The sequence below is a fragment of the Janthinobacterium sp. GW822-FHT07A03 genome, from assembly GCF_058798815.1.
Genome location: NZ_JBXAKW010000016.1, coordinates 1 through 56618, shown reverse-complemented (window position 1 = coordinate 56618; position 56618 = coordinate 1). Strand labels below are relative to the sequence as shown.

53 protein-coding genes and 1 pseudogene (1 of these 54 running past the window's edge) are annotated in these 56618 nt (G+C 61.4%); 33 read left to right on the top strand and 21 right to left on the bottom strand.

Features of this window, described 5'->3' with window-relative positions:
* Positions 1–921 carry the 3' portion of a S1 family peptidase gene (locus tag AC1RJW_RS28585; protein ID WP_493047929.1) on the top strand. The gene continues 477 nt to the left of window position 1, outside the view, so only the last 921 of its 1398 coding nucleotides appear in the window; its start codon lies off the left edge, out of view; its stop codon occupies positions 919–921.
* A 684-nt stretch (positions 922–1605) separates the two neighbouring features.
* Positions 1606–2678 (top strand): annotated as a pseudogene (locus AC1RJW_RS28580) (IS3 family transposase); the annotation flags it as partial.
* Between the two features lie 129 nt (positions 2679–2807).
* Here AC1RJW_RS28580 and AC1RJW_RS28575 read toward each other — a convergent pair.
* The 5 genes from AC1RJW_RS28575 to AC1RJW_RS28555 all read right to left on the bottom strand — a co-directional run bounded on the left by AC1RJW_RS28575 (position 2808) and on the right by AC1RJW_RS28555 (position 5806).
* Complete coding sequence (locus AC1RJW_RS28575; protein WP_493047928.1) at positions 2808–3059, bottom strand: hypothetical protein; 252 nt, start codon at positions 3057–3059, stop codon at positions 2808–2810.
* A gap of 8 nt (positions 3060–3067) precedes the next feature.
* A complete protein-coding gene (locus AC1RJW_RS28570; protein WP_493047927.1) occupies positions 3068–3355 on the bottom strand; it encodes a hypothetical protein in 288 nt (95 codons plus the stop codon).
* Positions 3356–3442: 87 nt separating this feature from the next.
* Positions 3443–3787, bottom strand: a complete 345-nt coding sequence (locus AC1RJW_RS28565; protein WP_493047926.1) for a hypothetical protein — start codon at positions 3785–3787, stop codon at positions 3443–3445.
* A 558-nt stretch (positions 3788–4345) separates the two neighbouring features.
* Positions 4346–4816: an SRPBCC family protein gene (locus tag AC1RJW_RS28560; RefSeq protein WP_493047925.1), complete on the bottom strand. Its 471-nt coding sequence runs from the start codon at positions 4814–4816 to the stop codon at positions 4346–4348.
* Positions 4817–4933: 117 nt separating this feature from the next.
* Positions 4934–5806 (bottom strand): LysR family transcriptional regulator, encoded by an 873-nt coding sequence (locus AC1RJW_RS28555; RefSeq protein WP_493047924.1) that lies wholly within the window; start codon positions 5804–5806, stop codon positions 4934–4936.
* A gap of 126 nt (positions 5807–5932) precedes the next feature.
* Here AC1RJW_RS28555 and AC1RJW_RS28550 point away from each other — a divergent pair, with 126 nt between their 5' ends.
* The 5 genes from AC1RJW_RS28550 to AC1RJW_RS28530 all read left to right on the top strand — a co-directional run bounded on the left by AC1RJW_RS28550 (position 5933) and on the right by AC1RJW_RS28530 (position 9720).
* Positions 5933–6664: an SDR family NAD(P)-dependent oxidoreductase gene (locus AC1RJW_RS28550; protein WP_493047923.1), complete on the top strand. Its 732-nt coding sequence runs from the start codon at positions 5933–5935 to the stop codon at positions 6662–6664.
* A 21-nt stretch (positions 6665–6685) separates the two neighbouring features.
* Entirely contained in the window at positions 6686–7744 is a 1059-nt protein-coding gene (locus AC1RJW_RS28545; RefSeq protein ID WP_493047922.1) for an alkene reductase, read from the top strand.
* A gap of 29 nt (positions 7745–7773) precedes the next feature.
* Positions 7774–8601, top strand: coding sequence for a pirin family protein (locus AC1RJW_RS28540; RefSeq protein WP_493047921.1), 828 nt, complete (start codon positions 7774–7776; stop codon positions 8599–8601).
* Positions 8602–8633: 32 nt separating this feature from the next.
* The gene (locus AC1RJW_RS28535) at positions 8634–9239 is read left to right on the top strand and encodes an isochorismatase family protein (RefSeq protein ID WP_493047920.1); all 606 of its coding nucleotides are present in this window, start codon (positions 8634–8636) and stop codon (positions 9237–9239) included.
* 67 nt (positions 9240–9306) lie between these two features.
* Positions 9307–9720: an FAD-dependent oxidoreductase gene (locus AC1RJW_RS28530; RefSeq protein WP_493047919.1), complete on the top strand. Its 414-nt coding sequence runs from the start codon at positions 9307–9309 to the stop codon at positions 9718–9720.
* Positions 9721–9877: 157 nt separating this feature from the next.
* Here the strand turns inward: AC1RJW_RS28530 and AC1RJW_RS28525 are convergent, their stop codons facing one another.
* From AC1RJW_RS28525 to AC1RJW_RS28510, 4 genes are read right to left on the bottom strand one after another with little or no spacing between them, the layout of a single operon-like run.
* Positions 9878–10390, bottom strand: a complete 513-nt coding sequence (locus AC1RJW_RS28525; protein WP_493047918.1) for a TetR family transcriptional regulator — start codon at positions 10388–10390, stop codon at positions 9878–9880.
* Positions 10387–12330 carry a site-specific integrase gene (locus tag AC1RJW_RS28520; protein WP_493047917.1) on the bottom strand — a complete coding sequence of 648 codons (1944 nt, stop codon included), beginning with the start codon at positions 12328–12330 and terminating at the stop codon, positions 10387–10389. The genes AC1RJW_RS28525 and AC1RJW_RS28520 overlap by 4 nt, the downstream gene beginning before the upstream one ends.
* Positions 12330–13991, bottom strand: coding sequence for a tyrosine-type recombinase/integrase (locus AC1RJW_RS28515; RefSeq protein WP_493047916.1), 1662 nt, complete (start codon positions 13989–13991; stop codon positions 12330–12332). The genes AC1RJW_RS28520 and AC1RJW_RS28515 overlap by 1 nt, the downstream gene beginning before the upstream one ends.
* Positions 13981–15111 carry a tyrosine-type recombinase/integrase gene (locus tag AC1RJW_RS28510; RefSeq protein WP_493047915.1) on the bottom strand — a complete coding sequence of 377 codons (1131 nt, stop codon included), beginning with the start codon at positions 15109–15111 and terminating at the stop codon, positions 13981–13983. Before AC1RJW_RS28510 ends, AC1RJW_RS28515 begins: the two co-directional genes overlap by 11 nt.
* 197 nt (positions 15112–15308) lie before the next feature.
* On the opposite strand from AC1RJW_RS28510, the gene AC1RJW_RS28505 reads away from it, so the two are divergent.
* Together AC1RJW_RS28505 and AC1RJW_RS28500 are read left to right on the top strand one after the other, a co-directional pair.
* Positions 15309–15512 (top strand): hypothetical protein, encoded by a 204-nt coding sequence (locus AC1RJW_RS28505; protein ID WP_493047913.1) that lies wholly within the window; start codon positions 15309–15311, stop codon positions 15510–15512.
* Between the two features lie 81 nt (positions 15513–15593).
* The gene (locus tag AC1RJW_RS28500) at positions 15594–16106 is read left to right on the top strand and encodes a hypothetical protein (protein WP_493047912.1); all 513 of its coding nucleotides are present in this window, start codon (positions 15594–15596) and stop codon (positions 16104–16106) included.
* Positions 16107–16128: 22 nt separating this feature from the next.
* Here AC1RJW_RS28500 and AC1RJW_RS28495 read toward each other — a convergent pair whose 3' ends face one another.
* Positions 16129–17052, bottom strand: coding sequence for a LysR family transcriptional regulator (locus AC1RJW_RS28495; RefSeq protein WP_493047911.1), 924 nt, complete (start codon positions 17050–17052; stop codon positions 16129–16131).
* A 151-nt stretch (positions 17053–17203) separates the two neighbouring features.
* Here AC1RJW_RS28495 and AC1RJW_RS28490 point away from each other — a divergent pair, with 151 nt between their 5' ends.
* The 4 genes from AC1RJW_RS28490 to dcd all read left to right on the top strand — a co-directional run bounded on the left by AC1RJW_RS28490 (position 17204) and on the right by dcd (position 20255).
* The gene (locus AC1RJW_RS28490) at positions 17204–17965 is read left to right on the top strand and encodes a sulfite exporter TauE/SafE family protein (RefSeq protein ID WP_034756294.1); all 762 of its coding nucleotides are present in this window, start codon (positions 17204–17206) and stop codon (positions 17963–17965) included.
* Between the two features lie 21 nt (positions 17966–17986).
* Positions 17987–18694: an HAD family hydrolase gene (locus AC1RJW_RS28485; RefSeq protein ID WP_493047910.1), complete on the top strand. Its 708-nt coding sequence runs from the start codon at positions 17987–17989 to the stop codon at positions 18692–18694.
* A gap of 58 nt (positions 18695–18752) precedes the next feature.
* Positions 18753–19553: an alpha/beta fold hydrolase gene (locus tag AC1RJW_RS28480; protein WP_493047909.1), complete on the top strand. Its 801-nt coding sequence runs from the start codon at positions 18753–18755 to the stop codon at positions 19551–19553.
* Between the two features lie 132 nt (positions 19554–19685).
* Positions 19686–20255, top strand: coding sequence for a dCTP deaminase (gene dcd / locus AC1RJW_RS28475; RefSeq protein WP_034755486.1), 570 nt, complete (start codon positions 19686–19688; stop codon positions 20253–20255).
* A gap of 35 nt (positions 20256–20290) precedes the next feature.
* On the opposite strand, the gene AC1RJW_RS28470 is transcribed toward dcd, so the two are convergent.
* The gene (locus AC1RJW_RS28470) at positions 20291–21529 is read right to left on the bottom strand and encodes a PrpF domain-containing protein (protein ID WP_493047908.1); all 1239 of its coding nucleotides are present in this window, start codon (positions 21527–21529) and stop codon (positions 20291–20293) included.
* A 168-nt stretch (positions 21530–21697) separates the two neighbouring features.
* Between AC1RJW_RS28470 and AC1RJW_RS28465 the strand changes: the two genes are divergently transcribed.
* On the top strand, positions 21698–22039 hold the full coding sequence (locus tag AC1RJW_RS28465) for a FlxA-like family protein (protein WP_493047907.1): 342 nt from the start codon (positions 21698–21700) through the stop codon (positions 22037–22039).
* 29 nt (positions 22040–22068) lie between these two features.
* Here AC1RJW_RS28465 and AC1RJW_RS28460 read toward each other — a convergent pair whose 3' ends face one another.
* A complete protein-coding gene (locus AC1RJW_RS28460; protein WP_493047906.1) occupies positions 22069–23559 on the bottom strand; it encodes a sensor histidine kinase in 1491 nt (496 codons plus the stop codon).
* 2 nt (positions 23560–23561) lie between these two features.
* Positions 23562–24251, bottom strand: coding sequence for a response regulator transcription factor (locus AC1RJW_RS28455; RefSeq protein ID WP_493047905.1), 690 nt, complete (start codon positions 24249–24251; stop codon positions 23562–23564).
* Positions 24252–24443: 192 nt separating this feature from the next.
* Here AC1RJW_RS28455 and AC1RJW_RS28450 point away from each other — a divergent pair, with 192 nt between their 5' ends.
* Genes AC1RJW_RS28450 through AC1RJW_RS28435 form a run of 4 tightly spaced genes read left to right on the top strand, consistent with a single transcriptional unit; the run spans position 24444 to position 26589 of the window.
* Positions 24444–24938 carry a Spy/CpxP family protein refolding chaperone gene (locus AC1RJW_RS28450; RefSeq protein WP_493047904.1) on the top strand — a complete coding sequence of 165 codons (495 nt, stop codon included), beginning with the start codon at positions 24444–24446 and terminating at the stop codon, positions 24936–24938.
* Positions 24939–24955: 17 nt separating this feature from the next.
* Positions 24956–25597 (top strand): hypothetical protein, encoded by a 642-nt coding sequence (locus AC1RJW_RS28445; protein ID WP_493047903.1) that lies wholly within the window; start codon positions 24956–24958, stop codon positions 25595–25597.
* Positions 25598–25600: 3 nt separating this feature from the next.
* Entirely contained in the window at positions 25601–25765 is a 165-nt protein-coding gene (locus AC1RJW_RS28440; RefSeq protein WP_493047902.1) for a hypothetical protein, read from the top strand.
* Positions 25723–26589, top strand: coding sequence for a dioxygenase family protein (locus AC1RJW_RS28435; RefSeq protein WP_493047901.1), 867 nt, complete (start codon positions 25723–25725; stop codon positions 26587–26589). The genes AC1RJW_RS28440 and AC1RJW_RS28435 overlap by 43 nt, the downstream gene beginning before the upstream one ends.
* Here the strand turns inward: AC1RJW_RS28435 and AC1RJW_RS28430 are convergent.
* Entirely contained in the window at positions 26586–28025 is a 1440-nt protein-coding gene (locus tag AC1RJW_RS28430; RefSeq protein ID WP_493047900.1) for a DUF1501 domain-containing protein, read from the bottom strand. The genes AC1RJW_RS28435 and AC1RJW_RS28430 overlap by 4 nt on opposite strands.
* A 10-nt stretch (positions 28026–28035) precedes the next feature.
* Complete coding sequence (locus AC1RJW_RS28425) at positions 28036–29844, bottom strand: DUF1800 domain-containing protein (RefSeq protein WP_493047899.1); 1809 nt, start codon at positions 29842–29844, stop codon at positions 28036–28038.
* 411 nt (positions 29845–30255) lie between these two features.
* Here AC1RJW_RS28425 and AC1RJW_RS28420 point away from each other — a divergent pair, with 411 nt between their 5' ends.
* From AC1RJW_RS28420 to AC1RJW_RS28380, 9 genes are all read left to right on the top strand, one after another.
* A complete protein-coding gene (locus AC1RJW_RS28420) occupies positions 30256–30822 on the top strand; it encodes a hypothetical protein (protein ID WP_493047898.1) in 567 nt (188 codons plus the stop codon).
* Positions 30823–30885: 63 nt separating this feature from the next.
* The gene (locus AC1RJW_RS28415) at positions 30886–31617 is read left to right on the top strand and encodes a hypothetical protein (protein ID WP_493047897.1); all 732 of its coding nucleotides are present in this window, start codon (positions 30886–30888) and stop codon (positions 31615–31617) included.
* Positions 31614–31679, top strand: coding sequence for a GlyGly-CTERM sorting domain-containing protein (locus tag AC1RJW_RS28410; RefSeq protein WP_197678704.1), 66 nt, complete (start codon positions 31614–31616; stop codon positions 31677–31679). Before AC1RJW_RS28415 ends, AC1RJW_RS28410 begins: the two co-directional genes overlap by 4 nt.
* Positions 31652–32977, top strand: coding sequence for a hypothetical protein (locus AC1RJW_RS28405; protein ID WP_493047933.1), 1326 nt, complete (start codon positions 31652–31654; stop codon positions 32975–32977). The genes AC1RJW_RS28410 and AC1RJW_RS28405 overlap by 28 nt, the downstream gene beginning before the upstream one ends.
* 10 nt (positions 32978–32987) lie before the next feature.
* Complete coding sequence (locus AC1RJW_RS28400) at positions 32988–35150, top strand: hypothetical protein (protein WP_493047896.1); 2163 nt, start codon at positions 32988–32990, stop codon at positions 35148–35150.
* A gap of 20 nt (positions 35151–35170) precedes the next feature.
* Entirely contained in the window at positions 35171–36199 is a 1029-nt protein-coding gene (locus AC1RJW_RS28395; protein ID WP_493047895.1) for a PLP-dependent aminotransferase family protein, read from the top strand.
* Between the two features lie 20 nt (positions 36200–36219).
* A complete protein-coding gene (locus AC1RJW_RS28390) occupies positions 36220–37044 on the top strand; it encodes a hypothetical protein (protein ID WP_493047893.1) in 825 nt (274 codons plus the stop codon).
* A gap of 45 nt (positions 37045–37089) precedes the next feature.
* Positions 37090–37740 (top strand): hypothetical protein, encoded by a 651-nt coding sequence (locus tag AC1RJW_RS28385; protein ID WP_493047892.1) that lies wholly within the window; start codon positions 37090–37092, stop codon positions 37738–37740.
* A 19-nt stretch (positions 37741–37759) separates the two neighbouring features.
* Positions 37760–38494 carry an amidohydrolase family protein gene (locus tag AC1RJW_RS28380; protein WP_493047890.1) on the top strand — a complete coding sequence of 245 codons (735 nt, stop codon included), beginning with the start codon at positions 37760–37762 and terminating at the stop codon, positions 38492–38494.
* A 6-nt stretch (positions 38495–38500) separates the two neighbouring features.
* On the opposite strand, the gene AC1RJW_RS28375 is transcribed toward AC1RJW_RS28380, so the two are convergent.
* The 4 genes from AC1RJW_RS28375 to AC1RJW_RS28360 all read right to left on the bottom strand — a co-directional run bounded on the left by AC1RJW_RS28375 (position 38501) and on the right by AC1RJW_RS28360 (position 43887).
* Positions 38501–39886: a sigma-54-dependent transcriptional regulator gene (locus AC1RJW_RS28375; protein ID WP_493047889.1), complete on the bottom strand. Its 1386-nt coding sequence runs from the start codon at positions 39884–39886 to the stop codon at positions 38501–38503.
* Between the two features lie 254 nt (positions 39887–40140).
* Complete coding sequence (locus tag AC1RJW_RS28370; protein ID WP_493047888.1) at positions 40141–42396, bottom strand: Orn/Lys/Arg family decarboxylase; 2256 nt, start codon at positions 42394–42396, stop codon at positions 40141–40143.
* A gap of 238 nt (positions 42397–42634) precedes the next feature.
* The gene (locus AC1RJW_RS28365; protein ID WP_493047887.1) at positions 42635–43120 is read right to left on the bottom strand and encodes a dihydrofolate reductase; all 486 of its coding nucleotides are present in this window, start codon (positions 43118–43120) and stop codon (positions 42635–42637) included.
* A gap of 8 nt (positions 43121–43128) precedes the next feature.
* Positions 43129–43887: an alpha/beta fold hydrolase gene (locus AC1RJW_RS28360; protein ID WP_493047886.1), complete on the bottom strand. Its 759-nt coding sequence runs from the start codon at positions 43885–43887 to the stop codon at positions 43129–43131.
* 224 nt (positions 43888–44111) lie between these two features.
* On the opposite strand from AC1RJW_RS28360, the gene AC1RJW_RS28355 reads away from it, so the two are divergent.
* The 4 genes from AC1RJW_RS28355 (at position 44112) to AC1RJW_RS28340 (ending at position 49836) form a co-directional block, all read left to right on the top strand.
* Positions 44112–44687: a TerD family protein gene (locus AC1RJW_RS28355; RefSeq protein ID WP_034784423.1), complete on the top strand. Its 576-nt coding sequence runs from the start codon at positions 44112–44114 to the stop codon at positions 44685–44687.
* Between the two features lie 98 nt (positions 44688–44785).
* Positions 44786–46039 carry a TerD family protein gene (locus tag AC1RJW_RS28350; RefSeq protein WP_493047885.1) on the top strand — a complete coding sequence of 418 codons (1254 nt, stop codon included), beginning with the start codon at positions 44786–44788 and terminating at the stop codon, positions 46037–46039.
* Positions 46040–46048: 9 nt separating this feature from the next.
* A complete protein-coding gene (locus AC1RJW_RS28345; protein ID WP_493047884.1) occupies positions 46049–47386 on the top strand; it encodes a VWA domain-containing protein in 1338 nt (445 codons plus the stop codon).
* A 197-nt stretch (positions 47387–47583) separates the two neighbouring features.
* Positions 47584–49836 (top strand): TonB-dependent receptor domain-containing protein, encoded by a 2253-nt coding sequence (locus tag AC1RJW_RS28340; RefSeq protein WP_493047883.1) that lies wholly within the window; start codon positions 47584–47586, stop codon positions 49834–49836.
* Here the strand turns inward: AC1RJW_RS28340 and AC1RJW_RS28335 are convergent.
* Together AC1RJW_RS28335 and AC1RJW_RS28330 are read right to left on the bottom strand one after the other, a co-directional pair.
* The gene (locus tag AC1RJW_RS28335; protein ID WP_493047882.1) at positions 49833–50873 is read right to left on the bottom strand and encodes an SMI1/KNR4 family protein; all 1041 of its coding nucleotides are present in this window, start codon (positions 50871–50873) and stop codon (positions 49833–49835) included. The two genes, AC1RJW_RS28340 and AC1RJW_RS28335, sit on opposite strands and share 4 nt — an antisense overlap.
* On the bottom strand, positions 50873–51847 hold the full coding sequence (locus AC1RJW_RS28330) for a thymidylate synthase (protein WP_493047881.1): 975 nt from the start codon (positions 51845–51847) through the stop codon (positions 50873–50875). Before AC1RJW_RS28330 ends, AC1RJW_RS28335 begins: the two co-directional genes overlap by 1 nt.
* Positions 51848–52110: 263 nt before the next feature.
* Here AC1RJW_RS28330 and AC1RJW_RS28325 point away from each other — a divergent pair, with 263 nt between their 5' ends.
* Together AC1RJW_RS28325 and AC1RJW_RS28320 are read left to right on the top strand one after the other, a co-directional pair.
* The gene (locus tag AC1RJW_RS28325; protein WP_493047880.1) at positions 52111–54822 is read left to right on the top strand and encodes a bifunctional diguanylate cyclase/phosphodiesterase; all 2712 of its coding nucleotides are present in this window, start codon (positions 52111–52113) and stop codon (positions 54820–54822) included.
* 198 nt (positions 54823–55020) lie between these two features.
* Complete coding sequence (locus AC1RJW_RS28320; RefSeq protein WP_493047879.1) at positions 55021–56463, top strand: OmpP1/FadL family transporter; 1443 nt, start codon at positions 55021–55023, stop codon at positions 56461–56463.
* Positions 56464–56618 lie beyond the last annotated feature (155 nt).

The window sequence follows — 56618 nt, the reverse complement described above, 5'->3', positions numbered from 1 at the left end:
GCAGCGCAGATCAGTCAGCTCACCGGTCCAGATGGAAAAGTGGTAAACCTGTCGCCAGATGATAGTCCATATCCAGTTATCCTTAGTCGACCGGGCCAGGACTACTTCCTTCGCACGACTATCTCAGCCAATGCCCGCAATAGAGGAGGCTGCTGTAGTGATCAGGCAAAGGCCTCAGCGGTTCTCTCCGTTTCAGTAGAGGCCGCGCCGCTACTATTCGGTGGCCGTCAGACGGGCTTCATTGTTGGTGGCCGCCAAACCGAAGCATACAAGAACGTCGCTGTCATCCTGCTTAATGGTCTTCCTCACTGCACGGCCACCATGATTTCTGCACGCACTTTGGTGACAGCTGCTCATTGCGTCGAAGGGCATATGACTAAGGAACGGCTGGCTGCAGGAAAGGTGACTGCCGTGTTCGGTGCGGTGTACACTCAACCGCTGTTTCAACCGATTGAAATAGCCGAAGCCATTTATCCAAACGTGGGCGAAATGGTGTTTGACCGTCAAACACTCCGTCATGACATCGCCGTTCTGTACCTCAAGAACGCCATAACTAGCGCACAAATTAAGCCGGCAGCACTTCATGAGGGGAAGCCCTCGTGGAGTCAAATCAAGACAGGCAGCAATAAATTAATCTTTGTGGGGTTCGGATACAACGTTATCGACAATGAGAAAGTCGGCATTGGAATCAAGCGCGAAGCGTCTTGGGCGATTTCGGATTATGATGACCTGGCAATCTCGTTTTCGACTCCCGGTACAAGTACCTGCATGGGGGACTCCGGTGGCCCTGGTTTTCTTGAGAACGCGCAGTCGCTACTGCTTGCGGCAATTACGTCAGGTGGCGACCAAGCATGCACCGCCGGTTTTGATACCCGAGTTGATGCGTATTTGGCGTGGCTTCGACCACAAATACGGCAATAAGGTGCGTGGTTGGGTGATGCCGCCCTGAATGGCGTGCGTGAACAGCTCAAACTTTCCCAGGTACGTGATGGCAAGGAAATTTGGATCCTGGCCGTTTCAATATCCGTCCGGGGCTCAATACCTGTCGTTCAGCTCTTTCGCCGCCTAATCGAATACGCTTGGGCCGACAACGTTCACATTACTCGATCAAAAAGAGGGATCCTGAATCACAGGCCTATCTAACGCCTCCAAGTGTACGTATAGTTTACTTTGGCCCGCGCTTGGGCCAGGCCGTCGGTTTCAAGGAGGGCCCACAGTATTCGATATCTCGAGTACGCTCCAAGAGCGAGCAATCCGAAAAGAAGCTCATTAATGCTGGCGAAGTAGTCGGCTCCGGGTGGGAGTTAGTCAATCCTGACCAATGTCTGCGTCTCACGGTCCAGCGTCCGAAGTCGGTCTTGGACAAGCAGGCATATCCAGCTCTCTCTTTGAGGGTGATCCATGCGCGCGAACGAGATACGCCAGTGAATCGGAAGCCCATCGAGTAGAAGTTAATCACCGACTTGCCGGTCGCATCCCGGCGCGAGGCAATTGAAAAACTTGATTGGTATGCCATGCGCTGGAAAATCGAGACGTTCCACAAAATTCTGAAATCTGGGTGTAACGCGGAGGAGTCTCGACTGCGCACGGCGGAACGGCTCGCCAAGCCGGTCGGTCGGCATCGGCGAATCAGTGCTGCGCCGCTGGGTGCAGCAGCTTCAGTTAGAGCGGCAAGGCATCACGCCACAGAGTAAGGCAATGACGCCTGATCAGCAGCGAATACAGGAACTCGAAGCGCCCATTGAGCGTCTCGAGCGGGAGAAGTCCATTTTAAAAAAGGCTACCGCGCTCTTGATGTCGGAAGGGATCGAACGTACGAGGTAATCGATCAGATTTGTGGTGACGAATCGATCGAGTTGATCTGCGCGGTGTTCGACGTAGCACGGTCATGCCTGTATGCATATCGGGAGCGCGCCCGCCACATTGATGTTGAGCGCATGGCATTGCGTAGCCGTGTGCACGCGCTGTTCGTCGAGAGTCGTAGTTCGGCGGGAAGTCGCAGCATCATGGGCATGATGCGCGAGGAAGGCACTGCAATTGGCCGCTTCAAAGTCAGTCGTTTGATGGAGGAATTGAGCCTGGTCTGCAAGCAGCCTGGCAGCCATGCCTATAAGCAGGCCTCTGTGGAGCGGGTCGATATTCCGAACCACCTCAATCGTGAATTTACAGTGGAGGCGCCAAATCAGGTCTGGTGCGGGGACATCACCTATGTCTGGGCGCAAGGCCGATGGTATTACTTGGCCGTGGTGTTGGACTTGTTCGCGCGCCGCGCGGTGGGCTGGGCATTCTCGCTACGGCCCGACGCTGACCTTGTTGTGCAAGCGCTGGAAATGGCTTACGAGCAGCGAGGGCGACCTCAGGGACTACTTTTTCATTCGGATCAGGGTAGCCAGTACGCCAGTCGAAAATTCCGTCAGCGCTTGTGGCGCTATCGGATACGACAGAGTATGAGCCGTCGGGGAAATTGTTGGGATAACTCCCCGATGGAAAGGCTGTTCCGCAGCTTCAAAACGGAGTGGCTGCCGTCAACAGGTTACATGACGGCACAAGAAGCACAACGGGACATCAGCCACTACCTGATGCACCGGTATAACTGGATACGGCCACATCAATTCAATGAGGGATTGGCGCCGGCCGTCACCGAAGAAAAACTTGACGTAGTGTCCGGGATGGGTTGACCACTACACCCCCCCATCCTGCCCATGCTTCGCTCATTTCCCACTTTCCCTTCTAATTTTGCTCAGCTCCAGGCGATCTCAACTAGCGCGGCTCTCACCGCAACCCTGGCTGGCGTACCTCCATGAAACCTACTTCATCGGCGGAAGGGTCTTATGCCGCATCCACACATCGAACTCGGATTCGGTCATTCCCATCCAGGCAGAGATACTTTTCCCCATTCCGTCCATGGCCTGCTGGTATGCCAATTCGAACGCACCCGACGCTGCTTCGGTTGATTTGAAATGGCCACCTCGATACCAGGACGTCACCGAGGTGACGTCGCGCAGACCGCCATCGACGACGATCCCTTGGCGCATTTGGCGCTGTGTGGTGTTGGTCATATCTGCTCTCAGCTCGCCTCGGGGCAATCGACCACTACCTTGCGTCCCAAACGCGCCTCAATTAGCACAGGGACGGCAGCCTTTGGAAGCTTCTCCCACACCATCAGCTGAACCCCTTCTTCGGGCTGCTCGCCGTTCTGCTCGAGTAAGTAGATCTCGCGGTTGTAGTCGTGATGATGCAACGCGTCCGATGGAAAATCACCGACTAGCTTAAAGGAATGTCGGACCGACATAACGTTCCCAGGTAAGTCCATTGTGCTGGCGTCCGCGGCTCCACCAATATATAAAATATCCATCGTCATCCTTCTCTCTGGTCGACACCATGCCGACGCTGTTAGCGCCAAAGCCGCCCCGTGGGCGGCTCGGTAACTAGGCTACGCGCACTATGGGCGCGATCGAGCTTCTGCCTCATATTCGGCTTGCAGCCGCTCATACTCGGACTCCGTGATCTCGGCCCCACGCGGAGCGTGATGCATTAGAAAATAGGAGATGGCCTGTTCGCGGTCATAGCGAGCATCGAACGACTGCGTTGGAACCTCCCCGATCTTATGTTCCCACTGGTTGAGGACGAGACGATTGTCCGCACGGGTGATGTCGATCCACATGTCGACGTCCCATCCAGTTCGCTTTTTCACGCGCCCACGCCCGCCAGTCGTTTCCCTGATATTAGGCACGGCCGGATAGCGGTAGACTGTTCTACTCTGTGCATCGTGTACGAACTTGAACATGAATTTTCCCTTGGCCTATTTGCCACGAGCTTAACGACCGCCACGACAACCGTCAACCACGAGCAAGATATGGACCGGATAGCCGCCAGACTCCCCGTCGTCGTCGGCGCGTGCCGCGCGGGGCTGGCAACGGCCATCACCATCTGCTGGCCCACCTGCTTCAGCAGCTCGGCGCCTTCCTGACCGCACCACAAGGTCGACGGGCGCCGCGAAAAATTCCTTGTTCCGTTTCCTCGGCAATTGTGTCGGCCAAGGAAAACTCACTACAAGAAGCAGTGCTTCCGAGACGGCACGCTGTTCCGAAGGCGGGCAAGCGACGCCGAAAAATACATTTGACTGCATCGGTCGAATTACTTTGCATCCCTGAGACTGTTATCTGTATAGGGTTGGAAAACCCATTAGAGGAACCGAATGCTGCTCTGAATCACAGTAGGAAAATTCGCGCACCTGCTTACGCCGTCGTGAAGGTAACTCTCCCATCCAGCCGGCCTATAGCAAGGTGCTCAACTCTCAGGGGTGACGTTCCAGATCGCACCGCTAAGTGGCAGTTTTACTCAGCTAAAGACGGCTAGCCTTCACTTCCCGCCGGATTTCGGCTAAGACGGCGTCGACGGCAGAAGAATAGTCGTCGCACATATGGCTGCTAAAGTGGCGCTCCTCAGGAGAGCCGGAATCGACGTCGACAAGTTGCAGCGCAAAACTAAACCGGAGTTTGAGCTCGCCGTCCGGCCCCTCTAGAATTTCATTCACAATGACCCCGTCCGCCGAGCCCGAAAGACGTGTGAACACGGTTTTCTTCGGCGGATAAAAAGTGACTCGCTCGCGTGCGGCTTTGCCGTGTATTGCGACGTCACGGATGAGCCCAGCTTCAGTGTCCTCGACGACCTGGCAGCGCGTCATCGCAGGAATAAAGGGCACGCCATTGCGTGCCTTGCGCTGTAATCCAGCCCACACCTGGGCACGGGTTAGCAATGGATCGCTTTGCTCACGAAAGCGGTTTACCGAGATTTCTTTGACGGCATAGATCATATTTTCCCCCATTGAAAATGCGCGACCTCAACATGATCCGTCAAAACTGATCTGGGATAAATGGGGGGAGATGGGATTGATTGATCCAAAAATGGCGTAATCCAGTGTCATCACTGACTACCGGCGCAAATTCTCCTGTAGGAACTCGATAAAGCGCTGGGTTTTTGCTGGTAACAAGCGTGTTTCGGTGATCGCATACACCGGCGTGGACTGGCCATGCCACTCAGGTAGCACACGTTGCAGGCGACCTGCTGCCAACTCTTCTGCAGCAACTTCTTCGGGCAACATGATAATGCCCAGATCAAGAGTGGCCAGCCGTCTGAACATCCCTACGCTGTTGACCAGGAAGCGGCCGGCGACATCCACCTCGATCGTCTCCGCTTCGCGGTGAAGAGTCCAGCGGCCCGACTTCGGAAAGCCCAGGCACTCGTGCCGCACCAGGTCGGTTGGATGCTCAGGTACGCCATTCTGTGCAAGATATTGCGGTGACGCGTATAGCTGCACCGACAAGCGGGCCAGCAGCCGGGCGATCAGGTTGGAATCAGATTGTTCGCCCATGCGGATAGCGATGTCAAAGGGCTCAGTGACGAGATCGACCCGGCGCGGCGTCAAATCAAATTCGAAGGTAATGCCCGGAAACCGCCGCGAGAACTCGGCGATCAGCGGTGCCATGTAGATCGTGGCGAAGTCCACCGGCAAGGAGGCACGCAATACGCCAGTCGGCTGCGCCAGCATTTCACCCAACTGTTCGTGAGCGATACGCGCTTCGTCCACGATGCGTCGGCAGCGTTCGTAGTAAAGCTGCCCGGCTTCAGTGAGCTCGACTCTGCGGGTGGTCCGGTGTAGCAGCCGCAGGCCGATATGCTTCTCTAACGCAGCAATACGCCGCGACAAAGTCGAGTTCGGTATGCCCGAAACTTCCGCCGCGCGGCGGAAGTTCAAGGTACTCGCGACCTCGATAAACAAGGCCATGTCGTTTAGCAATTCCATTGATTACGCCATTTTTGGATCAATCAATCCCATTATACCCTCTTTATCCCACGGTTAAATTAACTGAAGATACGTCCATCGCAATCGCAACCGACGCGAAGTGAGCGTCTTGAACAGGAGATGGACATGAACAAAGGTACTGCAGTAGTCACCGGCGCGGCCACCGGCATCGGCCAAGCTTATGCGCAACGGCTGGCCGCCGATGGCTTCGATATCGCCGTGGCCGACATGAGTGACGCCAGCGCCACCCGCGCCCTGGTGGAAGCGGAAGGTCGCCAATTCTATTCCGCTGTGGTTGACGTCAGCTCGCCTGCATCGACGCTGCAATTTGCCAAGGATGTCGCTGCCAACCTCGCCCCAGTGACCGCCCTGGTCAACAACGCCGGCATCTACCCATGGAAATCGTTCGCTGAAACCGACTACGACATGTGGCGCAAAGTTATCGTCGTCAATCTCGATGGCGCCTTCCTGATGTCCAAGGCGTTTGTACCTGGCATGGTGGAGCGCAAGCACGGCCGGATCGTCAACGTGGCCAGCAGCTCGCTGTGGCTGAATGTTCCGGACATGACGGCGTACATCGCCAGCAAAGGCGGCGTGGTTGGTTTCACGCGGGCTTTGGCCAGCGAGGTTGGCAAGGATGGCATTACCGTGAACGTGATTTCGCCGGGCCTGACCAACACCAAATCGATGCGCGGCACCAATGAAGAGATCTTCGACTACCTGCCGAAATTGCAGGCGATTCCACGCATGATTGAACCAGGTGATCTGGTCGGCGTGGTGTCCTTCCTCTGCTCCGCCGACTCCGCATTTGTTACCGGTCAGACCATCATCGCCGATGGCGGCCAAGCACGTATCTAACGCACATTTTAAGGAAATACCATGAGCAATACTCTCACTCCAGTACGCATCGGCCGCTACGATCTTCGCAACCGCCTGGTGATGGCGCCGATGACCCGTTCGCGCGCCGGCGACAATGGCGTCACCAGCGACCTGACCGTCACCTACTACGCGCAGCGTGCCAGCGCCGGCCTGATCATCAGTGAGGGCGTCTTCCCTTCCGCACTGGGCAAAGGCTATGTGCACACCCCTGGCATCGAGACGCCTAAACAGGTCGCGGCCTGGAAAAAAGTGGCCGATGCCGTGCACGAACGTGGTGGCCGCATCTTCATGCAGATGATGCATTCCGGCCGCATTTCCCATCCGTCGCTGCTCAATGGCGAAACACCCGTGGCGCCATCGGCCATCAAACCAGCCGGCCAGGCCTGGACCAGCGCCGGTCAGGTTGACTTCGTCGAGCCACGCGCCCTGACGACCGCCGAAGTGGCAGGTGTGATCGACGACTACCGCCAGGCGACCCGCCGCGCGCTCGAAGCCGGCTTCGATGGTGTTGAGTTGCATGCCGCCTCCGGCTACCTGCCTGAGCAATTCCTGTCGTCCGGCAGCAATCAGCGGCAAGACCAATATGGTGGCTCGGTGGAGAACCGTGCACGCTTTGTGTTGGAAACGCTGGACGCGATGATCGCGGAAGCCGGTGCAGATCGTGTCGGCATCAAGATCTCGCCGGAGATGAACTACAACAGCATTACCGATGCCGATCCGCAGCAAACCTACCGTTATCTGGTGGAGCAATTGCGCGGCAAAGGCTTGGCCTATCTGCACGTTGCCCTGTTCGGTACCCAGACCGACTACCACAGCATCCTGCGCCCCCTGTTCGGCAGCACCTATCTGATGGGCAGCGGCTTGACACAACAGCTTGCCGAGAGCGTTCTCGCAGAAGGCAAGGCTGACGCTACCGTCTTCGGCGCTGCTTTCCTGGCCAACCCGGACCTGCCAGAGCGCTTCCGTCAAGGCGCCGCACTGAACGAAGCGGACCGCAATACCTTCTTTGCACCGCCGACAGCCCAGGGCTATATCGACTATCCAACGCTGGCCGCCTAAGTCTCCCAGCGAAAAAGAAAGGCACCATTATGAGCACCACTATCGCCCGCATGCAACAAGCCAGCCGTGGCAGCCAATTCCGTGCTGTCCGCCTGCATGGCGCAGACCCTGCGCAGCTCGATCCCTTCATGGGCATCGACCACGCATGGATGAGCGCTCCGACATTTCCACCGCATCCCCATGCCGGCTTTTCGGCGGTGACCTATCTGTTCCAGGACTCTGAAACGGATATCGCCAATCAAGACTCGCTGGGCAACAGCGTCATGATTAAACCGGGTGGTCTGCACTGGACGGCGGCCGGGCGCGGAGTGGTGCATCAGGAAGACCCGGCAATTCTGGGCCGCACCACCCATCTGCTGCAGATCTTCATCAATCTGCCACAGCATAAGCAGAACGATGCGCCGTTCGCCTTGACGCTGGCACCGGAAGATGTGCCAGTGGCGCAGCAACCCGGCGTAACCATCCGCGTTCCGCTTGGCAGCTACGGCGACCATCACTCGCCGTTGACGCCACCAACGGAGGTCACGCTGCTCGATGTGTTCCTGGATGCCGGTGCGGCCTTCACGCTGCCGGTCGCGGCCGGCCAACGCGCCTTCTTCATGCCGATATCGGGCAACGCCGAACTCGATGGCCAGCCATTTGGTCTTGACGACCTGGGCGCACCGATCCTGGCGCCAGGCGCCACCGCGACCAGCCACCAACTAGTGGCCAAGGAAGGCGGCGCCCAGATTGCTGTGTTTATCGGCCAACCACTTGATCAACCCGTACTTTCCAACGGGCCGATGGCTTTTGCTACCAGAGAGAGCCTGAATGCGGCAGCCGCCGCCTACCACCGTGGCGATTTGGGAAATCTGTAAACATCGCCACCCAACCACTTAGGAGAACTGCCATGAAAGTAGAACGTTTTACCGCTGAAAATACCGCGCTGCTGCTGATCGACCACCAGGTAGGCACCATGCAGCTGATCAAAAACATCGACAAGGAACTTGCTGCCAAGCAATCGATCGCTTTGGCCAAAATGGCGAAAATCCTGAACCTGCCAACCATCATCACGTCGAGCCAGGAAGATCGTGCACAAGGCCCGATTCTGCCGGAAATTGCCGAAATCCTGCCCGAAGCACACGCAGGGCGCATCAAACGTCCAGGCGTCGTTAATGCCTGGGCTTATCCTGAATTCCGCAATGCGGTGCTGGCTACCGGTCGCAAAAACCTGATCATGGCCGGCGTCACCACCGACGTTTGCCTGATCTTCCCAGCCATCGATGCAGCGCAAGAAGGCTTCAACGTACAGGCTGTGATGGATGCGTCGGGGTCGCCAAGCGACCTGTCTGAGGAGTTCTCGCGTCAACGCATGCATGACGCTGGCGTGGTGTTGACCGCCACCAATACCCTGATGGCGGAAATCGCCCAGGATTGGTCGACGCCTAATGGCCAACAGCTGATTACCTTGCTGTTCACCGACGTTTTCCCTGCGCTTGGTGCCGGCATCGCGTAAGCGGACATACAGGGCAGAGGAAGTCCAGACTTCGTCTGCCCGGTTTTCTTCGGAAATGGAGTTGAATATGAATACCTCCAACTCGCAGATCGTCATTGTTGGCGCCTCGCTCTCAGGGCTGACGCTGGCGTTGGCTTGCGCGCATCGTGGTGTATCTGTCCATCTCGTTGAACGCGCCGCACGTCGGGTGCAAGGTGGAGATAGCTTGAGCGTAGACCTAAAAGCACTGGCCAAAGCAGTTGGTGTTGATCCTCGTGCTGAGCCGATGCTACCGGTTGTTCCTGCATATCGGGATCGGCATTTGACGACTTGGCCAGCGCTATACAACTGGCTGCGCGAGCGCGCGCAGCAGACTCCTGGTATCACACTTGCAGAAGGAGCGAACGTTGTTGCAGTCGCTGACCACGGCGACTGGGCCACTGTTTCTTTTGCCGACAATAGTGAACGTGTCGCTGACGCCGTCATTGGCGCCGACGGATAGGTCCGCCGCAGGGAACGGCGTTTGATATATAAATCAGTGACTCGCTAAATCCTTAACCGGCAGCAAACCGCTTCGTGTTTCGTTTGTATGCATGACTTCTCCTCGCCTTGGAGACCGTCAGCGGCACCCAAGTACGGGATTTTCCAGTTTGAACGCTCTACGATTCTGGGTGCCGAGTCGTAGGCGGAAAAGAAAAAATTCGTGGTTCTGATTCTCTCTTCACAATTTGCTTACGCAAATCCGCAATAATTTGATCTCGCACTCTAAGCGCTTCGCTTAGCTCCTCAATTTTTGCGTCGAGACGGTAATTGATTCGCGCTAACGAGGCAACCTGCCGCTGCGCGTCTTCCACCATTTTGAGGTATGAAGTTTGTCGAGTTGATTCTTGATCTACTTTGACTTTCTCATTTGACCGGCCGTCAGTAGTTGCGGTCTTCAAATTTCGAATTTGCGCGAGTACCGGTTCGTGAAATCGATATAGGGTTGCCCTATCAACTCCCGCTTCACTAGCCACTGATGCAGCTGAGATCTTTGTTCCAGGATTGTGATTACGGGATATCCCAGTCAGCAGGCGATGAAGGGCAGCCTCCAGTTTTTCGCGAGTATCCTTGATAGATTGCTGTTTTTGTGATGCTAGAGCTTCGATAGTTCGGGTAGACATTTTGCTCATTTTTCACTTTCTCCATCAAGGCGTTTGAGAACTTTCTCAGCTAAGCCGAGGATCTCGAGGGTTCTCGCCTTACCCCCCGGCCCGATATCGTCGAGGGCAAGCGCCTCTTGCTGTTGGTCACGAATGCCGGCCCAGACGGGACGATGTTCGGGGCCAATGATCCCATAGTGGCAATCCACGCAAAGCTGAGCCTCAAAGACACAAAGGCCACCGCACCCCATCCCCTTGGCATTACCCACACACCACGAATGTCCTGTTCCGTTTAAGGTTAATGTCCCAGCATACTCTGCAATTAGCGCTTCCTTATTTGCGGATGTACGGACATTTGAGCGCCAATCGTTGAGCCAGTGGGTACCGTTCGCGAGCGGAAACTCTGACGTTAGATATGTTCGTATAACTCCATTTTGTCGAGAGATTTTTTCGTGTGAGACCATTTCAAGGAGTTCGGTGTCTGCTCGGTATTCGTCGGCCGCCCCGTCAACGTAATACATAGTCATGTCGAGACTCCAGTGCCCAAAATGATCGCGAAGTGTTAGAAGGTCACCTAATTCGGCGCGTGCTACGAACCGAGCATAGGTCCTGCGGAATTGATGTGCGTGGAGCGGATACGGCTGTATATTATCGTCCTTAATATTGTGATCTATGCAAAATTTTTTTAGATCAATGTTCAATTGCTGCCCGGAGAGCACTGATATCGAATTTGAAAATTTTGTCGCAACCGAGAGAAATAACTTGTGCTTCTGATGTTGAATGATATGGGCTCGCTTACTTAGACGCTTCAGCGATTCTGCGTCTAGGTTGCGACGATTACTGTCTCGCAACATGGAGTCAAGTTCCGCTTGTTCGTCAACCATTTTTTTGCGCAGCTGTTCGGTTAAGCGCGATAGCACCTCCACAGCGCTAATCACGATTTGAGGGACAAGCCATTTCTTTGGACGTACGCCGGTTTTGTAAATCGTCCCGAGAAGCCATACGATATCAGTTGTATCGTCCGCACTTCGGGTCTGACTGATGCAGTCGACCTCAAGTGACATCATCTCACTATCACGGATCCCAGAGAACATGTCGATCACAATGTAGCAAGCAGTGCGAAGATGAATGACTTGTTTTTTTAAGTCATACATTCCAACGAATCCCTCCATGCGAGCCGCCTCTGTTCTCGCATCCGTTTGTACTTGGCGGTGACACTCAGACTTTGCCGTTGCTGCCCGTTCAGTGGTCTGGACCGCATCAAGTATTCGCGATGAGCGGTTGGTCACGTATTCGATTGCACACTGGGCCAACTTGTTGGCTACTGAATCCGGGATGAATTCAGTGGTTGGTGTTCGATTTCCCCCCGATCTTTTTTTTCCACTTAAAGATAATGCAGTCTCGTGTGGCCAAGGGTGAGAATAAAGCCCATCCCGTATTTTTTCGCGTTGGAGGTATAAATATTCGACGATGTGCAGACGGTAATGGAACGTTGAATCTGCGACAAACGAGCCATTTACGCTGCTTAGTCGGGCGACAGGGACGTAGTCCATTGTCTTGTCTTGTAGTTCGCTGAACTGTGATAAGCCCTTTGAAACCATCCAACGCAGTAGTGGCTGAAGAAGTTCGAACTTTGCGATTAACGTGTTCATGGATGGCCGCTTCTTTCCTTCAATCGGATCCGCGAACAGTGACCAAATGAAATCTTTTGTTGACTCTAAAAGTAGCCCATGTTTTGGCGACGTAAGCTGCTGGCCGTCTGGAAGCCCTATACACCAATTTATGATTTTATCGGAACTACTCAAGTTTTCCTGAGGAATATACGGGTAAAAATCCCAATACTCATCGCCATAACGACTGACAACGAGGACTTGGCCGTTGTCTCCATTTAGCATTGACACCGGAACGAGAGACTTCTCCTGATAGTTGAGGTTTTTAAGTGAAGCAAAGTTCAGCAGGCCTGACTTCATTATGTGAATCCTTTCCATGCAGGATGGGGATCAGTTTGTGCTTTATTTCTAGCCTCTAGTACTTTCTCTGATGGGAACTGCGGCGCAATTTCGTCGTCAATGCGCCGTAAAATTGGCGCGTATGTTTTAAGCCAGTGATCGGGTCTTAGCTTCGAGCGTTCAGAGAGTAAGCGGAAATAAAAACTAAACAGTCTCCACAAGTCATCTTCGAAGACGAGCATGTTCGGGCATCGGAAGCAGGTAAAGAATTTCTTACAGACAGATTCCTCTTCGCGAAATGGATTGCGGCAATGTGCTACTCCTGTGCTATATCCGCTGGTCAATAGGCCTTTTATTTCGGTAATTGGAATGCTTCCGTCTGCTGCCAAAACTGTCTTTTCATGCGACTCGAGGCGCACAAACTTAGCGACCATTCCTTCAGCCACGAAGGAGTGGTTACGTGTCGCATCACTCGTTAGATTGACATATGAGCGAGCGGTCGTCTCAACGCTGGCATGTCCTAGTGCTTGTGAAACCTTGCGGATGTCATGCGTTCGGCGGTATAGCTCGGTGGCGAACGTGGGACGGAAGCGTCCAAAGCTTAACGCCAACGGTTTTCCTTGATCGTCGAGAAGCGAATGTCGTTTAGAAAAATCTCTGATTCCTGTTTTCACTTCCAGGCGAGTGAGCCTGATAAGTTTATCTTTACGTTTTCCACGAGAAACAGACCATAAAAAAACGAATGAACTATGGCGTTCTTCAATTTTCATGGAAATTGGGGAAGTGAACGCGCACAATGCACGAAAGTGATCACCTACGCTCGTCGGTATGGCATGGGTTCCATTTACCGTTTCAGGAGTTATCTGAGATTTTCTGACCGAAGTGGCGAAAGTGGTCCATCCGCGTCGTTTTTGAGTGAACAACAGTTCTCGATCCTTTAACGGATGGTCTCTTAGACTGTCCCGCCGGAGTTCAAGAAGGGGTTGTAAATTTTCACCTGTGGCAGAGGCCAGGACCAATAAGTACACTACAAGAATTTGTAGCGAGGGAAGAGAATGCACGTTGCTTTCATTGATATGCTTGAGGTCGTTGTTTAATGCCTGTAATATTCGACGATGTTCTTGGTTTGAATAGGGCTGTCTTTTTAAAGATGATTGGTTCGCGTTCGGAAATGGATTTTTTGGGAACGTTAGTAAAGGGCTGACAGCATCAGGATCAAATCGTTTTCGATTGAAGAGGATGGTTTTGATGGCTGAGTAAGCTGTCCGCTTCATGCCGGTTGAAAGTTTTTTTCCAGTATTCTTCTGGTTGTTCGAGACGGTTTGAAGTTCGAGCCACGTGAGATAAGCATTAATGCAACGTCGATCAATTTGATCAAGTCTCGTAATGGCATCTCCAGAGAGTCGAAGGTCATCTAAAAAATTCCAAAACTTGCGTATCGAGTTAAGATAGCTCTGCAATGATGCCCCTTCAGATACATGCCTCATACTCCAAAATGCATCTCGAATGCTACCCGCAATTTCATCGCGTTGGTAATTTCTCATTTCTTGAAAATCGAAATATATAGGGCCAAAATTCGGGCAGTCGATCGTAAATGTCCACATTGGCGGCATGTCGGTTGGTTTTAGTTCATCAACCGGAGATTTTATTTTTCGATCGACTCGCGGGCGGCTAATTTTCATTGCGCAGCTCCCTTAATACTTCAATTTGATAGTCATCGACTTCAGTATTTTGCACAAGATCTGCAGCGTGAATGTAGATTTCAGTGGTTGTTATTGAACTGTGGCCCATACGATCGCGCACCCAAAGTAAAGCCTTCGTTTGGCCGACTTTTTCGGCCATGCGCAGCAATTCATAAGTTCCGTAGGTGTGGCGAAGCATATGTGGGTGGCATTCGATTTGAATTTTTTTGCTGACCTTTGCAAATGCGTTATTCATATAACGAATTGAAAACTCTTCCCCATACTCAGACAGGAAAACTCGTGAACTTTCTCTTCCATGTCGACGGATGTGTTCGGCATTACGTTTCGGCCAAACGCTACAGAGAAAGTCCCAAAGCGCGACAGCTAAATCATATGGGAGCATTACTGTTCTTGTTTTCATCCCCTTGGTTGGAGTGATGCCTGATTCAAGGATCATTGGCATCTGTCTGGACGGATCGTGGCCGCATGGGTTAGGTAATACCTTAAGGTTGAGGCCGATGATCTCCTCGCGCCGCATACCTGTCAGCAACGCGAGATATCCCATCAGCTTTAGTCCATGAGGCGTAATCGCTTCCAAAAATGCAATTGCTTTAGGTAGATGTAGGAACTGGGGAACCGGTCTGTAGCTTTGCATCGTGAGAGAATTTGCGGCAAATCGATGTCCAGAAACGCCTATATGAGCTAGTGCCCCCCTGTTCTTTGCGATTCTGATTTCCTCGGTGCTAAAAGGAGTTCGTTGAGTGAGATTTGATCGTGCCGCCCATCGATAAAAACCATTCACGCAATTAAGTCGTTGATTTACGGTGCTGCGCGAGCAGCCTCGATCAATCATTCCATCACGCCACGCGGCCACTTGTGGGTGAGTCACTAGCTGCCAATCCATTGCGTTGGCCTCGAGAAACGAGAAAAATTCGTAGATATGGTTGGCGTATGTACGCCAGGTTTTTACGGATCTCGTTCGTCCGTTAACAGCTGCGATATACCGCAGGTAAGAGTTGGGAGCGGACACCAGTTCCATCTCTTCATCGCACAGGAAGGGGATCGACGGGCGAGGCAGCCCGTGCCAAATAAACTGTGAGTCAGTGAAGAACAGCTGCACGTCATCTCTCCTGCAACGAATCCGAAATTTTCGGTAAAGAGCGGATACCGCATTGCAAAAAGCGCAAAGTCTGCGAGCACTTAAGGCTGAAGATGCGCGGATTCTATCTTACAAAACCGTGTCCGGCTTACGCAACACTTTTTTGGGGGAGATATCACGGCAGCGGCACCTCATCGACACCGGCGTTTTTGCAGACCGTGCATCCGAGTCTGGCGATCTTCCAGGTGGGACACCGGAACCGCTATAAACATCCGAAGGCGCAAGTGTATGCGCGCTATGGCGACATGGGCATTGTCCGGCTGCGCACGGATGTGACGGGGGCGGTGGTGCTGGAGTTTGGCGACAATATTGATGTAACGCAGTATCGGGCCACCCGGCCGCGCTACTGGCAGGGGCGCTAGCGGACGCGGCTGCATTAATGGTATATATCTGTCATGGGTTGGCAGCCCCGGCGCTGCCTGGATGATACTGAAAGGGTGAAGATGGGTCTGTTTAGTTGGAGGAAAAAGGCGGCCGTGCCGGTGATCAGCTTCGAGTCACGGATCCGCTCCCAAAGCAAGCCGTCGAAGACGCTGTCATATGACTTGCGGGGGCGGAAATTACCGGCGGCGCTACGTCTTCAGCATCCGTATCTGTTTCATGTGACGGACCTGCCAACCGCCGAGGCGATCGTGCAGCACCGGGTGCTGCAAGGCGCTTTCGACTATGTGACGCTGTCGCAGGAATTGCAGGGCGCGCTTTCGCAGGCGGAAAGAAATGGAGGCGTGCTGATTTTTCGATTTCACGGATCCGCCGTTGTCGGGCCGGCGCCGCTGGCGAAAGCGAAGGAGGTGGCATACCACCATGTGGGTTCGGAGGGATATGTGGAAACCTTTATTGCGTATGGCACCGTGGCGCCGCTGGAGCTCATCGCGATAGCGTTTCGTGGCAACGCGCCGATCTATGATGTGGCGCGGGTCCTCAATACGCCTGTTTCTGTTCGCATCAGGTCATAGCGGCCGTTCACGGGCGCAGGCGTCAGCTATGCCGCTCGTCCGGTATCTCCAGCCCCCGCTGCCGCACGTATTCCAGGAACAGCCTTGCCCCCTTGGCCATGCGTGACGTGCCGTACACGGCATGGATGCTGGGATCGAGTTCCTTCGACGAAGTCAGCCGGTACGCCGTGCAGACGCGGCGCAGGGTGCCTGCCGCCACGGCCGGTTCCGCCAGCCAGCTGGCCAGACGCACGATGCCGGCGCCTTCCAGGGCCGCCTGGAAGGTGGCGATGCCGGAAGTGAAGCGGAAACGGGGCTGCACCTGGTAGCGTACGTTGCGCGTAGCCGAGACGAAATGCCAGTCGCGCAGGATGCGGGGTGCCGAGTGCATGATGATGTCGTGGCCGGCCAGCTCTTCCGGTTCGTCCGGCGCGCCCATGCGGGCGATATAGCCGGGCGAGGCGTACATGTAGCGGCGGTAGTTCCACAGGGGATAGCCGATCAGCTCGCTCGACTGGGGGAAGGCGCCGCGGATGGCAAAGTCCAGCTTTTCCTGGATGGGGTCGATCGATTTGTCCGAGAAGTGGATATCGACGGACACATTCGGGTAGTCGCGCGAAAATTGCGCCACCACTTTCGGCAGGAAGCCCAGCGACAGGATTTCCGGCGCCGAGATGCGCACCCAGCCTTGCGGCGAGTTGCTCAATTCCGCCAATTGCTCTTCCGCCTCGGCCTGCGTTTCCAGCAAGTGCCTGGCCGACGCGTAATACGTTTCGCCGGCCGTCGTCAGGGTGAACTGCTTTTGCGTGCGCAGGATCAGCTCGGCGCCGATGGCTTCTTCAAGGAACTGGATGGCGCGCGTGACGGCCGACGGCGAGCGTCCCAGCATGCGCGCCGCGTGGATGAAGCTGCGCTTTTCCACCACGGTGCAAAAGGCGCGGATCTCCCACATCAGTTTCATCGACATCGCGTCACTCCCGGCAAAAGAGGCCAGTAGACCGCACGGGGCGCATTCCGTCAAGCGTTACGCCTGATTGCGTTTTCCGCAATTTGAAGTTGCATCGGAAAAAGTGTCTGACGCCTATACTGCCGCTGTCGCCCATTCCCCATTGCCTATCATGCTGACCATCTCGCTGCTGTGTTTATTTGCCTTCTTTGCCGGCCTGATCGATGCCGCCGTGGGCGGGGGCGGGCTGATACAGCTGCCGGCCCTGTTCAACCTGATGCCGAACATGGCCTCGACCTCCCTGCTGGGCACGAACAAGCTGGCGTCCGCCTGCGGCACCACGTTTGCCGCCCGCTCGTTTGTCGGCAAGGTGCACATTCCCTGGCTGCTGGTGCTGCCGGCCGTGGCCAGCGCCTTCGTCATGTCCTTCATCGGCGCGGCCGCCGTGTCCTACGTGCCGCAGCAGGTGGTGCGCCCCATGGTGCTGGTGTTGATCATCATCATGGCCATCTATACCTTCATCAAGAAGGATTTCGGCACGACGCGCGAAGCGCGCCCCATCGGCCCGCGTGAGCGCATCCTGGCCATCGTCATCGGCGGCGCCATCGGCTTCTATGACGGCCTGTTCGGGCCGGGCACGGGCAGCTTTTTGATTTTCCTGTTCATCCGCGTCTTCGGCTTCGATTTCATCCTCGCCTCGGCCTGCTCGAAACTGGTGAATATCGCCACCAACGTGGCCGCGCTGGCCTTCTTCATTCCCGCCGGCCACGTCGTGTATGCGGTGGCCGCACCGATGGCCGTGTGCAACATCCTGGGCGCCCTGACGGGTACCTGGATCGCCGTGCGCCGCGGCGCCGCCTTCGTGCGCATCCTCTTCCTCGTGCTGCTGGTGCTGCTGATCGTGAAGTTGTCCTACGACATCTTCTTCAAGTAAGTTTTTGAACGACAACAAGCCATGAAAACCATCCGGGGCGTGCTGTGGGACAACGATGGCGTGCTGGTCGATACCGAACAGCTGTTTTACGAAAGCAACCGCGACTTGCTCTTACCCTACGGCATAGACCTGACGCCGAAGCAATTCTTTGACTGGTTCCTGGACAATAACTACGGCGCCTGGCATCTGCTGCTGGGGCAGGGCCATGCCATCGAGCTGGTCGAGCGCCTGCGGGCCGAGCGCACCGAGCTGTTTGCGCAACGCCTGCGCCAGGCGCGCCAGCTGGCCATCCCCGGCATCGCACCGGTGCTGGCGGCGCTGCGCCCGCATGTGGCCATGGGCGTGGTGACGAGCGCCTATGAGCAACATTTCCGCATCAGCCATGCGGCCACGGGCTTGCTCAGCCACTTCGATTTCGTGCTGACGCGCGAAATGTATGGCGAAAGCAAGCCGGCGCCCGACGGCTACCAGCTGGGCTTGCAGCGCCTGGGCCTGGCCGCCGCCGACTGCGTGGCCGTGGAAGACTCGCCGCGCGGCTTGCGCGCCGCCAGGGCCGCCGGGCTGGAATGCATCGTCGTGCGCAATCCCATGAACCGTCACCACGCGTTTGACGAGGCTTTTTGCGTGGTCGATTCCAACGCCGAGCTGGGCGAAGTACTGGCCTCGTTCGTGCCCGGCATGGCACCAGCGTGCCCGCTGCCACCTCGGAAATTAGAGGCCTTCCTCTGATCCGTCTTGCCGGCATGCCATTACAATTGCCTATCGCATTCACCGGCCTCGTCCCACGATGACCCTCCCGCAACTGCACTTTGCCCACGCCAACAGCTATCCTGCCGGCACCTACCGCAAGCTGTTCGGCTTGCTGGGCCGGCACTACACCGTGCAGGCGCTCGACATGCATGCGCACGACCCGGATTATCCCGTCAGCACGGGCTGGCCCGAGCTGGTGCGCGAGTACATCGACGACGTGGAGCGCCGCTACAGCGCGCCCGTGATCCTCGTCGGCCATTCGCTGGGCGGCATGCTCAGCGTGATGGTGGCCAAGCAGCGGCCCGACCTGGTGCGTTGCGTGGTCTTGCTCGATTCGCCCGTGGTGGCGGGCTGGCGCGCCTTGCTGGTGCGCCTGGCGCGCAACACGGCGCTGGGCGAGCGTTACTCTCCCGCCCGCTTTTCCGCCCGGCGGCGCAAGCTGTGGCCCGACGCGCAAGCCGCGTATGAACACTTCGCGGCCAAGGACATGTTCGCCATCTGGGCGCCGCAAGTCTTGCGCGACTACATCGACAGCGGCCTGGTTCCCCATCCGGACGGGGTGCAGCTGCGGTTTACGCGCGAAGTGGAAACGCAGGTCTATCGCAGCTTGCCGCACCATATCGGCGGCCTCGTCAAGGATGGTTTGCCGGTGCCCATCGGCTTTATTGGCGGCACGGAATCGGTGGAATGCCGCCAGGCGGGCTTGACGGCCACGCGCAAGCTGGTCGGCAAGTTTTTCCGCCAGGTGCCGGGCGGCCATCTGTTTCCCATGGAAAACCCGGAACTGACGGCGCAAGTGGTGCGCGAGATGATCACGGCATTGCTGGCGAAACAATAGTCTTCCGCCAAGGATTTTCAGGGGATGGGGGCCAACAGCGGCGGATTTTCGCGTAAAATCCTGCCATTCGGGCCGCGCCTGCACCTGGCGCGCCGCCCCAGCCATTCGATATTCTAGAAAGATACCCCTGCGATGACGATTAAAAGCGATAAATGGATACGCCGCATGGCGGAAACAACGGGCATGATCGAGCCGTTCGAACCGGGCCAGGTCAAGGAACGCGACGGCAACCGCATCGTTTCCTACGGCACCTCCAGCTATGGCTATGACATCCGCTGCGCCGACGAGTTCAAGTTGTTTACCAACATCAACACCACCATCGTCGACCCGAAGGATTTTGACGCGAATAACTTCGTCGACGTGTCGGGCAAGGGCTATTGCATCATCCCGCCGAATTCGTTCGCGCTGGCCCGCACGGTAGAATATTTCCGCATTCCCCGCAACGTCTTGACGATTTGCCTGGGCAAGAGCACGTATGCCCGTTGCGGCATCATCGTCAACGTCACCCCGTTCGAACCGGAATGGGAAGGCTATGTGACCCTGGAGTTTTCGAATACGACACCGTTGCCGGCGAAAATCTACGCCAACGAAGGCGTGGCGCAAGTGCTGTTCTTCGAATCCGACGAAGTGTGCGAAACCTCGTACAAGGACCGCGGCGGCAAATACCAGGGCCAGGTGGGCGTGACCCTGCCGAAGACCTGATTGATTGCTTGAACGGGCAGGGCGCCGCTCCTGCTTTAAATCTGTTTCAGCAGCCACGCTTTCAGCGCGGCGGACGCCTGGTACAGTGGAACATGGCCGCGCAGCAAGATTTGCGCGCTGCGCCGGTAGGCCGCGCCGCCGATGGCGATGTTGCCCGTCGCCCCGTCCTGGCGCGCCACGATGGTGGTGTCCAGGATGCCGGCCGGGTTGGCTATGCCCAGTTCCATCTCTGTCTCCACTTGCTTGACTGGCGGCACGCCGCGCGCCAGCGCATGCGCCACCGTGCCCGGTATCAGACAAGCGGCCGCCAGGCAGCAGCCGCCCGAGACGGCCAGCGAGGCGTGGCCCGCCTGCGGCGTAAAGTAACGCACCGCAATATTTCCCTCTCCCGCTGCCGGCCCCACGATGCAGAACTTGGGGATGGTTTCGCTGCGTTCCAGCTCTTCCAAGGTCATCAACCCGCCATCGCGCTTGCGCAAGCCCATCAGTAGTCCCGCCGCGCTCCACACCCGGCGGATCGCCTGCATGAACGCGGTATCCGCTTCTAGTTCCGCGACGGACTCGTGCGCCGTCTTGCCGAACTGGCTCGCTGGCGCGATGACCATGGGCACGGCCACATCCACGCACGAGACCGCATAACCGTGCACCATATCCTGAACATTGCCTGTTGGCAATAATTTACCCGTCTTGGCGCCTGCCGGCTGCCGCAGGAACAGGTCCACGCGGGGGAAGTTGCCGGTCACGCCAGGAATGCCGGCGGCCGTAAAGCTGCCATCGAGTTCGCGCGCCATGCGCGAGGTGGTGATGACGCCCGTGTTGGTGTTGCGGATATCGATATTGTGTGCGCCGATGGCCAGCGCCTCGATCACGCCGCTGTCCAGTCCCCACAGTTGCAGGGCGGACGACATATTGCCGCAGTTCACGCTCCAGTCGATATCGCCATGCTCGCCAGCCAGCTGGGCCAGGGTGCTGACCAGGCGCGGCTGGCCCGCATGCTGTTCCACCTCGGCGAGGAAGACTTTATTGCTGGTGGGCGTGCCCCGACCCAGGCCCGTGATTTGCCGGTTGCCCGGCTGCCGGCCGGACTGGGGCACGCCCATCAGGTGGCGCAGCAATTCCTCGCGCAGCGTTTGCTCGGCCGGCACGCAGGCCCCGTGCAAGACCAGGCCCGTCGACGTGCCGCCACGCATGTGGTGGACGGGAAACTCGATCACGCCGCAGCGCAGGCGGGGCACGAGGTCGGGCAGGGCGGGCAGCAGGGGCGTCATCATCATGGGTCGTGGTCAAGGCAGGAAGCGCCAGTGTGCCAGTTTTTCTTGCCGGTGTGCAATTGGATGGTGCGCGCGGCGTCTTTACATGCCTTTACCCGCCTTTACACTTGCCGCCCTGTATTGAGTACCTTGCGCGCCGATAATAAGGTATTGAATAATCAGGGAGGCAGTATGGTAGCGGCAATCGGTTCCGGCAGCGCAGTCAGCGCGGCCAGTAGCGCCAGTGCGGGCAGCAGTACGCAGATCGCGGCGCTGCAAAAGCAGATTACGGCGGCGCAAAAGCAGTTGACGGAGTCGCAGAAGGGCGAGCAGACGGAAGCGTCGCAAAAGCTGCAGCAGCAGCTGGCGCAGCAGATCCAGGCCTTGCAGGCGCAAATTGCTCAGTTGCAAGCTGCTGCCGCGCAGCAGGCGGCGCAACAGGATACGCAGACGGCCAGCAGCACCGACACGGCGGTCGGCCCGGCCAAGTCCGCCTCCTCCACACTGGGCAGCATCATCGATACCCAGGCGTAAGCAAATCTCGGGCAATACTCGCCGCCAGCTCAGCCTGGCGTTTTGACGGGCAACAACATTTCCACGCAGAGTCCGCCACCGCTGCGCAAGCTGGCGCCGATGCGGCCGCCATGGGCGCCGATGACGTGCTGGGCGATGGCCAGGCCCAGGCCGTGGCCGTCCGTGCTGTGTTGGGTATTGCTGGCGCGGAAGAACGGCTGAAAAATACTGGCCAGGTCGGCGCTGGCCACGCCGGGGCCGCGGTCCAGCACGGCGATGCGCAGCAGATCCTGCTTGCCGTCATGCAGGCGCGACAGCTTCACTTCCACCGTGCCGCCATCGGGACCATGCTTGACGGCATTGCGCACCACGTTTTCCACGGCGCGCGCCAGCAGTTCGGGCCGGCCCGTGACAGCGGCGCCGGCGCTGGCCGCGTCGCCCGCCAGGACGATGTCCACCTGGCGCGCCTTCGCTTCGTAGCGGGCGTCTTCCAGAATGTCGTGCAGCAGCTCGGCAATGTCGACGTCTTCGCTGAGCGGGGAGCCCGCACCCGCTTCCAGCCGCGACAGGGTCAGCAGCTCGCCGATCAGCTTGTCCATGCGTTCGCTTTCGCGCTCGATGCGCTGCATCGAGGCGTCCATCTTGTCCGGCTGCTGGTGCGCCAGGCCGATGGCGGCCTGCAAGCGCGCCAGCGGCGAGCGCAGCTCGTGCGACACATCATGCAGCAAGCGCGTCTGGCTCTCCATGAGATTGCGCAAACGGCCCGTCATGCGGTCGAAATCGCGGCCCAGGTCCGTCAATTCATCGCCGCGCTTGCCGCTGGCGTGAAAACGGGGCGCCAGGTCGCCGTGCGAAGCAGCCTCGAACGCTTGCCGCAGGTCGCGGATGGGGCGCGCAAAATACCAGGCCAGCAAGAAGGCGAACAGCAGACTGGCGGCGATGGCGGCGCCCAGGGGAATGAAGGTGCGGTAGGGACTGTCCATGCGCGGGCCGGGCGGCATGCCGCGGCCGAATTCGCCGCGTGGTGGCGCCGTGCCCGCTTCGTTGGGGCGTGGACCGGGTCCCATGGCGCGCGGACCGCTCAGGGTGACGGCGTTGAGGGTGTCGCGCGCGGCGCCTGCCTCGGCATTGCGGAAGCGTTCGGACGAGGGCAGGAACAGCAGATAGCGCTGGCCGTCGCTGCCGGTGACCGTGCGCACGACGGGATGGGGCTGGCTTTGCTCCAGCATGGCGCGCGCCTTGCTCAGCATGGCGGGATGCACCGCGCGGCCCATCAGTTCTTGCCCGCGCGCATCGACGGCAAACACGCGCATGCGCTCGAGCTTGCCCAGGAATTGCCGCAAGGCCTGGCTGCCGCCCGCTTCCAGGGTGGCGCTGGCGGCCTCGATGATCATTTGCGCGGGCGGACTGGTGTCGATGTCGAGCGCCCGTTCCTGCTGCGCCGCCCGGTTTTTCAGCCAGAACGTGCCGCCGATGCCGATGGTGGCCGTCACTTGCGCCAGCATGATGCACAGAAAAAACTTCCAGAACAGGCGCCCCACGCTTACTCCTTGATCAGCTGGTAGCCGAGACGGTACACGGTCTGCAGACAGGAGCGGCCGTCGGCCAGGGTACCCAGTTTGCGGCGCAGGCTGCTCAAGTGCACATCGATATTGCGGTCGAAGCGGGCCATGGGCCGGCCCAGGCCCAGTTCGGACAGTTGATTCTTGCTCACGGGCTTGCCGGCATGGCGCACCAGCACTTCCAGCAAGTTGAATTCCGTGCTCGTCAGCTCCAGGTGCGTGCCGGCCCAGGAAATGCGGCGCTGTTCGGGCCACATCGTCAGTTGCCCCACGGTCAGCGGCGCCATGCCCGAGCTGTCGTGCGGCGCCGCTTGCGCGCGGCGCAGAATGGCGCGGATGCGCGCCGTCAGCTCGCGCGGCGTGCACGGTTTCGTCACGTAATCGTCGGCGCCCAGCTCCAGCCCCACGATGCGGTCCGTGTCGTCGCCGCGCGCCGTCAGCATCAGGATGGGCAGGTTGCTGCCGGCGCGGATGCGGCGCAGGGTTTCCAGGCCATTCATGCGCGGCATCATGACGTCGAGGATGGCGATGGCGTACAGGCCCGTCAGCGCTTCGGCGGCGCCGCTTTCGCCGTCATGCACGGCGCGGGCGTCAAAACCTTCCTGCGTCAGGTATTCCTGGAACATGCCGACCAGTTCCACGTCGTCATCGATTAACAAAACCTTGCTCATGCCTGTGCTTTTTCGGGTGAATATCGCCCGATGATAGCAGTCAACAGGGGCGCTTCAGGGTCCTTTTACCCGCTTTTACATACGTCTGCTTACACTCCCGCCCCTTCCTTTACACGCTTTTACGCCGCCCTAACGTTGCTTTACACTCCAGACGCCGACAATCAGGGCTGATCGTCACGAAAGGAAAGCCCGATGAAACACCTGAGTATTCTCCTGTCCCTGTTGCTGCTGTGCGCCTGCAGCATGCCGCTGGTTGCCCTGGCCCAGCAGGAAGCTGCACCGGACGGCCCGCCGCCGCGCGCCATGCCAGGGCCGCCGCCCGGCTTCGGCCACGGCCCAGGCGGACCCGGCGCGCCCGGCTTGCCGCCGTTTCTGCGCGGCATCGAATTGAGCGAAGTGCAGCAGGACAAGGTCTTCGCCGCCACCTATGCCCAGGCGCCCTTGCTGCGGGAACAGGAAAAGATCGCCTTCAAGGCCCATGCGCAGTTGCGCGAGCTGGCCGCCTCCAGCGCCTACGACGATGCGAAGGCCAGCGCGCTGGCCAGCACGGCGGCGCAAGCCATGGCGGCGATCAGCTTGCAGCAGGCGCGGCTGGAGCAGCAATTGCTGGCCGTGCTGACGCCGGAACAGCGCAAGCAGGCGCAGCAGCGGCGCGACAGCCGCCCCGGCCCGCATCGCGCCCTATAACCGACAGGAGATTGACCATGAGCATCAGTGCCTTGAGTTCGACCAGCGCCGCCAGCCAGCTGAGCGCGTTCAGCCGCCTGGGCGGCGGCAATACCGGCGCCGCCAGCGGCGTGGGCGGCACGCGGCCGCCAAAGCCAGACGATGGCGCATTTCTCGACGCCATTGGCAGCGCCCTTTCATCGATCGGCGTGTCCGTCGACGCCAGCAGCAGTGACAGCGAAACGAGCGGTACCACCGCCAGCGGCGACGTGGGCCAGGCGCTGGGCGCCTTCCTGCACCAGCTGATGGGCAGCCTGCATGCGCAGAGCGGCGGCAGTGCTGGCGGGCAAGAGGAGGGCGGCGAACCGCCTTCCGGGCCGCCGCCCGGTGGCGCGCGCACTGGCGGCCCCGGCAATATCGAGTCGGACTTGCAAAGCCTGCTGCAAAAACTGTCCTCGTCCGGCAGCGATAGCAGCGGCAACAGCAGCGACAGCGCGGACAGCAGCGTGACGGACTTGCAGTCCAGCTTTGCCAGCCTGCTCGGCGCGCTGGGCGGCGATGAGGGCAGCGGCAGTAGCAAACTGGGCAGTTTCCTGCAGGCGCTGTCGGGCAGCCTGGGCGCGGCAAATGCGGGCGGCAGCCTGTCCGCCAGCGGCAACCTGGTCAATACAACGGCCTGAACCATGGAACGCAAGCTCGCCATGGCCGCCAGGAAGGCGCTTTCGCGCCATGCGACTCAGGCGCTGTTCCTGTGCGCCAGCATGAACCCGGCATTGGCGGGCTTGCCCCACTTGATGGAGTATGTATGGAGTTACATGATCACGGTCTGGCATCCGACCTCGAAATGATGCGGCGACAGGCGTTTGAGCGGCGGCAAGTCCTGCGCTGGCTGCTGGCCGGCGCCGCCACCTTGCCCCTGATCAGCTGCGGCGGCGGCACGGACGCCAGCAGTATGGCCGCAGGCAGCGCTGCCAGCACGGACACTTCCGGCAGCGCCGGCACCGTCACGCTACCGGCCACGGGCGCCTGCACGGTGATTCCCGAGGAAACTGGCGGGCCGTATCCGGCCGATGGCAGCAACACGAATGGCGGCAGCATCATCAACGTGCTGAACCAGTCGGGCGTGGTGCGCAGCGATATCCGCGCCAGTTTCAATGGCGCCACGGGGGTGGCGGCGGGCGTGCCGCTCACCATCAAGTTGCAGCTGCTCAATGCCAGCGGCGGCTGCGCCAGCCTGGCCGGCTACGCTGTTTATCTGTGGCATTGCGACCGGGAAGGCCTGTATTCGCTGTATTCGAGCGGCGTGACGGGGCAAAATTACCTGCGCGGCGTGCAGGAAACGGACAGCGCCGGCAACCTGGCCTTTACGACCATCTTTCCCGGCTGCTACGCGGGGCGCATGCCGCACGTGCATGTCGAGGTGTATCCCAGCCTGGCCAAGGCGGCGAGTGCCGCGAGCCGCATCAAGACGTCGCAGTTCACGTTCCCAATGGCAACATTGAACGAGGCCTATACGGCCAGCGGCTACACGGCCAGCGTGCGCAACCTAGCGCAGATCAGCTATGCCACCGACAATGTCTTCAGCGACGGCACCAGCCTGCAGATGGCCACGGTGACGGGCAATGCCACGGATGGCTACGTCGTCACCCTGACGATCGCCGTGAACGGTTAAGTTGTCGTCATGAAACCCAGGTCGCGCCGGCTGAAGTTGCCGATGTTCGGAAACACCTCGGCCAGCTGGCTGTCGGCCACGCCGAACCACTTTGCCAGGGTGGCGCCGTACTGGTCGACGGAGGTGGTCGGCAGCAGGGCGCCGGAACCCACGTCCAGCTCATGGCCCAGGCCCGTGACGGGGAAGGCGCCGTAGATGTCGCGGCCCTTCACGGCGCCGCCCACGACAAAGTGGTGGGCGCCCCAGCCGTGATCCGTGCCGTCGCCGTTGCTGCTGAAGGTGCGGCCGAAGTCCGACGCCGTAAACGTCGTCACCTGGCGCCGCAGGTCGGCCCCTTGCAAAGAGGCAAGGGTACTGTCGAAATACGCGAGCGCATGGGCCAGGCGGGCCATCAGGTCGGCATGCAGCACTTTTTGCCGGTCATGCGTGTCGAAGCTGCCCAGGGTCACATAAAACACTTGCCGTTTCGCCCCCAGAGGGCCGCGCCCGCCGATGATGCGCGCCACCGTCTGCAATTGCACGGCCAGCGGATTGACGCCGGACACGCCTGTGTTCGGATTGACGTAGGGCGGGGGATTGGGCACGCCGCCCGCGCCGGCGGCCAGCATGGCACCGCTGAGGATGCTCTGGCTGGAAATGGCGCGCTGCACCACGGCCACGTGTTCCTGTTCGATCAGGTCGCTGCCCGCATCGTTGATGATGGCTTGCAAGGCACCCGCGCCGCCCGTGCTGCCATACAGGCTGCCGCTCAGGCCGCGGATGGGCACGGCACCCGACTGGCCCACCTGGAACTGGCGTACCTGGCGTCCGCTGAGGAAGATGGTGTTGCCCGCGGCGGAAATGGCCGTGAACATCGCATTCGTATTGCCCGCGCCGGCCACGTCGCTGATGCGCCCGCCCCAGCCCGTGCTGGCGCCTTCCGGCGAACCCGATTGCCACGTCGATTGCTGGTCGTTGTGCGAGAACAGCTTGGGTGGCAAGGCCACGCTGCCGGCCTTGTACTGCGCCAGGGTGGCGGGCTGGATCAGGGTGCCCACATTGGCCACGACGGCAGCGCGGCCATTGTCGAACAGGTCTTTCAGGGGCGCCAGCTGGGGATGCAGGGCGAAGGCGCGGCCCGTTTGCGCAGTCGCGGGCACGATGGGCAATACGCCGCCCGTCTCGCCTACGCCGGGCAGATGGATGGAATCGGCGGCGCCCGTGTTGCGCAGGCGCGTGTATTCACTCCATGACGTGGGATCGGTGGCCAGCACCGTGTTGAAGGCGTCGTTGCCGCCTGCCATGAACAGGCACACCATGGCCTTGTAGTCGCCGGCCGATTGCGCGGCGGCGTTGCCCATGGCGGCCAGGTTCATGGCGAACGGCGCGGCCGTGGTGCCGGCCAGGCTCAGCATGGAACCGAGGAAGCGGCGGCGGGAAAATGGGAAGTTTTGCATGTGATCGCTCTTACTTTTGTACCAGGTAGGCCGGCGAGGCCATGGTCAGGAAAATGGCCAGCTTGACGCGGTTGGCCTGGGCCGTGGCCACTTGCGCGGCATTGCTGGCCGTGGCCGCGGGGATGCTGATGCCATTGACGGCGGTCAGGATTTGCCCGCGCAGCCTGGCGGGCATGCTGCCATGCATCAGCAGCAGGTCGATGCGGTCGAGCAGGGCGCCCGTATCGGCGGCCAGTGCCAGTTCGCGCGTGTAGTCGGGCTTGATGTCGCGGCCGTCGCCCACGCCGCTATTGATGGCTTCCTGCATGAAGTTCAGATAGCCCGTCACCGATGGCTCGGCCGTGTTCTGCAGCTCCGGCGCCACCAGGCCCGCGCTGGCCAGCGCGGAGTTGGGCGGCGTATAGGCGGGGCGGAAAAAACTGAATACGGAGGGCGGATTCAGCGGACTCTGTCCCAGGCCGCTCAAAGGGTCGTCCAGGTAATAGATGCTGTAGCGGCCGCTGGCAGGCCTGGCATCGAAGGCGCGCATCCAGCCGGCCAGGCGCAACAGTGGCTCACGCAACTTGCCCGTGCGCAAGGTGGTGCCGCCTGGGGCCAGTGCCTCGGGATCGAGCAGCACGGCGCGGATGACGGCCTGCATGTCGCCACGCACGCCGCTGCCATTGTTGGCAAACGCGGCGGCCACGCGGCCCACGTAGGCGGGGCTGGGATTGCTGCTGACCAGGCGCTGGATCAGCTGGCGGGCAAAGAACGGTCCCGCGTTCGGATGATTGAACAGGGTGTCGAGCGCCAGTTTCAGGTCCGCCTGGCCGCTGCTGGCGCCGGAAATGCTCTGGCCCAGGAAACGCTTGTCGCCGCTGGAATGAAAGGCCGCGTAGTTCTGCATCGGCTTCCAGTCGCGGTCGGGATCGATCGTGCTGCCATAGAAGCGCGCGGCGCTCTGGTCGGGACCGGCCCAGCTCCAGCCGGTAAACACGCGCGCCAGGCCCGCCACGTCGTCGCGCGTGTAGGTGTCGATGGGCTTGCCACCGGACAGTTTCAGGCTGCCATCCGCATTCAGCTGGTACAGGCCGATGGTAAACAGCTGCATCACTTCGCGGGCGAAGTTTTCATCGGGCGTGCGCGTGGCCGATTCCTTCTGGTTGCGCAGGTGGGACAGGTACATGCCCATCATCGGATGCAGGGCCACGCCTTCCAGCAGGTCGCGGAAGTTGCCAAAGGCACGCTGGCCCAGCATGTCGTAATAACTGGCTACGCCACGCACTTGTGGCCGCACGGACTCATTCTGCATAGAAATGACAAAGATTTCCGACAGGGCGAAGGCCATGCGCTGGCGCAATTGATCCTCGCCGCGGATACCCTGCTGCCAGAAGGTTTCATACATCCCCGTAAAACCCACTTTTTGCCCGCCGGCCGCCTGCGCCGCCAGCATGGCGTCGATATATTTGCGGTGCAAAGTTTGCGGCTTGGAAAACTGGGCCTTGAACCAGGCGTCGCTGTCGCTGGCGGCCAGCGCATCGATGGCCGCCATGTCGGGGCCGAACGTGGCGCGGCCCAGGAAACGCGACGCCTCCTGGCGCGTGAAGGTGGTGGCCGCCTGGCCGGCCGGTGGCGTGGTCAGGGGCGGCGGCGCGATGGTGTCGCCGGGCGTGGTGGTGCCGGGGGCTGCCGGATCGCCGGGGATGGCGGTCGCTGGCGGCACGACCGAGATGTCCGGGTTCTGGGTGGAGCCGGTCTTGCTGTCGCCGCCGCCGCCGCAGGCGGAAAGCAGGCTGAACAAGATGGCGGCCAGCAAACGGCGCAAAATAGAGTCAGTCATTTAGTTTCTTTCAGGCAATCAAATTCTAGCCCGCTAATTGTAGGCCTTGCCTACCAAAATACTGTTTTCAATTAACTATTTACGTGTTGGCCACGTTTATTTTTGCCGGACGTTGGCGTGGCGTTGATGCCATTTTCGGTACGGTAGCGCGAACTTTATTTTTTAAGAATAAAAAATATTTTTTGCCGATCGCGGGCACTGTGGCGGATAGGCGACGTAATCATTCCTGCCAATTAAGCTTGTTTGAAAGCTCATCTTGACAACGAAACTCGCTTCGCCGGAAACCATGGTTTTTATCCCATCGGCGAAACGCCGTTCGCCGCCCGCCCCGTTCTTTCCCCTCGTTTGACTGGCATGGCCCTTGCGTCAGGGAGGCATGGACCACCCGTCCGTCCTTCACCGGAGCCCGTCATGACCAGCCGCCTGCTCGCCTATCGTCCCGAAATGGAATTGCCGGAAGCGCCGGGCGTGCTGTCCCTGCAGCACGAAGATGAGCTGGCACTGGCGGCGCAGTTGCTGGAATTGCAGGCGCCGTCCCAGTTCGACGCTTTCCTGGCGCGCCAGCTGGGCGCCACGGCGGCGGGCCAGCAAGTGCGCGGCACGCCGCTGGAAGGGCCGCTGCGCCAGCTGCTGGACAAGCTGGTGGCGCCCCTGTTGCCCTTGCATGGCGGTTCGCCGCAGGCGCTCAAGCGGCGCGCTGCCGGCATCTTCGGCATGGAACTGGAGGGATTGAGCCCGGAAGACAAGGAATTCGAACTGGCGCGCCAGGTCGTGCATCTGATCGATGCCGTCAATACGGCGCTGGCGCAGGACGCCGGCACGGGCGCGCGCGCGCCCAGGGCGCGGGTGGAAACGGCCCTGTTGCAAGTGGCACGCAGCGTGGCGCCAGGCTTGCTCAGGCAGGCGGCGCAATCGCCAGGGCGGGACGGTGGCCGCTGGCGCCGCGAGGGCGGGCACATCGTCGTGCTCGATTGTTAGCCGGACGGCCAGTGCGTCCGGCACTGTAGTGTCAACAGAGGTGCTAACTTTTAGGAGCTCATCATGCATGACATAGATCGTACGACCCTGGAATACGGGCAGGAAATGTCCGGCTTTGAAGCGGAACAGTTCGAGTTTGGCCAAGGCGAGTGGAGCGGCGAGGGTGGCGCGAACGCCATGTTTTCCGAGGCCGAAGAAATGGAACTTGCCAATGAACTGCTGTCGGTCAGCAATGAAGCCGAACTGGAACAGTTTCTCGGCAATTTCCTGCGCAAGGCCGCCTCGGTGGCGGGCGGCATCATCAAGTCGCCCGTGGGCCAAGCCATCGGCGGCGTGCTCAAGGGCGTAGCGAAAAAGGCGATTCCCCTGGCCGGCGGCGCCATCGGCGGCTATTTCGGCGGCCCGCTGGGGGCCAAGATCGGCAGCGGCCTGGCCTCGGCCGCCGGCAATGCGCTGGGGCTGGAAGCGGAGGCGTCGTCGAACGAAGACCGCGAATTCGAGGGTGCCAAGCAGTTCGTGCGCCTGGCTGCCGACACCGTCAACCGCGCCGCGCAGGCACGCGGTTCGGGCGACCCGCGCGCCATCGCCCAGGCGGCCGCCAGCGCGGCGGCGCGCCAGTTCGCGCCCGGCCTGCTGGGCCGCCCCGGCAGCCAGGTCGCCACACAGAACGGCAGCGGCGCCGCTGCGGGCGGGGCCATGGCGCAGGGCGGCGCGGCAAGGGGCTCGGCGGGCATGCGCCCGTCCAGCGGGCGCTGGGCGCGCCAGGGCCATAAAATCGTCCTGTACGGCGTCTGACATCATGGCCATCGGCGCTTACGCTGCCTGGATGCTGGCGCAGGAGGCGCGCTCGCTGCTGACGCGGCTGGCGCGGCTGGAACCATTCGCGCTGATCGAGCCGACGGTGCTGGCGGCCGCCCTGATGCCCAGCGCCCAGTCGGCCATCGAAAGCCAGCTGGTGCAGGGACGGCGCGAATTGCGGCGCATGGTGGCCCAGTTCCAGCGCTGGCTGCGGCGCGAGCACGCCGATGGCGCCAGCATGGCCACCGCCGCCGAGGCGCAGCGCCGCTTCACCTTCCTGCGCCTGAAATTCAATGCCGCGCTGACCCAGTTCGACCTGTTCAACGAGGTCATCACGCAGCGCAGCGAGCACAAGACGGGCGTCTGGCTGGCCGGGCTCGACATCGTCGCCGCCGACGCGCTGGCGCTGCCCGGCAATGTGTACCAGGCGCCGCCCGTGATCTGCTACCTGGACCGGGGGCCGGGCGCGGCCATCCGCCGCGCGCGCACGCGCCTGCCGGGCGGCGGCGACAATCCCGTCGCCATCATCCGCCTGCCGCGCGAACGCATGATCGGCAGCAGCATCGCCTCGTCGCTGGTGCACGAGGTGGGCCACCAGGGCGCGGCGCTGCTGGACCTGGTGGCGTCCTTGCGGCCCGTGCTGCAAGCCATGCAGCATGGCGGCAGCGGGCTGGTGCACGTGTGGCAGCTGTGGGAACGCTGGATTTCCGAAATCGTGGCCGATTTCTGGTCGCTGGCACGGGTCGGCGTGGCCGCCACCCTGGGCCTGATCGGCGTGGTCAGCCTGCCGCGCGTGTTTGTCTTCCGCCTCAATATCGACGATCCCCATCCGGTGCCCTGGCTGCGGGTGCGCCTCAGCTGTGCCATGGGGCGCGCCTTGTATCCGCATCCGCAATGGAACCGGCTGGAGCAGCTGTGGCTGTCGTACTACCCGCTGACCGGCCTGCCGCCGGCCCGGCAGCGGCTGCTGGCGCAGCTGCAGGCCAGCATGGCGGCGCTGGTGGGCTTGCTGGTGCAGCACCGGCCGCCGGCCTTGCGCGGCGGCTCGCTGACCGAAGCCATGGCCGTGCACACACGCCAGCCGGCCATGCTGGCGCAGCTGTTTCGCAGCTGGACCCTGGCGCCGGCGCAGATGTACCAGGCCGCGCCGACCCTGGTATTCGCCGTGCTGGGCCAGGCGCGCGCCAGCGGCACCTTGAGCCCGGAAGATGAAAGCGAGCTGCTGGGGCGTTTGCTGACCCACTGGGCCCTGCGCAGCACGCTGGACACGTCGGAGCTGTGCGCCGATGTCGTGCGGCATGGCCGCCAGTCCGGCAGGCCGCTGCCGCCCTTGGTATCCCGTTTGATTATCCATTGAGGAGAATGACATGAGCAGCAAGATGAGCAGCAATATGGGCGGCAAGAACAGGGGGGCGGGCCAGGCGGGTCCGAAACACCATGGCGGCAGCATCGCTGTCACCGTACACGAGCAGGACAGCGGGGCCATGGTCGTCAATGCCGCCATCAGCCTGTACCGGGGAGCCGAGGCGGATTGCCACAACTTCAATGCCGCCACCTGGGTGCCCGATCCCGCCATGCTGGTGGGCGTGCGCTGGACGGATGGGCGTGGCAGCACCGTGTTTGCCGACCTGACGACGGGCAGCTACGTGGGGGTGTATGGCAATTTCCCCGCTACGCCGCCCCAGTGCGTGACGGTGCAGGCAGGCTGCAGTGCCGTATTGTGCTTCAAGCCGCACCTCAATCCCCAGGTGGCGCTGGCGTTTGAAACGGCCGACTGCCATCCCAGCGACTGTCAGTTCGGCAGGGTGGGCGACCGTGCCATCGCCAGCGTCTCGTTTGACGGCGATCAAAGCGCCGACGGGCGCGACCAGGTGCAGGTGCTGGCCGCCTCGCCGTGGGTACCCATACGCGGCACGCCGAACGCGTTTTCCACGCCCGTGCGGCGCGCCGGCATGCACCGTTTCATGGCGCAGATGATGCTGTCGCAGCGGCCCGAACTGCGCGGCGCCTTGCCCGTGCCGGAGGGGCTGAGCCCGAACGCCATGCTGGCGCTGGATGCGGAATACGAGACGGAAGAGCGCCAGCCGCAGCCCATCTCCGGCAATGTGGGCGTATCGCTGACGCGCACGGAAACGGAACCGACGGAAGACTTGCCGCTGTGGACCTTGATACGCAACAGCACCGAGGCGATGTCGTTTACGAATTACCTGCATTTCATGGACAGCCTGTTTTGCGGCGACCTGGCCAGTGTGCGGGGCTTCGAGCAGGAACGCTTCGTGAAAAAGGCCGACATGTTCCAGCAGCTCAAGCAGCGCCGCGCATTGCCGTTTTCCGATTCCGACTCCTACCGCGTGCTGAAAGTGGCGACGGAAGCGTTCGTGATGGTGAATTGCGGCGTGCTGAACCAGCCGCTGGCCTTCAATCCGGCCGAGGACAACGCCTACCTGGACCGGCGCGACATACCGCAAGGGCGCGACCTGGAAACCGTGCTGCGCAACGATTACCTGGAAAACATCGACGGCTTCCAGACCTTGCCCTACCTGGCCGTGATCCGCCGCAAGCTGCCCGATATCCCCATCAGCATCCCAAGGGGGCAGGAAGGCGAGGTCGACCTGTGCTTTGGCATCATCCAGGAAAAGCTGGCCAATCCTTGCCTGCTGGAACTGATCTGGTCGTACTGGCATGAAGAGGGCATGCTGGTGCAGACCATGAATGCCATCGCGCAGCGTTTCCAGAACCTGCGCGCGCCGGGCAACCATCTCGATCCCCTGTCGAACACGGAAATCGACATGCTGCGGCCGCTGAATAATTTACTCTGGGGATACACGCAGGATGAACAGCACCGCTTGACGGTGATGCGCCGCAACTACGAGTACGACCACCATTACGGCGTGCGCCTGGACGGCAAGGCGGTCCAGCACTTCCGGCCAGCCGACAGCCGCTCGAAATTCCTGGAAGCCTTCCACCATTTGCTGCGCCTGCTGACCTCGTTCTACAAGCAGGATGACGACACCACCGTGAAGGCGGATGCCTTTCCCGTGCTAAATGCCTTGAAGGAAATCCACCTGATCCTGTCGCAGGGCGCGCACAACCAGTTCGGCGACTTGCCGTCGACGGCGCGCATCGAGATGCTGATGCAGCAATGGATGCTGGCGCGCCCCGAGTTCCGCGAATTCTTGCCGACGCGCGTGATGGTGGCGTATCCGGAACCGTGGATGGACCGGGTCGATGCCATGAAGAAACTGCAGGGCTGGACGGACACGAGCGTGATGCATTTCCGTAACCTGGCTATCTTTGGCGAGCAATTGCTGCTGTCTGTGCGCTACGGCAACTGGAGCGACATCTATGAACCGACCCAGGCGTTCAACTGGGCGCGCTTCTGGCGGCCGCAAGTGCAAGGCTATATCCACGGCTACCGCGCCGCCACCGGGGTTGATTTGTCCGTCGACAGCAGCGACCCGGTGGTCGAATCGACCATGCCCTCGGTGTTGCTGCGCCAGCGCCTGAGCCAGCAGTTGCGCAGCGTCTAGGGCGGGAGCGGGGCGCGTGCATGCTCGACTTTACCAGTGCCCTGTACCTGGGCATGCGCCATCCGGCGGCTCAGCTGATGCCGTGGAGCAGCCTGACCCTGGGCCAGCCGGCCGCATTGCAGGAGCCTCCTGGTGCGCAAGTCCTGGCGGCGGGCCTGGCTGCCCTGCAAGGCTGCGAGGCTGCCTGCGTGTTGCCGTCGACCCTGCACCTGTTCTGGGACCTGTTCGGCATGCTGGCTGCCGAGCGGCTGGTGATCCTCGTCGATGGCGGCAGCTACGCCATCGCGCGCTGGGGCGCCGAGCGGGCGCAGGCGCTGGGTTTGCCGCTGCGATTGTTTCCCAGCGGCGAGATGGGGGCGCTGCGGCGCCTGGTGGCGGCCTGGGGCCGGCAGGGGCGGCGTCCATTGATCCTGGCCGACGGCTATGTGCCGGGCAGCGAACAGGTCTTGCCGCTGGCCGCTTATGCGGCCCTGGCGCGCCAGGGCGGCGGCTACCTGCTGCTGGACGACACACAGGTGCTGGGCGTGGCGGGCGCGCAAGGCGGCGGCTCGGCGCGGCTGCACGGCTTGCGGGGCGCGTACGACAAGGCGGGCGGCCACCTGATCGTTGGCGCCTCGCTGGCCAAGGGCTTTGGCGTGCCGCTGGCCGTGCTGGCCGGCAGCGGCGCCCTGCTGCGGCGCTTCGCGGCGCACAGCCAGACGCGCGTGCATGCCAGTCCGCCTTCGGCCGCCGTGCTGGCCGCCGCGCAGCGGGCCATGGCGCTCAATGCACGCCATGGCGCTCAATGCACGCCATGGCGACGCCCTGCGCGCGAGGCTGGCGGACAGGGTGGCGCAATGGCGGACGGGAATGGCGGCGGCCGGCATCGCTTGCCGGGGCGGCAGCTTTCCCGTGCAGCGCCTGCCCGGACGCGCCCACTTGCAGCCAGCCTTGCGCGCGGCGGGCGTGCTGGCGCTGGCGCAAGCGGGGGAAGGTCCCGGGGCGCTGACTTTTCTGCTGCGGGCGGATCAGACGCCCGGGCAACTGGAGCAGGCGATGGATTTGCTTGAACATCACATCAGGAGGCGATATGAACGACGCGTTTGAAATGCTGCCCTTTGCCGGGCAAGCGGGAGCGGCAGGTGAATACGAGTGGGAGCAGGAGTGGGCGCAGGAGGGTGAATCCGAGTCCGAGTGGGAAGGCGAGCGCTGGCGCCCCGGCAGCGTGCGCCATGGCGGCGGCGTGCGCGCGCGGCCCCCGCTGCGCGGCCCGCGCCGCCCCATGCCGCCACGCTACCAGGCGAATCCGGCGCGCCGGCCGCCGCGCCCCGCGCCGCCGCTCTTTCCCTACCTGCCGCCGCGCTACCGGGGCTGGGGCGGCTATGCTCCCGTTTACCCGGCCATCTATCCATCGGCCTATCCCGTGGCGGAACCGGCTTTCGGCGACCAGCAGGAGCCGGAACCTGACCAGGATCAAGGGCAGGACCAGGGACAGGATGACGGCCAGCAGCAGGGCGAGATCCCGCCGACCCTGGCCGGCACCATGGGCCGGGTGCCGGAAGCGGCCGCACTGAATTACCTGGCACTGGGGGCGCTGGCCAATGCCCTGCGCGACCCGAATGGCCGGGGGCCGGGCCTTTACGTGATCGAATTCGATGCGGGCGGACGGCGCCGCGCCTACAGCGGCCAGACGGACGATCTGCACCGGCGTTTGCTGCAGCACCGGCTGTGCGGCCAGATGATGGGCGTGGACCTGAGCGGGCACCAGGTGTATGTGGCGCCCCTGTCCTCGGCGGCGCAGCGGCGCCGCATCGAGCAGGGCATCCACGACGACATGTTCGCCAACCAGCGCGGCGTGCTGACCAATCAGCGGCGCGAACTGGAACTGGCCGTGCTCGGCGAAATGTGGAGCTGAATGTGGACCCGGCAGCCACGCCTTGATCACTGGAAGGAGAGCATCATGCATCAACTCGAATGCGCATGCGCGCAATGCCGGCAGCGGGCCGGCGCCGCGTTTGAAGTGCTGGAATTCGGCCAGGACTGGCCCGGCAAGGGCGCGGCGCCGGCCGTCTTCGGCGAAGAGGAAGAACTGCAGCTGGCCATGGAATTGCTGGAAGTGGCCAGCGAGGAGGAACTGGAGCAGTTTCTCGGCAATGTCTTCAAGAGCGTCTGGAAGGGCGTCAAGAAAGTGGGTTCGACCATCGCCAAGGTGGCCAAGCCCCTGGGCGGCGCCTTGAAGGCCGTGGCCAAGACTGCCTTGCCCTTTGTCGGCGGCGCCCTCGGTTCGATGATCCCGATACCGGGCGTGGGCACGGCGCTCGGTTCTGCCCTGGGGCGCGCGGCCAGCAATGCGCTGGAGCTGGAAATGGCAGCCGAGGCGCCGGCCGACCGTGAACTGGAGCTGGCGCGCCGCTTCGTGCGGATCGCGGGACAGGCGGCGCGCCTGGCGGCCGACGGCGATGGCAGCGCGCGCGCCGTGGAAAGCGCGCTGACGCGGGCCCTGCACCAGCAATTGCCGCATTTCCGCTCGCCTGCGCCGCAACAGGAAGAGGAAAGCGGGCGCTGGCGCCGGCGCGGCAACCGCATCGTCGTCATGGGCGACTGGCATTGAGAGCAGGAAGGAGGCGGCCATGGCGCTGGTCATCGATTGCCACTGCCATGCGGGACCGGGCGACGGCTTGAGCGGGCCGTGGGACAGCGATGCGCCGCTGCACGCCTATCTGCGCCGGGCCCAGGCGGCCGGCATCGCCCGCAGCGTGCTGTTCGCGGCCTTCCACTCCGATTACGCGATCGCCAACCACGGCGTGGCGCGCCTGGTCGCCTCCGATCCGCAGCGTTTTTATGGTTTTGCCTTCGTGCATGCGCGGCGCGACCGGGGCCGCATCATGGACCTGGTGCGCACGGCCGTCGAGCGGTATGGCTTTGTCGGCATCAAGGCGCACCGGTTTGACGCGCGCATCAGCGGCGAAGTATGCGACGCGGCGCGTTTCTTCGGCTTGCCCGTGCTGTATGACCCGGCCGGCGAAGCGGCCGTGGCCGAACTGCTGGCGCAGCAGTATCCTGACGTCAACTTCATCCTGCCCCACCTGGGCAGCTTCAGCGACGACTGGGCGGCCCAGCTGGCGCTGATCGACCATCTGGCGCGCCACCGCAACATCCATACGGACAGCTCGGGCGTGCGCCGCTACGATTTGCTGGAGCAGGCCGTGCGCCGCGCAGGGCCGCACAAGGTTTTGTTCGGTTCGGACGGGCCCTGGCTGCATCCGGGGCTGGAATTGCACAAGATTCACTTGCTGGGCTTGCCGCCGCGCGATGCGGCGCTGATCACGGGCGGCAATTTTTTGCGCCTGGCGGGGCTGGCTTGAGGCAGATCAAAGGGGCGCTGGCGAGGCCGGGGTGGCGGCTGCAGCCGCTTGCGCCGCGCAGGCGGCCGCCTTGCGGCGTATCTGCAGGGCGCGGTCCGTCACGCCCAGGCGGGCGGCGGCGCGCTGGTTGTTGCCGTGTTCCTCCGCCAGCACCAGGCGGATGGCCACGTCGGTGGCGCAGCGCGTGATGTGCGACAGCTTGCAGCCTTGGGCCAGGGCGCGCCGCACGGCCGCTTCGAAATGCTGGTCGGGCCAGCGCGGCGCCAGCAGCCGTTCGTCGGGGGGCAGGGCGCCGATGGTGATGGGGCCGGGGCCGCAATGGCGGTGCCAGATGCGCGTGACGGTCTGGCGCAGTTCGCGCACATTGCCCGGATAATCGCGCAGCAGCAGGTATTCGCGCACGGCGGCGTCCAGCGGGGGCGGCTCTTGTTGCGCCAGTTCGGCGAGGAAATGCCGGGCCAGCGGCAGGATGTCGTCCTGGCGCTCGCGCAGGGGCGGGGTTTGGCAACGCCAGCCGGCGATGCGGTAATACAGGTCGGCGCGAAAGGCGCCGCGCGCCACTTCGTCTTCCAGTTCGCGGTTGGTGGCGCAGACGAGGCGAAACTGGGTTGGCTGCCAGGTATTGCCGCCTACGCGCTTGTATTTGCGCTCCTGGATGGCGCGCAGCAGCTGCGCCTGCAGTGGCAGCGGCAGTTCGCCCACTTCATCGAGGAAGAGCACGCCGCCGTCGGCGAGGGCGAAAGCGCCGTCGCGCGCTGCCGCCGCGCCCGTAAAGGCGCCTCGTTCATGGCCGAACAGTTCGCTGCCAGCCAGGTCCGGCGACAGGGTGGTGCAGTCGAGGATGGTGAAGTCGCCGCTGCAGTTACTGAGGCGGTGCACCAGTTGCGCCAGTAAATCCTTGCCCGTGCCCGTCTCGCCCATGATCAGCATCGACGCCTGGCTGAAGGCGGCCATTTCCACCACCTGGTGCAGCAGGGCGGTCCAGGCCGCGCTGTCGCCCACCAGCTGCCGGCGCACGGCGCCGGACGTCAGCAGCTGCGCCACGGCTTGCCAGCGCTGCAGGCGCGCCAGCACCTGGGCCGTATCGACGCTGCCCGCCGGCCACAGCAGGACATCGAGCGCGCCGGCGGCCATCAGCGCGCGCTTTTGCGCGCAGCTGGGGGCCTGGCCGCAGGCGGCAATGGCCAGCACGCGGGCATGGCCGCACAGCGCCGGCAGCGCCTGCAGCAGCGCGGCATCGGCCTCGGCAAACAGCACGATGCCTGCGGCGTCCGCCTCGCCATCGTGCCGCCGGGCTACAGTTACCTGAGCCTGCTTCAAGGCCGTCATCAGCAAGGCGCCACTGCCAGCCGCCGCCTGCTGCACGATTTCCAGCCACACCTTGAGCGTCATATGCCAGCCATCACGAGGGCACGAGTCGCCCATCTTAGGAGTCCGATACCCCAGCCGTTTGATCTGGCGCAAGCGTGCGCAGGAGGCCCACAATGAAAAACGCCGCCTGACTCACATCAGGCGGCGCTATTTAATGAAGTTCAACGAACATCACGAGAGTGCCTAGAAACGTTCAGGGCAAGGCGCGTTGCCGAAGACAGTACGAATAGTACGGCGAGGCAATGCAACGCCGCCATGGACGTTTTCTAGGTGCTCTAGTCCTGACGGACGCAGTCGACGAAGTAACCGCGCTTGCCATCGACTTCGCGTTTCACCAGACCATGCACATCCGTCTCGAAGCCCGGGAAGCGCTCGTTGAAGTCGCGCGCGAAGCGCAGGTAGTCGACGATGGTCTTGTTGAAGCGCTCGCCCGGGATCAGCAGCGGAATGCCCGGTGGATACGGCGTCAGCAGGATGGACGTGATGCGGCCTTCCAGTTCGTCGATGGCCACGCGCTCGATTTCGCGGTGCGCCATCTTGGCGAACGCGTCCGACGGCTTCATGGCGGGGATCATGTCCGACAGATACATTTCCGTCGTCAGACGCGCCACGTCATAGGCCTTGTAGAAATCGTGGATTTGCTGGCACAGGTCGCGCAAGCCCATTTTTTCATAGCGCGGGTTGGCCGCCGCGAATTCCGGCAGGATGCGCCACATCGGCTGGTTCTTGTCGTAGTCGTCCTTGAACTGCTGCAAAGCCGTCAGCAAGGTATTCCAGCGGCCCTTGGTGATGCCGATGGTAAACATGATGAAGAACGAGTACAGGCCGCATTTTTCAATGATGACGCCGTGCTCGGCCAGGTATTTGGTGACGATGGAGGCGGGGATGCCCGTGTCGCCGAACTGGCCGTCCAGCGACAGGCCCGGGTTGACGATGGTCGCCTTGATCGGGTCGAGCATGTTGAAGCCGGCGGCCAGGTCGCCGAAGCCGTGCCAGTCATCCTCGGCGCGTATCATCCAGTCTTCCTGCTGGCCCATGCCTTCGTCGTTGAAGCTGGACGGACCCCACACCTGGAACCACCAGTCCTGGCCCCATTCCTGGTCGATCTTCTTCATGGCGCGGCGGAAATCGAGCGCTTCCATGATCGATTCTTCCACCAGGGCCGTGCCGCCCGGCGCTTCCATCATGGCCGCGGCCACGTCGCACGAGGCGATGATGGAATACTGCGGCGAAGTCGAGGTGTGCATCAGGTAAGCCTCGTTGAAGGCATCCTGGTCCAGCTTGACCGTGTCCGATTCGCGCACGAGGATTTGCGAGGCCTGCGACAGGCCGGCCAGCAATTTGTGCGTGGACTGGGTCGAGAAGATCATCGATTCCTTGGCGCGCGGACGGTCCTTGCCGATGGCGTGCATATTCTTGTAGAAATCGTGGAAGGTGGCGTGCGGCAGCCATGCTTCATCGAAGTGCAGGGTGTCGATCTTGCCGTCGAGCATTTCGCGCAGGGTTTCCACGTTGTAGATCACGCCATCGTAGGTCGATTGCGTGATGGTCAGGATGCGCGGCTTCTTGTTCTTTGCTTCGCGCGCGAACGGATTCGCTTCGATCTTGCGGGCAATGCTTTCTGGGGTGAATTCATGCAGCGGAATGGGACCGATGATGCCCAGGTGATTGCGCGTCGGCATCAGGAACACGGGAATCGCGCCGCACATGATGATCGAGTGCAAGATTGACTTGTGGCAATTGCGGTCGACGACGACGATGTCGCCCGGTGCCACGGTCGAGTGCCACACCATCTTGTTCGAGGTCGAGGTACCGTTGGTGACAAAATAGCAATGATCGGCATTGAAGATGCGCGCCGCATTGCGTTCGGACGCGGCGACAGGGCCCGTATGGTCGAGCAGCTGGCCCAGTTCCTCGACGGCGTTGCAGACGTCGGCGCGCAGCATGTTTTCACCGAAGAACTGGTGGAACATCTGGCCGATCGGCGACTTCAGGAAAGCCACGCCGCCCGAGTGGCCGGGGCAGTGCCACGAATAGGAACCGTCGTTGGCGTAATGCACCAGCGCGCGGAAGAACGGCGGCGACAGGCCATCCAGATAGGATTTCGCTTCGCGGATGATGTGGCGCGCGACGAATTCCGGCGTATCTTCGAACATGTGGATGAAACCATGCAGTTCGCGCAGGATATCGTTGGGAATATGGCGCGAAGTGCGCGTTTCGCCGTACAGATAAATGGGGATGTCGGCGTTCTTGTAGCGGATTTCCTCGACGAAGGCGCGCAGCGATTTCAAGGCATGGTCGGTTTCCTCGATGGAACCGCCGCCGAATTCTTCATCGTCGATCGACAGCACGAAGGCTGACGCGCGCGATTGTTGCTGGGCAAATTGCGACAAATCGCCGTAGCTGGTCACGCCCAGCACTTCCATGCCTTCTTTTTCCATTGCGGCGGCAAGGGCGCGAATGCCCAGGCCGGACGTATTTTCAGAACGGAAATCCTCGTCAATGATGACGATGGGGAAACGAAATTTCATGCATGTCTCCAAAAAAGCAAGCCGCCCCTGACAGATGTGAAGGGGCGGACTAGGGCGCGACGGTCAGGCGGTGGTACAACCCGGCAGCCGCAGAAAAAAAATAAGAACGGGATTCTCGCAGAAATGCGGCGTCTGCGGGAAAAAAATATCACCCCGAAGCGTCACAAGCGTACGCTAGCGTGACGTATGGGTATGACAGGGGTATTACAGCAACATTCTGGCTATCAATATAACCTTATCAGGCTTTGCGTTGCAGCGTGACAAAGGCGTAAGGCAGGCCGGATTTCTCCGAAACATGCGCCTCGCGCGCGGTTTCTTGCCATACGGCATGATCAACAGCAGGGAAGAACGCGTCGCAATCAAAGCTCTGGCCGATTTCCGTGACGATCAAACGTTGTGTCAGAGGCAATGCCTGCTGGTAGATTTCCGCGCCGCCGATGACATAGCCTTCCGCGCCATCGAGCAGGGCGATGGCCGCTTCCACCGACGAGACCGCTTCCACGCCTTCATGGCGCCAGTCGGCATTGCGCGTGATAACGATGTTGCGGCGGTTCGGCAGCGGCCGGCCGATGGAATCGAAGGTCTTGCGGCCCATGAGGATGGGGTGGCCCGTCGTCAGACGCTTGAAGTGCGCCAGGTCTTCCGGCAGTTTCCAGGGCAAGGTATTGTTGATGCCGATGCCGCCTTGCTGGTCGGTGGCGACGATGATGGTCAAATGGCTCATTGCTTCTGTCAAAGTAGTTGGGGCATGGCCCGATGCCCGTCATTATCGTTGAAATTGCCGGCAGCCTCCAGATGCGCACGCATGGCGTCGGCCAGCGGACCCGGCGCTTCCAGCGGAATCATGTGGCCGGTGTTGTCTTTCAGCAAGTGCAAGGTGGCTTGCGGCAGGCGGGCCGCCATGGCGCGCAAATCGTCGGGATGGACGAGCTTGTCGTCTTCGGCGCCCACGATCAGCACGGGACAGCTGAGTTCCGGCAGGCGTGCCATCAGGTCGGGGCGGTCTATGGTGGTGATGAATTGCGCCAGCAGCACGTCCTTGCCCAGGTCCAGGCCCATTTGCCGGATCAGGCCCGTGATGGCCGCGTCCTGCAGGTGCGCGGGATGCAGCAGTTCGCGCAGGCGCTGGCGCGTGATGCCCGCATAGGCATTGCGCTCGAGCATGGCGACGATGCGCTGGCGCGCTTCGATTTCCGCCGGCAGCAAACCTTTGGCCGAATTGGCGATCAAAATCAAGGACTGCACGCGCTGCGGCTGCGCCAGCGCATGTTCGAGCGCCAGGTAGGCGCCCAGCGAAAAACCCACCAGGTGGGCTTGGGGCGCACTGTGGCTGGCGATCATCGATTGCATCTGCGGGCGCGTACGCGCCTGGTGCAGGGGCACGTGATGTAGATCAAAGGCGCCGCCCAGGGCAGGCGCCAGGCGCGACCACAGGCGTTCATCGCACAGGGTGCCGGGGATGCAGTCGAGTTGTATCTTATTCAAGGACATCCCGGGTTCAGGTCGCTCATGAGGGTGAAAATTTTCGTCGAGCGGCATTATCCGTCATTTTGCGCATCGGGGCAGCCGTACGGTATTTTCCGCATGGCATTATTTTCAATAGTGCGCGGCTGACAAGCAGGAACTTTATGGTAGGCTCATGGCTCATCAAGCCGGGGTACCGGCGAGGTGACCTGAAACACCGAATGCAACCCACACATTAAAGAGGAAACACCATGGCGATCAGTTTGCAAAAAGGCGGCAATGTCAACCTGAGCAAGGAAGCTCCCGGCTTGAAGAAAATCGTGATTGGCCTGGGTTGGGACCCGCGCGCCACCGATGGCGCCGCTTTCGACCTGGACGGCAGCGCCTTCCTGCTGAAAACGGACGGCAAGGCCCGTTCCGACGCTGATTTCATTTTTTACAACAACCTGAAGTCGGCTGACGGCTCCATCGTCCACGCGGGCGACAACACCACGGGCGGCGGCGACGGCGACGACGAGAAAGTCGCCGTCGACCTGGCCAATGTACCCGCCGACATCGACAAGATCGCCGTGGCCGTCACCATCCACGACGCGGAAAACCGCAAGCAGAACTTCGGCATGGTCGGCAAGGCCTACATCCGCTGCCTGAACGGCGACAACGGCGCGGAAATCGCCCGCTACGACCTGTCGGAAGACGGCTCGACGGAAGCGGCCATGATCTTCGGCGAAATCTACCGCGCCGGCAGCGAATGGAAATTCAAGGCCATCGGCCAGGGTTTCAAAGGCGGCCTGGGCCCACTGGCCCGTTCCTTTGGTATTAATGCGTAAAAAGCATGTTGACGCCTGAAAGGGCGTACCTTTGCCGGGCGGCCACGCTGCCCGGTTTTGCTTCTCCTTTGTATCCCCCTTCTTATCTACCTGATTCCATGGAAAACCTGATCAAGGGGCAGCGCCTGGCGCTGTCCGGCCTCGTCACGGGCAACGTCGTGCAACTGGGCCTTGCCAGCGCCGGCGTGGCGCTGGATTTTGCCTGTTTCGGCCTCGATGCCGCCGGTAAACTGTCCGATGACCGCTACATGACTTTCTTTAACCAGCCGCGCACGCCGTGCGGGGGCGTGGAAATGTCGGCGCCGTCCGGCGATGCGGCCGGTTTCAGCTACCAGCTGGACCGTTTGCCTGCTGCCATCGAACGCCTCGTCGTGACGGCCGCCATCGATGGGGCGGCCACCATGGCGCAGCTGGGCAGCGGCTACCTGCGCCTGCTCGACGGCGGGAGAGAATTGGCCCGCTTTGCGTATGCAGGATCTGATTTTGCGCAAGAAAAAGCCGTCATGCTGGGCGAGTTCTACCGCAAGGATGGCGGCTGGCGCTTCATGGCCGTGGGCCAGGGTTTCAATGGCGGCCTCGATGCACTGGTCGCGCATTTCGGCGGCGAAGTGGCGCAGGCGGCAGCGGAACCGGCGCCGGCACCCAAGATTTCCTTGTCGAAAATTTCGCTGACCAAGGCGGGGCAGACGCACAAGGTGTCGCTGGAGAAGGGCGCGGGCGCGCCGAGCAAACTCACCGTCAAGGCTGCCTGGGTCGATAACGGCGATGGCGACGACGATAACGACGACCTCGATTTGCGGGTCGGCATCCTCTTGCCGAACGGCCAGATGCGTTTCATCCAGGCGCCGGACGCGGCCGGGAACTTCGACAGCATGCCTTTCGTGCGCCACCTGGGCGACGTGGCGGGCGCATCCGACAAGGAGCCGGCCACGGAAACGGTGGAAGTCAATCCTGCGCTGGCGCAACATTACGGCGGCACGGTGGGCCTCGTCTTCAGCGTGTACTCGGCGGTGGCCAATGGCGCCGTTTCCGTCGCCTCCATGCGGCCGAAGATGGTCATGCAGTATGGCCAGCAGATCGTCGAGTGCGACTTCGATTTCCGCCTGTCCAAGGCTGCCGACGACGATTCCGTCTACACCTATGTGATCGGCATGGCGCGCGTCACGCCCGACAGCATCATTCTCGAGCCGTCCGGCAAGACGTCCGAACCGGGCAGCGAAGCGACGCCGTGGCTGAGCTGGCAGGGCGAGAACCTGCAACTGGCCTTCAACGGTCCCGTCGTCTTCAAGGGCGAGGACAAGGAAGACGAAGAAGATTGCAACGCGGACAATCCGCGCCGTTACATTGTCTAGGAGATACTGATGGAAACCTTGAGCAAGGGTCAGCGCTTGCCGCTGGCCAATCTCGTTCCCGATGGCGTCTTGCAGGTCGGCGTCGCCGCCCAGGGCCTGGCGCTCGACGTGGCCTGCTTCGGCCTCGATGCCAACGGCAAGCTGTCCGACGAGCGCTACATGACCTTTTTCAATCAGCCGCGCACGCCGTGCGGTGGCGTGGAAGCGCGCGCCGGCAGCGGTGGCGACATGGCCGCGTTTGCCTTGCAGTTGGCGCGCTTGCCGGCCGAAATCGACCGCCTCGTCGTGACGGCCTCCATCGATGGCGGCGGCGTGATGTCGCAACTGCAATCGGGCCACGTGCGCCTGCAGGCGGGCGCACGCGAACTGGCCCGCTTTGCCTTTGCCGGGTCTGATTTTGCGCAAGAAAAAGCCGTCATGCTGGCAGAAATTTACCGCAAGGATGGCGGCTGGCGCTGCATGGCCGTGGGCCAGGGCTTCAATGGGGGACTCGATGCGCTGGTGCAGCATTTCGGCGGCGAAGTCGACCAGGCAACCCCTGCCGCTCCTGCCGCGGCGGCTTCGGCCGTCATGCAGGCAAAGATCAACCTGGAAAAGCGGGTCGAACGCGAGGCGCCGCAACTGGTCAGCCTGGTCAAGCAGGCGGGCGTGTCCTTGCAAAAAGTGGGCCTGCTTGACCACCGCGCCAAGGTCTGTCTGTGCCTCGATATTTCCGGCTCCATGGGACGGCTGTATAAAGAGGGGCTGGTGCAGCGCTTTGCCGAGCGCATCCTGGCCCTGGGCTGCAAGTTCGACGACGACGGCGAGATCGACGTCTTTCTTTTTGGCAAGAACGTCCACCATCCGGCACCGATGGCCTTGAGTAACTGCAATACCTATGTGGGCCAGGCCATACAGCGCCATCCGCTGGAAGGCGACACGCGCTATGGCGCCGCGATGCAGGCGATCCGCGCGTTTTATTTTCCTGATGCCCGTGGCGGCGAGCGCACGCGGCCCGTCGCGGCCGAGTTGCCCGTGTACGTCATGTTCGTCACCGATGGCGGCACCAGCGACCAGGCGACGACGGAGAAACAGTTGCGCTGGGCGAGTAACGAGCCCATCTTCTGGCAATTCATGGGCATCGGCAAGGGGCGCAAGTCGAAAAGCAAGTTCCTCGCCGCCTTTGCCGATTCCGACTTCCCGTTTCTGGAAAAGCTCGACGAATTGCAGGGACGCCTGGTCGACAATGCCAACTACTTTTCCGTCAGTTCGCCCGACGAGCACAGCGATGCAGAACTGTATGATTTATTGATGACGGAATATCCGGGCTGGCTGAAGCTGGCGCGCGGCAATGGCTTGCTGAGGTAGCGCAAAGGTAGCGCAAAGGTTAACGGATGAGGCTGTACGGCCACAAGTGCAAGAGATTTGTAAATTGAAGTAAATAACAATGGTTCGCATTTGCTTTGCTCCTTGCAATCGTGGCATGCTTGAACTGTGCCCACACATGTGCTCTCACGCTGCGGCGTAGTGCCTCATCCGTAGCGTCTCGATTATCTTTTAGCCAAATGCATAAACTTCTTTTTCATTGCCTGGCGGGCAGCAGCCTGCTCGTCTCCGGCGCCGCTGTCCAGGCGCAAACCGTCACCGGCGATACTGCCGTCAAGCCGGCGCCGGCCGCCGGGTCTCCGCCTTCCGTCAGCGTGACGGCCGAACGTCCCACGGGCCGCATCGACCGGCAAGTCTACGACGTCAAGTCCGACGTGGGCAGCAGCATTGGCACGGCGGCCGATGCCTTGAACAATGTGCCGTCGGTGGCCGTCGATCCCGATGGGGCCGTCTCCCTGCGCGGCAGCAGCAATGTGCAGATCTTGATCGATGGCAAGCCGTCGGCCATGCTGCAGGGCGATTCGCGCGGCGCCACCCTGAACGCCATGGCCGCCGACGATATCGAATCCGTGGAAGTGATCAACAATCCCGGCGCCCAGTTCGGCAACGAGGCCGGTGGCGGCCCGATCCTGAACCTAGTGATGCGGCGCAACCGCAAGCCGGGCGGTTTTGCCACCGTCAACGCGAATGCGGGCATTGCCGGACGCTACAACAGCTCCGTCTCCGGCACCTATAACGAAGGGCCGTGGGGCTACCAGGGCGGCATCAATGTGCGCCATGACGGCCGCAATTCCGTGGGCGAGGTCAGCCGCGAGCGCCTGGAGCGTGGCACGGGCGCGTTTGCCCCCAGCAGCCAGCAGTCCACCAACAATGGCTTGAACGACTCGCTGGGCTTACACGGCACCGTCAATTACAACCTGAACGCGAATGACACCCTGGCCGCCAGCGTGTCGTATAACGGGCGCAGCAACGACCAGCGCTCGCTCGACCGCTACATCAATGGCGACAGCACGGGCAGCACCATCGGCGACTATGTGCGCAGCACCGTGCGCAACGGCGACAGCCGCAACTACAGCTGGGGCGCGCGCTACGACCACAAGGGAGAATTGCCGGGCGAAACCCTCAAGATCGACCTGCGCGTGTCGTCATCGACCAACGAGAGCGACAGCGATTACGTCAATACCTACGCGGTCGCGCCCGTGAATGCCTTCGACAGCCGCGCGCGCCAGCACAGCGAGACGGGCAACCGCATCGTCGACTTCAGCGGCGACTACGAGCGTCCGCTGGCGGGCGGTACGGCCAAGCTCGGTTACAAGGTGGTCGACAACAAGAGCAGTTTCGACACCCTGTACACGGACATCAACCCGGCCAGCCTGGCCGAGACCGTCAACCCCATGCGCAGCAACCGTTTCGAGCTCGACGAACGCACCATCGCGCTGTACGGCTCGTACCAGATGCGCCTGAGCGAGCGCTGGGGCGCGCTGGCCGGCTTGCGCGCCGAATACACGGACTTGAACGTGCGCCAGATCACCAGCGGCGTCGAGGCCGGCAACAATTACATCAACTACATTCCCAGCCTGTTCGCCACGTATAAGGTCAGCGACGAGAGCAACCTGCGCTTCAGCTATGCGCACCGCCTGCGCCGCCCGAGCGCGGGCGACCTGAATCCGTACGTGATCTACCGCGATGAGTTCAATGTGTCGGCCGGCAACCCGAAGCTGAAACCCACGCAGACGGATTCGTTCGAGGTCGGCTATGAAACCAGATTGTTTGGCCTGGAAAGCAGCTTGCGCGCCTACCACCGCCGCGACACGGATGCCATCGTCGATTACCGTTATTTCATCAGCGACAACGTGTTGTTGACGACGCGCGAAAACGGCGAAGGCAGCCATTCGAGCGGCCTGGAGTTCAGCGTCAGCGGCAAGCTCACGCCATCATTGACCCTGAACACGAGCGGCAACCTGGCGCGCAGCCAGCAAACCAGTTCCGACGACCTGGGCAACCGCAGCACGCGCACGGCGAATGCCCTGAGCGGCCGCGCGCGACTCAATTACCAGATCAATCCCGCCAACCAGCTGCAACTGGCCCTGCAAATGCAAGGCAAGATGCTGTCGGGACAGGGCTACCGCTCGCCGAACAATACCTTGAACCTCAGTCTACGCCACACGGTGACGCCGCAATTGAGCCTGGTCATGAATGTGACCGATGTGTTCAGCAGCAACAAGATGGAAACCGTCATCAACAGCGCCTCCCTGCGCGAGACGAGCACGCGGCGCTTCGATGGACGGATGATTTATGTGGGGCTGTCGTACCGCCTGGGCGGCGCCACCTCGGCGGCGAAAGAGGGCGAGCGCGAACCGCGTTTCGGCCCGCCGGGCGGACGCGGGCCAGGCGGTCCCGGCCCGGGCGGACCGGGAGGCGAAGCAGGCTAGGCCGCTGCCGCGATCTCGTTCAGGAAGTCGATGAAACTGTCCGCATGGCGCTCGAAGCGCCATGTGCCCATGCCGTGTTCGGCCGTGTACACGGGCGCATCGCCGCCGGCAATGGCGCCCAGGTCCAGGCAATACGGATCGGCGCCCGCGTCGGCGATCACCAGGTATTGTTCCGGCCAGCCGGCGATGGCGGCGCCGCTGACGGCATCCCAGGCGTAACCGTACTGGGCCTTGACCAGCTCGGCCGCGCCGTACAGGCTCAAGCCCTGGAAATACCGTGGGCTGTCGAGCAACACCCGCAGCGGTGAATGGCAAGCGAGGAAGCGCCGGTACTGCTCCGGCAAGGCCCAGCGCTGCGCGATGCCGGCCATGTCGGCGGCGCTGGCGATGGTCAGCCAGTTCGATGGCTGTGCCAGGTCCTGCTCCTTTTTGCGCCGCGCCGCCAGTTTTTTCTCCAGCCTGGCAGCAGCTTTTTCCAGCGGCGTGCGCGGCTCATCGAGCGCCGCGTGGGTGGCGGGCGCCGCATGGCCTGCGCCATCCGGGTAGCCATCGCGTTGCCAGGCCAGCACGGCAGCTAGCGGGAGGCTGTCGGGCTTCCAGTGGCCGGGGTCATGCGGCAAACCCATGTCGAAAGGCTGGCGGCTGAAGACGGCCAGGCTCTTGATCGCCTTGGCGCGCACTTCCAGGCTCGCGGCGCCGGACGCTGCCAGCGCCGCCAGCGGCGCATAAGCATCCTTGCCTATGCTTTTCAGCATGCCATCGACGGCCCGGTAGGCCAGCTCGGGCTGCGCCAACCCCCATGCAAAAAATGCCGTATGTTCATTGGCTTGCGCCAATTGCACGATATCCGTCATCAGGAAGGCGCGCCAGTGCAGCAGCTGGCCTTCCCTGGCGTAGGCGGTCAGGATGGCAAGCACGGCTTGCCGCTCGTCGGGAGCATGCTTTTTCAGCAGCCGCTCTTTCAGCCGGGCAAACTTGCTGCCATCCGTTTCGTCAAACAGCTTGCGGTGCAGGGCGGCCAGCGGTGCCACCGCCATCAGACGGCCATCGCCGCCTTGATGGGCGCATGGTGTTCATAGCCTTCCAGCGAGAAATCCGACGGTTCGATCTTTTCCAGCCATTCCGGCTCGTACTTGCCCGTCTTGGCGTAGTCGGGCACGCGGTCGGAAATGACGAAACGGGGCGCCGGGAACGGCGTGCGCTTGAGTTGCTCTTCCACCATGTCGAGGTGGTTTTCATAGATGTGCGCGTCGCCGATGAAATAGGTGAACCAGCGCGGCGTGTAGCCCGTCAGGCGCGCCACCAGGTGCAGCAGGGCCGCGCCTTCGGCGATGTTGAACGGCGTGCCCAGGCCGATATCGTTGCTGCGCACATATAAACACAGCGAGATCTCGCGCGTGCTGGCGTTCGGGATGAACTGGTACAGCAAGTGGCAGGCGGGCAGGGCGACGGCGTCCAGCACGGCCGGATTCCAGCCGTGGAACAGGATGCGGCGGCTGCCGGGATTGGTCATGATGGTGTCCAGGCATTCGCGCAGCTGGTCGACGGCCTTGTACAGCAGCACTTTTTGCACGCCGTCTTCTATCATTTTATCAACGATCTTGAATCCTTTAGATTCGGCATCGCTAATTTGCGCATGCTTACAAGCGTCAAGTAGTTTGTATGCTGGCCAGTTGCGCCACTGTACGCCATATATTGGACCAAGGTCATCCTCGCCTTCGCGATAAGGATTAGATAGCCATTGTGCGTTTTCGTTGGCATTTTGATCCCAAACTTTACAGCCCAATGCACGGAACTCTGCTGCGTTGCGCGAGGCGCGTAGGAAAGCGCATAATTCCCCGATCACAGATTTGAAAGCCAGTTTCTTGGTTGTCACGGCAGGAAATATACCATTGGCCAAGTCGAAACGCATCATGGCGCCAGGCACGCTCAAGGTGCGGATGCCCGTGCGATTGTCTTGCCAGCTGCCTGTTTTGAGAACGGTCTTAATCAAATCTTGGTATTGCTGCATCTATTTCTCCAACGGGACAGGGCCCAGCTAGCGAAAGAGGACGTCGATCACCAGCCGGATATGGATTGTAACCAACACAAGCCTATGCGACTAGCATAATTTGATTAGACAAAGTGAAACCTATTACACGTATCGATATCCGTGTGGTAACTTCTATGTCTCCGTGGAAATTCTTCCTGTTTTGACACAATAAATAGACGGTCCTGTTAATCCTCATGTTCTTGCGACAATTTGTAAATAATAATAACGCCGCCGTGGTGGAGATGAGCAGGGCCGATTTTCTCAAGGCCAACCTGCGCCTGATCCTGGCCTGGCCCTTGCTGGGGCTGGTCCTGTGCGCGGTGCTGTGGACGGCTACCCTGCTGCAGCTGGAGGCGGAAAAGAAGGTGGCGCAGCAGCAGGCGCTCGACAGCGTCTCCTCGCAGGCCAAGGCTTACAGCCAGTACCTGCTGCGCACCCTCGAGCAGATGGACCAGCTGACCTTGCAGCTCAAGTATGAGTGGGAAAATTCGCGCGGCCGTCTGCGCCTCGACCAGTTGAAGACGCAGGGCATGTATGCCTTGCCGCAATTTGCCATCGTCGCCATCCTCGACCGCAAGGGCCATCCCGTGACGGCCACGGCGCCGCTGCAGCGCCTGCGCGTCAACGAGCGCAGCGATTTCCTGCTGCGCCATTGGCGCAGCAATTCCAGCGCCCTGCGCATCGCGCTGGGAAAGACCAATGCCGCCAGCGAGGCGGCTGCGGCAACCCCGGGCGCCGGCGAAAGCCTCGTGCATTTCACGCGCCGGCTGGAAGACGAGGATGGCAATTTCGACGGCGTGCTGCTCATCTCCATCCATTCCAGCTATTTTTCCGAATTCTATAACAGCGTCAATTTCGGCAAGTTCGGCATGTCCGCCATGGTGGGCGAGGAGGGCGAGCTGTTCAGCACGCGCCTCGGTTCGCGCGTGCTGCCGAGCCAGAGCGGCGAGGGCACGCCGTTTCTCGACACGAGTTTCCTGGAAACGGAGAGCGGTGCCCTGCATTCGGGCGGCAGGATCGCCTTTTCTGACAAGCAAAGCCGCTATGTGGGCTGGCAGGCGCTGAAAGCCTATCCGTTTACGGCCGTGGTCGGCCTGTCGGACGGCGAGATGCTGCACCCCTACGAGGAAACGCGCACCATTTATATCGGCATCGCGCTGGCCGTCACCGTGCTGCTGCTGGCCTTTGCCGCCGTCGCCACCATGCTGTCGCTGCGCCTGGCGTGGCGCCACCACCAGTCCGAAGGCGTGCGCAATGCCTACCGCATGGCCACCGAAGGCACCAGCGATGGCTTTTATATCATCGCCGCCCTGCGCGGCAGCGATGGCAGCATCCTCGATTTCGAGATCGTCGACTGCAACGAGCCGGGCGCCGGCTACTTCGGCGTGCGCCGGGAACAGTTGCTGGGCATGCGCCTGCAGTCGCGCGCCCACGAGCCGTATTTCCGCGACCTGATCCACAATTACCGGGCCGCCATGCAGTCCGGCTTTTCCGAGGAAGAGATCGAGTTGCCGGAAGGAAACCCGTTCAAGCTGCGCTGGATACGCCGGCGCCTGGTGCGCAGCGGCGACCGCCTGGCCGTCACCCTGCAAGACATCAGCACGGCCAAGGAACACGAGCGCGACTTGCGCCGCCTGGCCAACGAGGACGGCTTGACGGGCTTGCCCAACCGCTACTGGCTGCAGCAATTCCTGCCCGGCGCCCTGGGGCGCGCCGCCATCGCGCGGCACATGCTGGCGCTGCTGTTCATCGACCTCGACGGGTTCAAGGATATCAACGACACGCAGGGCCATGCCGAGGGCGACAAGGTACTGCGCGCCGCCTCGCTGCGCCTGAAGGCGGTGCTGCGCCCGGGCGACCACGTGGTGCGCCTGGGCGGCGATGAATTCGTCGTCGTGCTCGACCCGGTGGAGGACGACAGCCGCGCCGAACAGGTGGCGCAGCGCATCGCCATCGCCTTCGATGAACCGTTTTACCTGGGCAGCGAGCGCCACAAGATGGGCGCCTCGATCGGCATCAGCCTGTATCCGCGCGATGGCGCCGAGACGGAAGTGCTGCTGAAGAACGCCGATATCGCCATGTACGCCGTGAAAGTGGCGGGCAAGGGCCATCACCGCTTCTTCCAGCCGGAATTGTTCGAAACCATCCGCAACCGCCGCGAACTGGAGCAAAGCCTGGTGACGGCGCTGGAGCAGGACCAGTTCCTCGTCGTCTACCAGCCGCGCGTCGACGCCATGAGCGGGCAGCTGTGCAGCATGGAGGCGCTGGTGCGCTGGCAGCATCCGCAGCACGGCATGGTGCCGCCGCTGGAATTCATCCCCGTGGCCGAGAGCAGCGGCCTGATTTCGCAGCTGGGCGAGGTCGTCATCGAGAAGGTATGCCTGCAGATGGCGCGCTGGCAGGCCAGCGGGCTGGAACTGGTGCCCGTGTCCATCAACGTCTCGGCGCGCCAGTTCGGCCGTGGCGACGTGCACCAGGTGCTGGCGTCCGCGCTGACGCGCCACCGCATCGATGCGCGGCTGATCGAGGTGGAAATCACGGAATCGGCCATGATGGATGAACAGAACCGTGCCGTGGAGCAGCTGTCGGCCATCCGCGCGCTGGGCGTGCGCCTGCTGGTCGACGATTTCGGCACGGGATACTCCTCGCTGTCGCAGCTGCAGAAGTTCGCCATGGATGGCTTGAAGATCGACCGCGCCTTCACCATGGAACTGGGCCGCTCGGAGCAGGGCGAGGTCTTCGTGCGCGCCATCCTGTCGATGGCGCATGCGCTGGGCATGAGCGTGGTGGCCGAAGGGGTGGAGACGCGCGAGCAGCTCGACATCCTGCGCGCGCTGCAGTGCAATGAAGTGCAGGGCTATTTCATCTCGCGCCCGGTGCCGGCCGAACAGATGCTGGCGCTGATGCACCAGCGCTTCCTGATACCGCTGCCAGCCCCGGCGCCGGCACTGTAGAACGTCGTGATTGGCGTGGAAAACAACGCCGTTTCATAAAAAGAGCGAACGTTCGCTTTTTTCTAAAAAATATTATATGCTTCGCTCATGCCGTCAGTGAATTGGAGTTCACGGCGGCAAGAACAATGCAGGACGGGTGAGGTTGAACTACCCGGGATAATGTGACGAAGACACTTCATATAATAAAGAGAGACTAACTTGAAACATAAATATCTGCCCCTTTTGATCGTTGCCGCGTTCGCCGGCATCTCTTCCACCGCACAAGCATCGGGCTACCGTTTCGGCTCGCAAAGCGTTTCCGCCCAGGGCACGGCCGATGCCAGCGGCGCCGAAGCGGCCGACGCATCGACCATTTTCTACAATCCGGCCGGCATGTCGCGCCTGGAAGGCACGCAATTCGTGGGCGGCGGCACCCTCGTGGTACCGCATTCGACCTACCAGGATTCGGGTTCGAAGCCTTTCTTCCCGGGCAACCGCACGCCTTACGCGGAAACCAAGGACTACGCGCCGGACGCCGTGTTCGCGCCAGCGCTGTACGCCAGCAAGAAAATCAATGAGCAGTGGACCGTCGGCGCGGGCCTGTTCGTGCCGTATGGCGCCAAGCTCGACTACGGCAACGACTGGTATGGCCGCTACGCGATCACGAATATCAAGCTCGAAGCCATCGCCCTGAATCCTTCCGTATCGTTCAAGCTGGACCAGCACCACTCGTTCGGCTTCGGCGTGACGGCCGAATACATGAAGGCGGAACTGGGCCAGGGCGTGGACGTGCCGGGTTCGGTTGCCTACCTGGGCAAGTTTGCACCAACCGCATCGCAGGCCTTCCTGGCCAATATCGCCAAGACGCAGGGCCTGGCCGCGGCGCAAGCTGCGGGCGCCGCGCTGCAGGGCCCGATCAAGGATGGCCACGCCTCGATGGACGGCCATGACTGGGGCTTCGGCTTCAACCTGGGCTATCTGTACCAGCTGAACGAAGGCACGCGTTTCGGTATCGCTTACCGCTCGTCGATTTCGCACAAGCTCAAGGGCAGCACCATCTGGGACTTCTCGCAAGTGACGGGCAACCCGGCCGTGAACGCCTTCATCGCCAAGGCGTCGAACAAGGTCAATTCGGAAGCGCTGGTGGAATTGCGCACGCCGGAAACCCTGTCGATCAACGCCTTCCATCAGATGGATGATAAATGGGCCTTGATGGGCGACGTCACCTGGACCCGCACTTCGCGCCTGCAGAACCTGGACATCCAGTTCCCGCCGACGGCCGAAGGCGCCGAGCGCATTCGCCAGAACTGGAAGGATACCTACCGCGTGTCGCTGGGTACCAACTACAAGTACAGCGAAAGCCTGATGCTGCGCGCCGGTATCGCCCACGACCAGGCGCCGGTCCGCAGCGCCGAACTGCGCCACCCGGCCTTGCCGGACAGCGACCGCATGCAGTATTCGATCGGCGCGAACTGGAAGCTGAACGCCAATTCCTCGATCGACCTGGCCTACAGCTATATCGACTTCAAGGATGCTGAAGTCAACTACAAGAATGACTGCTCGCCCGTCATGACTGGCTGCACCGGCAACGGTGAAACCACCAAGGGCCTGTTCAAGACCCGCATGCAGTTGATCGGTCTCGCTTATAACTACAAGTTCTAAGCAGGTAGTGGCGGCCAACCCGGCCGCCATGAATGAAAAAAGCGCCTTCGGGCGCTTTTTTTTAGGCTCTGTCCCCGACAAATAGGGGAACTCAAGGAATCTTCCCCAGCCCCGGCTGTCTGACGGTACCTATCAGACAAACGGGAGCCTCCCAT

Excerpts from the sequence above, each read along its gene's own strand:
- AC1RJW_RS28575 (WP_493047928.1), bottom strand. The coding sequence starts at position 3,059 with ATGACCAACACCACACAGCGCCAAATGCGCCAAGGGATCGTCGTCGAT.
- AC1RJW_RS28570 (WP_493047927.1), bottom strand. The coding sequence starts at position 3,355 with ATGGATATTTTATATATTGGTGGAGCCGCGGACGCCAGCACAATGGAC.
- AC1RJW_RS28565 (WP_493047926.1), bottom strand. The coding sequence starts at position 3,787 with ATGTTCAAGTTCGTACACGATGCACAGAGTAGAACAGTCTACCGCTAT.
- AC1RJW_RS28560 (WP_493047925.1), bottom strand. The coding sequence starts at position 4,816 with ATGATCTATGCCGTCAAAGAAATCTCGGTAAACCGCTTTCGTGAGCAA.
- AC1RJW_RS28555 (WP_493047924.1), bottom strand. The coding sequence starts at position 5,806 with ATGGAATTGCTAAACGACATGGCCTTGTTTATCGAGGTCGCGAGTACC.
- AC1RJW_RS28550 (WP_493047923.1), top strand. The coding sequence starts at position 5,933 with ATGAACAAAGGTACTGCAGTAGTCACCGGCGCGGCCACCGGCATCGGC.
- AC1RJW_RS28545 (WP_493047922.1), top strand. The coding sequence starts at position 6,686 with ATGAGCAATACTCTCACTCCAGTACGCATCGGCCGCTACGATCTTCGC.
- AC1RJW_RS28540 (WP_493047921.1), top strand. The coding sequence starts at position 7,774 with ATGAGCACCACTATCGCCCGCATGCAACAAGCCAGCCGTGGCAGCCAA.
- AC1RJW_RS28535 (WP_493047920.1), top strand. The coding sequence starts at position 8,634 with ATGAAAGTAGAACGTTTTACCGCTGAAAATACCGCGCTGCTGCTGATC.
- AC1RJW_RS28530 (WP_493047919.1), top strand. The coding sequence starts at position 9,307 with ATGAATACCTCCAACTCGCAGATCGTCATTGTTGGCGCCTCGCTCTCA.
- AC1RJW_RS28525 (WP_493047918.1), bottom strand. The coding sequence starts at position 10,390 with ATGAGCAAAATGTCTACCCGAACTATCGAAGCTCTAGCATCACAAAAA.
- AC1RJW_RS28520 (WP_493047917.1), bottom strand. The coding sequence starts at position 12,330 with ATGAAGTCAGGCCTGCTGAACTTTGCTTCACTTAAAAACCTCAACTAT.
- AC1RJW_RS28515 (WP_493047916.1), bottom strand. The coding sequence starts at position 13,991 with ATGAAAATTAGCCGCCCGCGAGTCGATCGAAAAATAAAATCTCCGGTT.
- AC1RJW_RS28500 (WP_493047912.1), top strand. The coding sequence starts at position 15,594 with ATGGGTCTGTTTAGTTGGAGGAAAAAGGCGGCCGTGCCGGTGATCAGC.
- AC1RJW_RS28495 (WP_493047911.1), bottom strand. The coding sequence starts at position 17,052 with ATGTCGATGAAACTGATGTGGGAGATCCGCGCCTTTTGCACCGTGGTG.
- AC1RJW_RS28490 (WP_034756294.1), top strand. The coding sequence starts at position 17,204 with ATGCTGACCATCTCGCTGCTGTGTTTATTTGCCTTCTTTGCCGGCCTG.
- AC1RJW_RS28485 (WP_493047910.1), top strand. The coding sequence starts at position 17,987 with ATGAAAACCATCCGGGGCGTGCTGTGGGACAACGATGGCGTGCTGGTC.
- AC1RJW_RS28480 (WP_493047909.1), top strand. The coding sequence starts at position 18,753 with ATGACCCTCCCGCAACTGCACTTTGCCCACGCCAACAGCTATCCTGCC.
- dcd (WP_034755486.1), top strand. The coding sequence starts at position 19,686 with ATGACGATTAAAAGCGATAAATGGATACGCCGCATGGCGGAAACAACG.
- AC1RJW_RS28470 (WP_493047908.1), bottom strand. The coding sequence starts at position 21,529 with ATGATGATGACGCCCCTGCTGCCCGCCCTGCCCGACCTCGTGCCCCGC.
- AC1RJW_RS28465 (WP_493047907.1), top strand. The coding sequence starts at position 21,698 with ATGGTAGCGGCAATCGGTTCCGGCAGCGCAGTCAGCGCGGCCAGTAGC.
- AC1RJW_RS28455 (WP_493047905.1), bottom strand. The coding sequence starts at position 24,251 with ATGAGCAAGGTTTTGTTAATCGATGACGACGTGGAACTGGTCGGCATG.
- AC1RJW_RS28450 (WP_493047904.1), top strand. The coding sequence starts at position 24,444 with ATGAAACACCTGAGTATTCTCCTGTCCCTGTTGCTGCTGTGCGCCTGC.
- AC1RJW_RS28445 (WP_493047903.1), top strand. The coding sequence starts at position 24,956 with ATGAGCATCAGTGCCTTGAGTTCGACCAGCGCCGCCAGCCAGCTGAGC.
- AC1RJW_RS28440 (WP_493047902.1), top strand. The coding sequence starts at position 25,601 with ATGGAACGCAAGCTCGCCATGGCCGCCAGGAAGGCGCTTTCGCGCCAT.
- AC1RJW_RS28435 (WP_493047901.1), top strand. The coding sequence starts at position 25,723 with ATGGAGTTACATGATCACGGTCTGGCATCCGACCTCGAAATGATGCGG.
- AC1RJW_RS28430 (WP_493047900.1), bottom strand. The coding sequence starts at position 28,025 with ATGCAAAACTTCCCATTTTCCCGCCGCCGCTTCCTCGGTTCCATGCTG.
- AC1RJW_RS28425 (WP_493047899.1), bottom strand. The coding sequence starts at position 29,844 with ATGACTGACTCTATTTTGCGCCGTTTGCTGGCCGCCATCTTGTTCAGC.
- AC1RJW_RS28420 (WP_493047898.1), top strand. The coding sequence starts at position 30,256 with ATGACCAGCCGCCTGCTCGCCTATCGTCCCGAAATGGAATTGCCGGAA.
- AC1RJW_RS28415 (WP_493047897.1), top strand. The coding sequence starts at position 30,886 with ATGCATGACATAGATCGTACGACCCTGGAATACGGGCAGGAAATGTCC.
- AC1RJW_RS28400 (WP_493047896.1), top strand. The coding sequence starts at position 32,988 with ATGAGCAGCAAGATGAGCAGCAATATGGGCGGCAAGAACAGGGGGGCG.
- AC1RJW_RS28395 (WP_493047895.1), top strand. The coding sequence starts at position 35,171 with ATGCTCGACTTTACCAGTGCCCTGTACCTGGGCATGCGCCATCCGGCG.
- AC1RJW_RS28390 (WP_493047893.1), top strand. The coding sequence starts at position 36,220 with ATGAACGACGCGTTTGAAATGCTGCCCTTTGCCGGGCAAGCGGGAGCG.
- AC1RJW_RS28385 (WP_493047892.1), top strand. The coding sequence starts at position 37,090 with ATGCATCAACTCGAATGCGCATGCGCGCAATGCCGGCAGCGGGCCGGC.
- AC1RJW_RS28380 (WP_493047890.1), top strand. The coding sequence starts at position 37,760 with ATGGCGCTGGTCATCGATTGCCACTGCCATGCGGGACCGGGCGACGGC.
- AC1RJW_RS28375 (WP_493047889.1), bottom strand. The coding sequence starts at position 39,886 with ATGACGCTCAAGGTGTGGCTGGAAATCGTGCAGCAGGCGGCGGCTGGC.
- AC1RJW_RS28370 (WP_493047888.1), bottom strand. The coding sequence starts at position 42,396 with ATGAAATTTCGTTTCCCCATCGTCATCATTGACGAGGATTTCCGTTCT.
- AC1RJW_RS28365 (WP_493047887.1), bottom strand. The coding sequence starts at position 43,120 with ATGAGCCATTTGACCATCATCGTCGCCACCGACCAGCAAGGCGGCATC.
- AC1RJW_RS28360 (WP_493047886.1), bottom strand. The coding sequence starts at position 43,887 with ATGTCCTTGAATAAGATACAACTCGACTGCATCCCCGGCACCCTGTGC.
- AC1RJW_RS28355 (WP_034784423.1), top strand. The coding sequence starts at position 44,112 with ATGGCGATCAGTTTGCAAAAAGGCGGCAATGTCAACCTGAGCAAGGAA.
- AC1RJW_RS28350 (WP_493047885.1), top strand. The coding sequence starts at position 44,786 with ATGGAAAACCTGATCAAGGGGCAGCGCCTGGCGCTGTCCGGCCTCGTC.
- AC1RJW_RS28345 (WP_493047884.1), top strand. The coding sequence starts at position 46,049 with ATGGAAACCTTGAGCAAGGGTCAGCGCTTGCCGCTGGCCAATCTCGTT.
- AC1RJW_RS28340 (WP_493047883.1), top strand. The coding sequence starts at position 47,584 with ATGCATAAACTTCTTTTTCATTGCCTGGCGGGCAGCAGCCTGCTCGTC.
- AC1RJW_RS28335 (WP_493047882.1), bottom strand. The coding sequence starts at position 50,873 with ATGGCGGTGGCACCGCTGGCCGCCCTGCACCGCAAGCTGTTTGACGAA.
- AC1RJW_RS28330 (WP_493047881.1), bottom strand. The coding sequence starts at position 51,847 with ATGCAGCAATACCAAGATTTGATTAAGACCGTTCTCAAAACAGGCAGC.
- AC1RJW_RS28325 (WP_493047880.1), top strand. The coding sequence starts at position 52,111 with ATGAGCAGGGCCGATTTTCTCAAGGCCAACCTGCGCCTGATCCTGGCC.